Annotated in this window: 51 protein-coding genes and 2 pseudogenes (2 of these 53 only partly in view); 29 read left to right on the top strand and 24 right to left on the bottom strand. The window is 69.5% G+C overall.

Features of this window, described 5'->3' with window-relative positions; translation table 11 throughout:
• The 3 genes from WBK31_RS26815 to WBK31_RS26805 form a co-directional block, all read left to right on the top strand.
• Positions 1-93: the 3' portion of a GntR family transcriptional regulator gene (locus WBK31_RS26815; protein ID WP_364069783.1), read on the top strand. The gene continues 645 nt to the left of window position 1, outside the view; 93 of the gene's 738 nt are visible here — the last part of the coding sequence; the start codon falls outside the window, past its left edge; its stop codon occupies positions 91-93.
• Positions 94-296: 203 nt separating this feature from the next.
• Entirely contained in the window at positions 297-899 is a 603-nt protein-coding gene (locus tag WBK31_RS26810) for a GNAT family N-acetyltransferase (protein ID WP_406673367.1), read from the top strand.
• A gap of 163 nt (positions 900-1062) precedes the next feature.
• Positions 1063-1743, top strand: a complete 681-nt coding sequence (locus tag WBK31_RS26805) for a copper homeostasis protein CutC (RefSeq protein WP_364069779.1) — start codon at positions 1063-1065, stop codon at positions 1741-1743.
• Between the two features lie 19 nt (positions 1744-1762).
• On the opposite strand, the gene WBK31_RS26800 is transcribed toward WBK31_RS26805, so the two are convergent.
• From WBK31_RS26800 to WBK31_RS26790, 3 genes are all read right to left on the bottom strand, one after another.
• Positions 1763-2905, bottom strand: a complete 1143-nt coding sequence (locus tag WBK31_RS26800; RefSeq protein ID WP_364069777.1) for a DUF6986 family protein — start codon at positions 2903-2905, stop codon at positions 1763-1765.
• The gene (locus WBK31_RS26795; protein ID WP_364069775.1) at positions 2889-4190 is read right to left on the bottom strand and encodes an FAD-dependent oxidoreductase; all 1302 of its coding nucleotides are present in this window, start codon (positions 4188-4190) and stop codon (positions 2889-2891) included. The genes WBK31_RS26800 and WBK31_RS26795 overlap by 17 nt, the downstream gene beginning before the upstream one ends.
• 107 nt (positions 4191-4297) lie before the next feature.
• Complete coding sequence (locus WBK31_RS26790; RefSeq protein WP_378787005.1) at positions 4298-4558, bottom strand: hypothetical protein; 261 nt, start codon at positions 4556-4558, stop codon at positions 4298-4300.
• Positions 4559-4874: 316 nt separating this feature from the next.
• Between WBK31_RS26790 and WBK31_RS26785 the strand changes: the two genes are divergently transcribed.
• The 3 genes from WBK31_RS26785 (at position 4875) to WBK31_RS26775 (ending at position 8358) form a co-directional block, all read left to right on the top strand.
• Entirely contained in the window at positions 4875-5357 is a 483-nt protein-coding gene (locus tag WBK31_RS26785; protein WP_364069773.1) for a hypothetical protein, read from the top strand.
• A 417-nt stretch (positions 5358-5774) separates the two neighbouring features.
• Positions 5775-6440: a hypothetical protein gene (locus WBK31_RS26780; RefSeq protein ID WP_364069771.1), complete on the top strand. Its 666-nt coding sequence runs from the start codon at positions 5775-5777 to the stop codon at positions 6438-6440.
• A gap of 172 nt (positions 6441-6612) precedes the next feature.
• Positions 6613-8358 (top strand): proline--tRNA ligase, encoded by a 1746-nt coding sequence (locus WBK31_RS26775; RefSeq protein WP_406673366.1) that lies wholly within the window; start codon positions 6613-6615, stop codon positions 8356-8358.
• Between the two features lie 663 nt (positions 8359-9021).
• Here WBK31_RS26775 and WBK31_RS26770 read toward each other — a convergent pair.
• Positions 9022-9534 (bottom strand): ferritin-like domain-containing protein, encoded by a 513-nt coding sequence (locus WBK31_RS26770; RefSeq protein ID WP_364069767.1) that lies wholly within the window; start codon positions 9532-9534, stop codon positions 9022-9024.
• On the bottom strand, positions 9531-10034 hold the full coding sequence (locus WBK31_RS26765) for a hypothetical protein (RefSeq protein ID WP_364069765.1): 504 nt from the start codon (positions 10032-10034) through the stop codon (positions 9531-9533). Before WBK31_RS26765 ends, WBK31_RS26770 begins: the two co-directional genes overlap by 4 nt.
• 244 nt (positions 10035-10278) lie before the next feature.
• On the opposite strand from WBK31_RS26765, the gene rimP reads away from it, so the two are divergent.
• The 8 genes from rimP to truB all read left to right on the top strand — a co-directional run bounded on the left by rimP (position 10279) and on the right by truB (position 18073).
• Entirely contained in the window at positions 10279-10764 is a 486-nt protein-coding gene (gene rimP, locus WBK31_RS26760) for a ribosome maturation factor RimP (RefSeq protein WP_364069763.1), read from the top strand.
• A gap of 24 nt (positions 10765-10788) precedes the next feature.
• The gene (gene nusA, locus WBK31_RS26755) at positions 10789-11781 is read left to right on the top strand and encodes a transcription termination factor NusA (RefSeq protein WP_364069928.1); all 993 of its coding nucleotides are present in this window, start codon (positions 10789-10791) and stop codon (positions 11779-11781) included.
• Positions 11765-12064, top strand: a complete 300-nt coding sequence (locus WBK31_RS26750; RefSeq protein WP_364069761.1) for a YlxR family protein — start codon at positions 11765-11767, stop codon at positions 12062-12064. Before nusA ends, WBK31_RS26750 begins: the two co-directional genes overlap by 17 nt.
• Positions 12065-12189: 125 nt before the next feature.
• Positions 12190-15234 (top strand): translation initiation factor IF-2, encoded by a 3045-nt coding sequence (gene infB / locus WBK31_RS26745; RefSeq protein WP_364069759.1) that lies wholly within the window; start codon positions 12190-12192, stop codon positions 15232-15234.
• A 117-nt stretch (positions 15235-15351) separates the two neighbouring features.
• Entirely contained in the window at positions 15352-15648 is a 297-nt protein-coding gene (locus WBK31_RS26740) for a DUF503 domain-containing protein (protein ID WP_364069757.1), read from the top strand.
• A gap of 38 nt (positions 15649-15686) precedes the next feature.
• Entirely contained in the window at positions 15687-16163 is a 477-nt protein-coding gene (rbfA, locus tag WBK31_RS26735) for a 30S ribosome-binding factor RbfA (RefSeq protein ID WP_364069755.1), read from the top strand.
• Positions 16160-17200, top strand: coding sequence for a DHH family phosphoesterase (locus tag WBK31_RS26730; protein ID WP_364069753.1), 1041 nt, complete (start codon positions 16160-16162; stop codon positions 17198-17200). The genes rbfA and WBK31_RS26730 overlap by 4 nt, the downstream gene beginning before the upstream one ends.
• Positions 17201-18073 carry a tRNA pseudouridine(55) synthase TruB gene (gene truB / locus WBK31_RS26725; protein WP_364069751.1) on the top strand — a complete coding sequence of 291 codons (873 nt, stop codon included), beginning with the start codon at positions 17201-17203 and terminating at the stop codon, positions 18071-18073.
• 155 nt (positions 18074-18228) lie between these two features.
• Here the strand turns inward: truB and WBK31_RS26720 are convergent, their stop codons facing one another.
• Positions 18229-19248 carry an SAM-dependent methyltransferase gene (locus WBK31_RS26720; protein ID WP_364069749.1) on the bottom strand — a complete coding sequence of 340 codons (1020 nt, stop codon included), beginning with the start codon at positions 19246-19248 and terminating at the stop codon, positions 18229-18231.
• Positions 19249-19329: 81 nt separating this feature from the next.
• Between WBK31_RS26720 and WBK31_RS26715 the strand changes: the two genes are divergently transcribed.
• The 6 genes from WBK31_RS26715 (at position 19330) to WBK31_RS26690 (ending at position 26198) form a co-directional block, all read left to right on the top strand.
• Positions 19330-20256: a bifunctional riboflavin kinase/FAD synthetase gene (locus WBK31_RS26715; protein WP_364069747.1), complete on the top strand. Its 927-nt coding sequence runs from the start codon at positions 19330-19332 to the stop codon at positions 20254-20256.
• A gap of 200 nt (positions 20257-20456) precedes the next feature.
• Entirely contained in the window at positions 20457-20726 is a 270-nt protein-coding gene (rpsO, locus tag WBK31_RS26710; protein WP_364069745.1) for a 30S ribosomal protein S15, read from the top strand.
• 291 nt (positions 20727-21017) lie between these two features.
• Positions 21018-23351, top strand: a complete 2334-nt coding sequence (locus tag WBK31_RS26705; RefSeq protein ID WP_364069743.1) for a polyribonucleotide nucleotidyltransferase — start codon at positions 21018-21020, stop codon at positions 23349-23351.
• Positions 23348-24658 (top strand): pitrilysin family protein, encoded by a 1311-nt coding sequence (locus WBK31_RS26700; RefSeq protein ID WP_364069741.1) that lies wholly within the window; start codon positions 23348-23350, stop codon positions 24656-24658. The genes WBK31_RS26705 and WBK31_RS26700 overlap by 4 nt, the downstream gene beginning before the upstream one ends.
• Positions 24659-24832: 174 nt before the next feature.
• Complete coding sequence (gene dapB / locus WBK31_RS26695) at positions 24833-25570, top strand: 4-hydroxy-tetrahydrodipicolinate reductase (protein ID WP_364069739.1); 738 nt, start codon at positions 24833-24835, stop codon at positions 25568-25570.
• 148 nt (positions 25571-25718) lie between these two features.
• Positions 25719-26198, top strand: coding sequence for a GNAT family N-acetyltransferase (locus WBK31_RS26690; RefSeq protein ID WP_364069737.1), 480 nt, complete (start codon positions 25719-25721; stop codon positions 26196-26198).
• A 186-nt stretch (positions 26199-26384) separates the two neighbouring features.
• Here WBK31_RS26690 and WBK31_RS26685 read toward each other — a convergent pair whose 3' ends face one another.
• The 4 genes from WBK31_RS26685 to WBK31_RS26670 form a co-directional block, all read right to left on the bottom strand.
• Positions 26385-27098 (bottom strand): GAF and ANTAR domain-containing protein, encoded by a 714-nt coding sequence (locus WBK31_RS26685; protein WP_406673365.1) that lies wholly within the window; start codon positions 27096-27098, stop codon positions 26385-26387.
• Positions 27099-27409: 311 nt separating this feature from the next.
• Positions 27410-28285 carry a 1,4-dihydroxy-2-naphthoate polyprenyltransferase gene (locus WBK31_RS26680; RefSeq protein WP_364069733.1) on the bottom strand — a complete coding sequence of 292 codons (876 nt, stop codon included), beginning with the start codon at positions 28283-28285 and terminating at the stop codon, positions 27410-27412.
• A 16-nt stretch (positions 28286-28301) separates the two neighbouring features.
• Complete coding sequence (locus WBK31_RS26675) at positions 28302-28790, bottom strand: GNAT family N-acetyltransferase (RefSeq protein ID WP_364069731.1); 489 nt, start codon at positions 28788-28790, stop codon at positions 28302-28304.
• Positions 28791-28954: 164 nt separating this feature from the next.
• Positions 28955-29470: a CGNR zinc finger domain-containing protein gene (locus WBK31_RS26670; protein ID WP_406673364.1), complete on the bottom strand. Its 516-nt coding sequence runs from the start codon at positions 29468-29470 to the stop codon at positions 28955-28957.
• A gap of 332 nt (positions 29471-29802) precedes the next feature.
• Here WBK31_RS26670 and WBK31_RS26665 point away from each other — a divergent pair, with 332 nt between their 5' ends.
• The 3 genes from WBK31_RS26665 to WBK31_RS26655 all read left to right on the top strand — a co-directional run bounded on the left by WBK31_RS26665 (position 29803) and on the right by WBK31_RS26655 (position 32846).
• Complete coding sequence (locus tag WBK31_RS26665; protein WP_364069727.1) at positions 29803-30825, top strand: hypothetical protein; 1023 nt, start codon at positions 29803-29805, stop codon at positions 30823-30825.
• Between the two features lie 852 nt (positions 30826-31677).
• Positions 31678-31977, top strand: a complete 300-nt coding sequence (locus WBK31_RS26660) for a transposase (RefSeq protein WP_406673363.1) — start codon at positions 31678-31680, stop codon at positions 31975-31977.
• Positions 31974-32846 carry an IS3 family transposase gene (locus WBK31_RS26655; RefSeq protein WP_406673362.1) on the top strand — a complete coding sequence of 291 codons (873 nt, stop codon included), beginning with the start codon at positions 31974-31976 and terminating at the stop codon, positions 32844-32846. Before WBK31_RS26660 ends, WBK31_RS26655 begins: the two co-directional genes overlap by 4 nt.
• Positions 32847-33288: 442 nt before the next feature.
• Here the strand turns inward: WBK31_RS26655 and WBK31_RS26650 are convergent, their stop codons facing one another.
• The 3 genes from WBK31_RS26650 to WBK31_RS26640 form a co-directional block, all read right to left on the bottom strand.
• A complete protein-coding gene (locus WBK31_RS26650) occupies positions 33289-33861 on the bottom strand; it encodes a GntR family transcriptional regulator (protein ID WP_364069725.1) in 573 nt (190 codons plus the stop codon).
• Positions 33862-35263: 1402 nt separating this feature from the next.
• Positions 35264-35920, bottom strand: coding sequence for a RadC family protein (locus WBK31_RS26645; protein WP_406673361.1), 657 nt, complete (start codon positions 35918-35920; stop codon positions 35264-35266).
• A gap of 1490 nt (positions 35921-37410) precedes the next feature.
• A complete protein-coding gene (locus tag WBK31_RS26640) occupies positions 37411-37893 on the bottom strand; it encodes a GntR family transcriptional regulator (RefSeq protein WP_406673360.1) in 483 nt (160 codons plus the stop codon).
• Between the two features lie 1135 nt (positions 37894-39028).
• Here WBK31_RS26640 and dapA point away from each other — a divergent pair.
• Positions 39029-39946 carry a 4-hydroxy-tetrahydrodipicolinate synthase gene (gene dapA / locus WBK31_RS26635; protein ID WP_406673359.1) on the top strand — a complete coding sequence of 306 codons (918 nt, stop codon included), beginning with the start codon at positions 39029-39031 and terminating at the stop codon, positions 39944-39946.
• Positions 39947-40000: 54 nt separating this feature from the next.
• Positions 40001-41686 carry a ribonuclease J gene (locus WBK31_RS26630; protein WP_364070898.1) on the top strand — a complete coding sequence of 562 codons (1686 nt, stop codon included), beginning with the start codon at positions 40001-40003 and terminating at the stop codon, positions 41684-41686.
• Between the two features lie 94 nt (positions 41687-41780).
• Here WBK31_RS26630 and WBK31_RS26625 read toward each other — a convergent pair whose 3' ends face one another.
• Positions 41781-42557, bottom strand: a complete 777-nt coding sequence (locus tag WBK31_RS26625; protein WP_406673358.1) for an ABC transporter permease subunit — start codon at positions 42555-42557, stop codon at positions 41781-41783.
• A gap of 967 nt (positions 42558-43524) precedes the next feature.
• Positions 43525-44172, bottom strand: a pseudogene (locus tag WBK31_RS26620) (ABC transporter ATP-binding protein); the annotation flags it as partial.
• A 112-nt stretch (positions 44173-44284) separates the two neighbouring features.
• Between WBK31_RS26620 and WBK31_RS26615 the strand changes: the two are divergent.
• Entirely contained in the window at positions 44285-45493 is a 1209-nt protein-coding gene (locus WBK31_RS26615; RefSeq protein WP_364070903.1) for a sensor histidine kinase, read from the top strand.
• The gene (locus WBK31_RS26610; protein WP_364070904.1) at positions 45490-46131 is read left to right on the top strand and encodes a response regulator transcription factor; all 642 of its coding nucleotides are present in this window, start codon (positions 45490-45492) and stop codon (positions 46129-46131) included. Before WBK31_RS26615 ends, WBK31_RS26610 begins: the two co-directional genes overlap by 4 nt.
• A gap of 132 nt (positions 46132-46263) precedes the next feature.
• Here the strand turns inward: WBK31_RS26610 and WBK31_RS26605 are convergent, their stop codons facing one another.
• Positions 46264-46761, bottom strand: coding sequence for a DUF402 domain-containing protein (locus tag WBK31_RS26605; protein WP_364070907.1), 498 nt, complete (start codon positions 46759-46761; stop codon positions 46264-46266).
• 222 nt (positions 46762-46983) lie between these two features.
• Here WBK31_RS26605 and WBK31_RS26600 point away from each other — a divergent pair, with 222 nt between their 5' ends.
• Positions 46984-47718, top strand: a complete 735-nt coding sequence (locus tag WBK31_RS26600; RefSeq protein ID WP_406673357.1) for an aminoglycoside 3'-phosphotransferase — start codon at positions 46984-46986, stop codon at positions 47716-47718.
• Positions 47719-48969: 1251 nt separating this feature from the next.
• Here the strand turns inward: WBK31_RS26600 and WBK31_RS26595 are convergent.
• The 5 genes and pseudogenes from WBK31_RS26595 to WBK31_RS26575 all read right to left on the bottom strand — a co-directional run bounded on the left by WBK31_RS26595 (position 48970) and on the right by WBK31_RS26575 (position 53962).
• Positions 48970-50213, bottom strand: a pseudogene (locus tag WBK31_RS26595) (IS256 family transposase).
• 484 nt (positions 50214-50697) lie between these two features.
• A complete protein-coding gene (locus tag WBK31_RS26590) occupies positions 50698-51159 on the bottom strand; it encodes a hypothetical protein (protein ID WP_406673356.1) in 462 nt (153 codons plus the stop codon).
• Between the two features lie 275 nt (positions 51160-51434).
• Positions 51435-52076, bottom strand: a complete 642-nt coding sequence (locus WBK31_RS26585; protein WP_406673355.1) for a hypothetical protein — start codon at positions 52074-52076, stop codon at positions 51435-51437.
• Between the two features lie 516 nt (positions 52077-52592).
• Positions 52593-53471, bottom strand: a complete 879-nt coding sequence (locus WBK31_RS26580; RefSeq protein ID WP_378787024.1) for an enolase C-terminal domain-like protein — start codon at positions 53469-53471, stop codon at positions 52593-52595.
• Positions 53468-53962, bottom strand: a complete 495-nt coding sequence (locus tag WBK31_RS26575) for a hypothetical protein (RefSeq protein WP_406673354.1) — start codon at positions 53960-53962, stop codon at positions 53468-53470. Before WBK31_RS26575 ends, WBK31_RS26580 begins: the two co-directional genes overlap by 4 nt.
• Before the next feature lie 89 nt (positions 53963-54051).
• On the opposite strand from WBK31_RS26575, the gene WBK31_RS26570 reads away from it, so the two are divergent.
• On the top strand, positions 54052-55524 hold the full coding sequence (locus WBK31_RS26570; protein WP_364057340.1) for an aldehyde dehydrogenase (NADP(+)): 1473 nt from the start codon (positions 54052-54054) through the stop codon (positions 55522-55524).
• Positions 55525-55881: 357 nt separating this feature from the next.
• On the opposite strand, the gene WBK31_RS26565 is transcribed toward WBK31_RS26570, so the two are convergent.
• From WBK31_RS26565 to WBK31_RS26555, 3 genes are all read right to left on the bottom strand, one after another.
• Positions 55882-56226, bottom strand: coding sequence for a hypothetical protein (locus tag WBK31_RS26565; RefSeq protein ID WP_406673353.1), 345 nt, complete (start codon positions 56224-56226; stop codon positions 55882-55884).
• Positions 56227-56244: 18 nt separating this feature from the next.
• The gene (locus tag WBK31_RS26560) at positions 56245-57015 is read right to left on the bottom strand and encodes an IclR family transcriptional regulator (RefSeq protein WP_364057334.1); all 771 of its coding nucleotides are present in this window, start codon (positions 57013-57015) and stop codon (positions 56245-56247) included.
• Between the two features lie 67 nt (positions 57016-57082).
• Positions 57083-57671, bottom strand: partial view of a carbohydrate ABC transporter permease gene (locus WBK31_RS26555; protein ID WP_364057331.1) — the 3' portion only. It continues 272 nt past the right edge of the window; only the last 589 of its 861 coding nucleotides appear in the window; its start codon lies beyond the right edge, outside the window; its stop codon occupies positions 57083-57085.

The raw sequence follows: 57671 nt of genomic DNA, 5'->3' as shown, positions 1-57671 counted from the left end.
GGGTACGACGCCGATGACACGCCTGTGCGTGTCGCCGTGTCGGTTTTGCCAGCCGACAAACATCTGATCAGATACGAGCTCGATCGCCGCTAGAGCTCGTGGGTGAAGGGGTGATCCCGCCGGCCGGGCGCAGCGAGAATTAGCCGCCTCGCTGGCCATGGGGAGTCGTGCATACTCCCCTAAATCGCCATTTATCCATATATATCGGATGCATGGCCACATTTCGCCCCAGCGCGACATCGCGTCATCACGCTATGTACCGCTGCGGACACCCACGGCATCGAAGGATTCGTACTATGCACATCAACACCCTTCTGCATCCGCTCTGCCTGCGCAGGGCCGAACCCGCGGACCTTCCCGGCGTACTCACGCTGCTCGCCGACACCGCCGAGTGGCTCTATATGCGGGGAGTGCGGCAGTGGCCGCGGGGAGGATTCGGACCCGAGCGGATCGAGCCGCTCATAGCCGAACGCACGCTCTTCCTGCTCGATGACGAACTGAGGTATCTCGATCCCGACGAATCGGCCCCTCCGGTGGCCACGATAGCCCTTGACGACAACGCCGACCCCGAATTCTGGACATCTGCCGACGATCCGGGTGCCGCGCTCTACGTCCACAAGCTGGCCGTGGCGCGCTCCTGGTCCGGCTCGGGCCTCGGTGACGCCCTGCTGGACTGGGCGTCCTCGGTGGCGTACGCCTCGGGCCTGCCCTGGCTGCGGCTCGACTGCGCCAAGACCAACCTCCGGCTGCAGGACTACTACCGCGGCCGCGGTTTCCACCACGTCCGTACGGTGGACCTGCCGCACAGGTCGTCGGGCGCGCTCTTCCAGCGCCGTACGGAGGACCTGCCGATCACGGTCTTCCGCGACCTGACGATGGCCGAGCTCATCAGCGCCTGACCTCGCCCCCGACCCCGGCCGGCCCCGCCGGGGTCGGCGCCCGGGCCTCGCGCCGGCCCGGCCCCAGCGCCTGAGATCAGTGCCCGAACTCACAGGAGCATGCCGGGGCTGTGGAGGAGAGATAACGGCACAAAAGGACAGATAGCCCTATAACCTCTCCTGCATGACCGGATCCCTGCTCGAGGTGATCGCGCTCAACGTGCGCGATGCCGTGGCCGCTGAACAGGGCGGCGCCGACCGCCTGGAGGTCGTGGCCGACATGGCGGCCGACGGGCTGACCCCCTCCCCGGAGACGGTCGCCGCGATCGCCGCCGAATGCCCCCTGCCGCAGATGGTGATGCTGCGCACCGAGGCGAACTTCGCCGCGGACTCCGACACCCTCGACCGGCTCGCCCGTGAGGCCAAGGCGCTCGCCGAGGCCGGCGCGGCCGGGTTCGTGTTCGGCTTCCTCGACGACACCGGCGCGGTCGACCTGGCGGCGACGGAGGCCCTCATCCACGCCGTCTCCCCCCTGCCCTGGACCTTTCACCGGGCCGTCGATCACGCGGCCGACGTGCACGCCGCGTGGCGGGCGGTGCGCCTGCTGCCGAACCTCGCCACCGTGCTGACCTCGGGCGCGCCGACCGGGGTGCGCGACGGGCTGCATGTGCTCAAGGCGCGCGCCGACGCCGGCGACGCCTCGATCGTGCTGGCGGGCGGCGGCCTGCGACCGGCCCACGTGGGAGAGCTGCTCGACTACGGCGTGCGCGCCTTCCACGTCGGCTCCGCCGTACGGGCGAGCTGGTCGGACCCCGTGGAATGGCGCCTGGTACGTCAGTGGCGGTCGCTGATCGAGCGCGACTGACGGCCCGTGCGACCGGCGCTCAGGGGAGCGCCTGGTCGGCCCGGCGCAGTGCGGCGGCCAGCGTGCGGATGGTGGCCGGCTCGTCCATCACCCCGCCGCCGGCGGCCCGCCGCTCCTCCCAGGCCCGCACCCGCTCCCGGTAGGAGTCGTAGCGCTCCAGGTGGAAGGCGTAGACGGTGGCGAAGCGGCTCACCAGGTGGGACGGATGCATGTCCCATCCCTGGTAGAACCCGTGCCGCAGCGAGTGGCGGACCAGCTCGGCGTGCCGCCGCCACAGCGCGTGCACATCGTCCGCCCGGTCCGAGGCCGGCGCGGCGGCCAGCGACCCGTCCGACAGCTCCACCCCAGTGCCCGCGAAGGCCGTCTGCATCACGTGGCGGGCGTGATCGCAGGCCGGATGGTCGAGCCGCTGCTCGTGCGGCGGCAGCCCGATCGCGGCGGTGTAGTCGAAGACCCCGAAGTGGGCCGCCGACAGCCGGCCGCCCAGCGACGCGTTGAGGTCGCCGCGCAGGAACGGCAGCGTCTGCGGCGCCTCCACCTGCATCTCGAACCGCAACGGCGCCCCGAACTCGCCCTCCAGCTCGGCCAGCACCCCGGCGAACTGCCCGAGGTACGCCTCCATCAGCACCTTGGGGAACGTCACGACGAACCCGGCGGGCAGCTCCCCGGCCCCGGCGACCACCCCCGACAGGAACCGCCGCAGCGTCCCCACCGACCGCGCGGGATCGCCGTCCGCGAACGACTTGACCCGCAGCCCCCACCGCCGCGGCAGCGACCCGGAGGCGTGCAGCGCGGCGACCGACTCGGCCGCCCGCGCGGCGTGCTCGTCCTCGACCTCGTCGCCGCGCACGCCGTAGCCGTCCTCGAAGTCGATCCGCAGGTCCTCGACGGGCTCGGCGGCGAGCTTGCGCAGCACCTTCTCGTGCACGGCGGCCGCCAGCGCGTCCGGCAGGCCGAACACCTCGGCCACCTCGCGCGGCCCGGACAAGTGCGCCTTGGCCAGGGACGACGCCTCGTCACCCCAGGCCGCGACGGTCCCCGCGGAGAACCGGTCGGCGGGCACGTAGACGGTGTGCACGGGTTGCCAGCCGGGCTCGGCGGAGGGGTAGCGGGCCTGCTGCGCCCGGTACGCCTCCTCGAACCCCTCAGGGACGGCACGCACGGAGCATGGCCTCCAAGCCCACGAGCTTCACTCTCTCTCCCCGGCCGAGCGAGCGCGCCAGCTCCATCTCGGCCGCCTCGATCGCCAGCCACTCCTCGTACGTGACCGGCTGAACGCCCCGAGAGGCCAGCAGCGCCTCGATGCCGTCCGACCCGACCCGCTGCCTGCCGTCGAGGTCGGCGAGGAGCGTACGGACCGTCTCAGCGGCGTCCGACTTGTTCGTGCCGATCACCCCGGTGGGCCCGCGTTTGAGCCACCCGGCCACGTACTCGCGGTCGCGCACGCGCCCCGCCGCGTTCGGCACCGTCATGGTCTTCTCGGAGAACGGCACGCCCGGCAGCGGCACGCTCTGGTAGCCGACCGAGCGCAGCACCATCCCGACCGGCAGCGTCTCGTACTCGCCGGTGCCGGCCACGCGCCCGTCGTCCGACAGCCGGGTGCGCTCCAGCCGCAGCCCCTCGACCCGCGAGGTGCCGAGGATCTCCACGGGACGCAGCCAGAACCGCACGTCGAGGCGGCGCGGACGGCCCACGGGCTCGCGCGTGGCCCACTGCTGCAGCACCTTGATGTTGCCCTGCACCTGGCGCGGGAAGTCGGTGCCGAGCACGGCGGCCTCCTCCGGCCGCACGCACACGTCGGCGTTGGCCAGCTCGCCCAGCTCCCGCAGCTCCTTCAGCGTGAACTTGGCGTGCTCGGGCCCGCGCCGCCCGATCATGTGGATGGCCTTGACCTGGCTCTGGCCGAGCCGTTCGAGCACTTCATGGGGCACGTCGGTAGCACGCAGCTCCTCGGCGGTCTTGGCCAGCACGCGTACGACGTCCACCGCCACGTTGCCGACCCCGATGACCGCCACCTCGGAGGTGTCGAGCGTGAAGCGGGAGGGATCGACGTCGGGGTGGCCGCAGTACCAGTTGACGAAGTCGGTGGCGGCGACGCTGCCCGGCAGGTTCTCCCCGGGGATGCCGAGCTTCCTGTCGACCATCGCGCCCGTGCAGTAGACGACCGCGTCGTAGACGCCGAGCAGGTCCTCGACCGACACGTGCGTGCCGAGCGTGACGCCGCCGAAGAAGCGCACCTGGGGCAGCTCCAGCACCCTGCGCAGGTAGCCGGCGATCGACTTGATCGAGGTGTGATCGGGGGCGACGCCGTACCTGACCAGCCCGTACGGGGTGGGCAGCCGCTCCAGCACATCGACCGCGACAGGTTCGGCCGACTGCTTGACCAGCGCCTCGGCGGTGTAGATCCCGGCGGGGCCCGACCCGATGACCGCCACGTGCAACGTCACGCTGCCTCCCTATGCCGGTGTGCGTGCGCCCGGGACACCTTGTGACGATGTATCCCCGTTTGCCGGCACGGCTGAACCCTGGATCAGGCGCAGGGTCCGCCCCCAGGCTACTCTCCGCACTGCTGATCGCGGCGTAAGGCGAGCCCCTGCACCGGGTCGGGCACGCCGATCACCGCCGCCTGCGCCGGCGAGCCCTCACGCGGCAGCGGCGACTCCACCTCGGCCGGTGAGACGTTGAAGCCGTTGACGATGTAGAGCTCCTTCTTGCGGTCCACGATGGCGAGGTCGCCCGCCTCGTCCAGCACGCCGACGTCGGCGGCGGTGGCGATGGCCTGGTCGCGGGTGGGGGCGACGTACCAGGGGATCATCAGGGCGACGCGCCGCGAAACGGGATCGAAGCCGTGCTCGGCCAGGCAGGCGCGGTAGGCCGCTGGACCGGGCGCGGATAGACGGAGACGCCGGGGATCTCGAAGAACTCGCTGGAATGGCGGCCCGCTCGGCCGTGCGGATGGGGGACTGGAACGGCAGCAGCACCCCGAGCCCGAGCCTGATGCGCTCGGTGCGCTGCGAGATGGCCGCCAGGACCGGATCGGGGCCGAGGAGTGGGTATAAACCAAGCGCTCGCTTGGGAGCGCGTTTCAGTGGCAGGGACTTGCGGGAAGGGCGCGGCGACGATCAGAGTGGATGCTCGTGAAGCGAAAGCACGCGCCGCGGCGGCCCAAGGCGGTCAGGACCCCCACCCCAGGCGACGAACTCTCGCTCACCAGTGCCCGCAGATACGAAGCGTTCGGCCGGGTGATGGCCGCCCTCGCGACCGAGGCCGACTTCATCGAATCCTGCCGCGACCTCACCTGGTGGCGCGGGGCCGACCACAGCTGGCACATCGAGTGGCGCGACGGCCCGTACGCCTCCGAGGTGGCCGCGCTCCTCGCCGAGCAGGTCCGCGACCCGGGACACGACGGCCCCCTCGTCACCCAGGCGGGTCCCGGCCACGCGAGTTCGGCGGTGCTCGACGTGATGGGCGTGCGGTTCGAGCTGCGTGCCATCGACCCCATGGGCCGCGCCAGGGTGCGCGCCCGTCCCGACTTCTGGCGGCTGGCCGAAGCCCTCGACACCACCCGCCGCACCAACACCCGGCACCCCTGGGAGGAGCTGCTGGGCGGTTAGCCCTCGAAGACGTGCGCGGACACGCGTCCACTGTGCGCCGTCGCCGGCCGGTGCGTACGGAACCGTCCCGGTCGGCAGGCCGCCGTCCAGCCGCAGCTCTCCGTCGCCGGGCAGCACCACGGTCGCCGTGGTCTCGCCCCCGGCCGGCGCCGCCGGCGCCGCCGTACTCCTCGGGGACAAGCAGTTCCGCGTCCCCAGATCGCGCGCGCATTCCCGCCAGGAAGCGCCGGGGCGGCGAGATAAGTGATCACGTACGGCGGCGCGAAGGTCATCGGCGAGTGTCAGTCGATTATAGTAACCAAGCGCTTGCTGGTTTTGGTACCAGTATGACCGAAATTTGCCTTTTCTGGAGGTCCGCATAATCTGAAGGTGGTCATCCCCACAGTCATTGGGGGAGGGGTTGACCTGGGAATGGACATGGACAACAGCACGATCGAGTACGCCGACTTCGCCGAGTACGACCGGCGCCAGCGCGCCATCGAACATCATTTGCTGGCGGCCGTCTTCGGGGGCCTCGCCGTGGGCGTGATCGGCATGCTCCTTTCCGGCCCCGGCTGGGCCGGCCAGATCTACGATCCCTACGCCTATCTCGCCCTCTCGCTCGCCGTCGGCGCGACCGCATCGGGCTTCGGCTGGGCGCTGCTGACCACCGTCCTCGCCTCGCTGTCCACATTGGTCGCCGGGATCGGCGCGAGCGCGCTGCGCGGCGGCGACGTCATGAGCCTCACCGGCGCTCCCGTCACCGGGCTCGACTGGACGCTCGCGCTGCTCGTCTGCCTCGGCCTGCTCGCCTACGCCACCCGCAGGGACGACGTCTGGGGCGACGTCGCGGCCGGCGCCGTCGGCGCCGCGCTGATCGCCGACGTGGTGGCCAGGGCCGTTCCAGGGGTCGTCGGCAGCGAGCAGTCGTTCTGGCCCGGCCCCGCCATGGTGATCGGGGTGCTCACCGTGGCCGCGGTGCTCGTGCTGCGCAGGAACGTACGGGGACGCGTGCGCGCGCTGGCGCTGTCGGCCACCCTCGCCGGCCTGGTCACGGCCGGCATGACCACCGCCATGACCGACTGGTTCCCGCTGGCCGGCTGAGGTCGTGGGGGCCGTACGGCGACCTGCGGACGGACCTGGCCACCGAAGCGGGACGCAGGAGCCTGGGCCGGCGAACTCGCGGAGGCTGGGCTGTGGAATAAGCGCGAGCACACCGCTCCTCCGACTCGATAGCCTGTACTCCTCCGGATCCAGCATCGAACAAGGAGTAGCCGTGTTGCTGCGCATGTCGTCGTTGTTTCTTCGCACCCTGCGGGACGACCCGGCAGACGCGGAAGTGCCGAGCCACAAGCTCTTGGTCCGCGCCGGATACGTCCGCCGCGTGGCCCCTGGCATCTACTCCTGGCTTCCGCTCGGAAAGATGGTGCTGGAAAACGTCACCAGGATCGTCCGCGAGGAGATGAACCGCATGGGCGGCCAGGAAGTGCTCTTCCCCGCCCTGCTGCCCCGCGAATACTACGAGGCGACCGGTCGCTGGACCGAATACGGCGACACGCTCTTCCGCCTGAAAGATCGTAAAGGCGCCGACTATCTCCTCGGTCCCACGCACGAGGAGCTCTTCACCGACATGGTGAAGAGCGAATACTCCTCTTATAAGGACTACCCGGTCACGCTTTACCAGATTCAGACCAAATATCGCGACGAGGCGCGGCCCAGGGCGGGCATCCTGCGCGGCCGCGAGTTCCTCATGAAGGACTCCTACTCCTTCGACCTCGACGACGACGGTCTCAAGCGCTCCTACGAGCAGCATCGCGAGACCTACATCAGGACCTTCGACCGCCTCGGCATCAACTACAAGATCGTCTTCGCGCAGTCCGGCGCCATGGGCGGCTCGGCCTCTGAGGAGTTCCTGGCGCCCACGCCCACCGGCGAGGACACGTTCGTCTCCTGCCGCTCCTGCGGTTACGCCGCCAACGCCGAAGCCGTCGTCACTCCCGCGCCCCCCGCGCGCTCCCTCGACGACGCGCCGCCGCTCACGGTCATGGACACCCCCGGCACGCCGACCATCGAGTCGCTGGTGTCCTACGTCAACGAGCACCACGGCCTGAACATCACCGCCGCCGACACGCTCAAGAACGTCGTCGTCAAGGTCACCACGCCCGGCTCCGACAAGGTCGAGACGCTGGTCATCGGCGTGCCCGGCGACCGCGAGGTCGACTTCAAGCGCCTGGAGGCCGCGCTCGCGCCCGGCGAGCCCGCCATCTTCGAGGCCGAAGACTTCGCCAAGCACCCCGGGCTCGTCCGCGGCTACATCGGCCCGCAGATCCTGCGCGAGCTCGGCATCCGCTACCTCGTCGACCCCCGCGTCGTCACCGGCACCTCCTGGGTCACCGGCGCCAACGAGCCCGGCAAGCACGCCTCGGGCGTCGTCGCCGGGCGCGACTTCGTACCCGACGGCACCATCGAGGCCGCCGAGGTCCGCGCCGGCGACGCCTGCCCGCGCTGCGGCGCCGAGCTGTCCATCGACCGCGGCATCGAGATCGGCCACATCTTCCAGCTCGGCCGCAAGTACGCCGACGCCGCCGGCCTCGACGCTCTCGGCCCCGACGGCAAGCCCATCCGCATCACCATGGGCTCCTACGGCATCGGCGTCTCCCGCGCCGTCGCCGTCATCGCCGAGCAGAAGCACGACGAGCTCGGCCTGGTCTGGCCGCGCGAGGTCGCGCCCGCCGACGTCCACATCGTCGGCACCGGCAAGGAGAACCAGGTGGAGGCCGCGCTGGAGCTGGGCGCCGAGCTGGAGTCCCGCGGGCTGCGCGTGCTCGTCGACGACCGGCCGCAGGTCTCGCCCGGCGTCAAGTTCAAGGACGCCGAGCTGCTCGGCATCCCGACCATCGTCGTCGTCGGCCGCGGCCTCTCCCAGGGCGTCGTGGAGCTCCGCGACCGCGCCTCCGGCGAGAAGTCCGAGATCCCCCTCGCCGAAGCCGCCGACCGCATCACGGCCGCCGTCAACGCCTGACCCACCCGGCCCTTGCCCCGCCAGGCTCGGTATCCTGGCAGGGCCGCTGGTCCGTTGCGCCGCAGGGCCGGGCGACCCTGCGGCCGGGTGAGGCGGCCTTCCCGTTGCCCGGCCGAAGCGACCGGCTCGTGGCCGGGCGAGGCGGCGGTTCCTACCGCAACCCGCCTCAGCCGCCGATCCAGGCGATCGGCCGCTCCGCACCGGCCCGGGGCGGTCGGGCCGGTGTCCGCTGAGGTGGCCGGCCGTGCGGCCGGGTGAAAGGTCGGCTCGTTGTTCGGCTGAGGCGGCCGGCCTCGCCGCCGGCTGGGGCGACCGGCCCTGCCACCGCTGGTGCCCCATGGCCGCTTCCTGCGCTGCCGCGCCCGCTGCTCGCCCGACCACGCTCCCGTGCCCGCTCTGCGTGTGCCCGCGCGAAGCCCCTCTCCCGCCCAGGCGCGCTCCCCGCGACCCGGACCATGTCGAGTCGAGAAGGAGCGGCGCCGTCGGTCGGTGCGCGCGGTTGCGCTCACCCCCGGCAGCGCGAACCGATCGGCGAGCTGTGCCTTGGCACCCCACGAAGGGCCGTGTGGCGGCGGCAGATGTCCTCAGCCCGGGCCGTGACCGCCGTCGATGCGCACGATCGAGGTCGGGCCGTTCGCCGGAAGCGGTGTCTCGTCGGCGGGGTCAGCCGCCTGCCGGGTTGCCGGACGGAGTGGCGGGCGGAGTGGCGGGTGGGGTGGCGGGTGCCGGCATGCCGGGGAAGGCCGCGGGCTGGTCGGGGCGGAAGGCGTAGGAGCGGGCGACCGACTCCTGCATGGCCAGGGCGGCGTAGCGGCGCAGCTTGACGTCTCGCGCGGCGGCGAGCTCCAGGTACGCGGCCGTCACCCCCGCCTCCAGCTGCACCGCCAGCTTGGCGGCCAGCGTGGCGTTCGAGGGGAAGAACGGCAGCATGTAGGACGCCTCGGGCTCGACGGGACGCCCGCCCCGCGAGGTGATGTAGGAGCGGAGCTGGTCGCGCCGTGCCCGGTGGGCGTCGTACGCGGCGCTCATCTTGGCCCGCAGCGACCCTGAGGTGCGCGCCCCGAGCAGCCCGTACGCGAACAGTGCCGCGTGCTCGGCCGCCAGCGCCTTCCCCAGCTTCTCGATGTCGTCCCCCGCCCGCGAACCCGCTCCTGAGGCGGTCGTGCCGGCGTTCACAGGGACCTCGGCAAGGCGAGGGCGTGGGCGGCCTCGCAGGCACCGATGCTGGCGATGAGCTGGGCGATGCCGGGCGAGACGGCGTCGAGCTGGCGGGCGCGGGCGGCGGCGGCCTTGCGTTCGAGCGCGCGCAGCCGCGACAGCGACGGCTTGCGCACGGCGGAAGACGGAGAAGCGGCCGGCGACGGTGAGGCGGCAGGCGATGAACCAGCGGCGGGCGGCGAAGAAGGGGAGGAAGCCGGTACGTGCTTGCGCAGCTCGTTCAGATGCGCCTGGTGCCGGTCACGAAACGGCGTCAGCTTCTGCGCCCCGTCGGCGATGAGCGCCGAATAGAGCGCGATCGTGCGTTCCTTCTCCGCGATGAGAGCTTTGAGCACCACGATCTCGGGCGAATCGGGCTTGGGCGAGGCGGACGGCGGCGGGCCCGACGCGCTGCAGGCGGTCAGAGCGGCCGCCCCGCCCGCCAGCACGGTTCGCCGGGAGAGCTGACGCGGGCGCACGGACTCCAACCTCCACTTGTCACCTACCTGGCAGGGCCTGCCTAGCGGCCTCGGTAGCATCGTACGGCCAGAGCCCGCGATCGCCGTCCGGCGACGCTCCGCCATTCGACCGCGACGAGTGGCGCTCTTTCCGTGCCCTCATACGGATAGGGTGTCAACTGTCGTCGCTGGCTGAGCGGTCAGACGGCGGGAGAGCCAGTGGCGAGGTCCGCCCGGCTGAGACTTGACAATAGGGGAGGTCGATATGGGCAGCGCATCACCCCGCGACCACCTGATGAAGCTCCTGGAGCCCGTGGTCAGCGCGGAGGGCCTCGACCTGGAGGACATCACGGTCACCCAGGCGGGCAGGCGGCGGCTGCTGCGCGTGATCGTCGATCGCGACGGCGGCGTGAGCCTTGACGACGTGGCCGAGGTGAGCCAGGCCGTGTCCACGGCGCTCGACGAGACCGACGTGATGGGCGAGGCGGCTTACACGCTCGAGGTGTCCTCGCCCGGCGTCGACCGCCCGCTGACCGAGCCGCGCCACTGGCGGCGCGCGGCCAAGCGGCTGGTGAAGGCGGAGCTGAAGGACGGCACCATCGTGGAGGGCCGGATAAAGGCCGCCGACGAGAGCGGCGTCGACCTCGACGTCGCGGGCGTGCCGCAGAGGTTTGGTTACGAAGTCCTGGCCCGCGGACGGGTGCAGGTGGAGTTCCGCCGGTTCGACGACGTCGACGGCGACGAAGGCTAAGGGGGAGCCGTCGTGGACATCGACATGAGCGTCCTGCGCAGCCTTGAGCGGGAGAAGGACATCTCTCTCGACCTGGTCGTCAAGGCGATCGAGGACGCACTGCTCATCGCGTACTTCCGCACCGAGGGCGCGGCGCAGAAGGCGCGGGCGGAGCTCGATCGGACCAGCGGCCACGTCACCATCTGGGCGGCGGAGCTGGACGAGAACGGCGAGGTCGTCAGGGAGTACGACGACACTCCCAGCGGCTTCAGCCGCATCGCCGCCACCACCGCCAAGCAGGTCATCCTGCAGCAGCTGCGCGATGCCGAAGACGAGATCAACTTCGGCGAGTTCGCCAGCCGCGAGGGCGAGCTGGTCTCCGGTGTGATCCAGCAGGGCAAGGACCCGCGCGTGGTGCTGGTCGACCTCGGCAAGATCGAGGCCGTGCTGCCGCACGCGGAGCAGGTGCCCGGCGAGGAGTACGGGCACGGCGACCGCATCCGCGCCTACGTGGTGCAGGTGAAGAAGGGACATAAGGGCCCCTCGGTCACGCTGTCGCGCACCCACCCGGGTCTGGTGAAGAAGCTGTTCGCGCTTGAGGTGCCGGAGATCGCCGACGGCACCGTCGAGATCGCTGCGGTGGCGCGCGAGGCGGGCCACCGTACGAAGATCGCTGTCAGGTCGCGCAAGCCGGGCGTCAACGCCAAGGGCGCGTGCATCGGCCCCATGGGCTCGCGCGTCCGCAACGTGATGAACGAGCTGCACGGCGAGAAGATCGACATCATCGACTGGTCGGAGGATCCGGGCGAGTTCGTCGGGAATGCCCTGTCGCCCGCCCGTGTTTCGCATGTTGAGGTTCTCGATCTCGAAGGGCGGGTGGCGCGTGTCACGGTGCCCGACTACCAGCTGTCGCTGGCCATCGGGAAAGAGGGGCAGAATGCCCGGCTCGCCGCCCGTCTCACGGGCTGGCGAATCGACATCCGACCGGACACCCCAGCCGAGGACGCCGCCGGTTCCGTAGATGCGTCAACACGGTAAGCTGGAATATGGTGGCCAAGCGGTTCCACAGCGCACCTGTGTGGGCTGCAGGGTTCGCACGGCTAAGTCCGAGCTGCTCCGCCTGGTGCGGGTCGAGGACCAAGTGGTCCCTGACCTGCGAGGACGGCTCCCTGGTCGAGGTGCATCGCTGCATCCGTCCTTGAGTTGTCTGGAGCTCGCCGAGCGGCGCCGAGCGTTCCCGCGCGCGTTTCGCGTGCCGGGGCCGCTTGACGTGTCGCCCGTGCGGGCGCACCTGGAAGGAGAACCACGAAATGTCATGTAGGACGCCGAGTTGATGGGCGGAGTCAGATTGCTATGAGCGCCTGATGAGCACGCGGCGATGAAGACGTCAAGGTAGCGACGGTCCGGACGGCATAGCCAGCCTCCCGGGCCGAGTAAGGGAGTGCAGTGGCGAAGGTCCGGGTATACGAGCTCGCTAAGGAGTTCGGCGTAGAGAGCAAGGTCGTCATGGCCAAGCTCCAAGAGATGGGAGAGTTCGTCCGATCGGCGTCCTCGACCATCGAGGCGCCGGTGGTCCGCAGGCTCACCGAAGCGCTGGGGCAATCCAAGGGTGGCCCCTCTCGTGGCGGCGGTCAGCCGTCCAACAAGCCGCAGCCGCCGAAGGCTGCGCCCCGGCCGGCGGAAGGCCAGGCCGGTAACGGCGCCGGGCAGGCGCCTGTTCCTGCTCCGCCGCGTCCTGGGCCCAAGCCCGGTCCGCGGCCGGGCCCCGTGGGCGCTCAGCCGCGCCCGCCGGTCCCCATGCCCCATCAGCAGCCGCAGCAGCAGCCGGAGGCGGCGCGCGGCGAGACCTCTGGGGCTCCTCAGGCACGTTTCGAGAGCGGCGCGCCCGCTCGTCCGACGCCGGGCCCGCGTCCCGGTCCTGCCGCGCGTCCCGGGCCCAAGCCCGGCCCTGGGCCCCGTCCGGGTCCCGCCGGCGGCGGTTCCACGCAGGCGCCGCGTCCTGGCGCGCCCGCCGGTGGCGCTCCGCGTCCCGGCCCGGTGCCGAAGCCGGGTCCGCGCGGCCCGCGTCCCGGTAACAACCCGTTCTCGTCCAACGCCAGCGGCATGGGCCAGCCCCGGCCGCCGCGTCCCGGCGACAACCGCGGTGGCGGCGGCGGTCAGCGCGACCGTCGTGACGGTCCGGCGCAGGGCGGCGCGATTCCGCGTCCGCCGCAGAGCCGCAGCGGCGAGGCCAGGCCGACGCCCGGTCCGCGTCCCGGTCCGCCGCCCGGCGGTCCGCGTCCGGGTCCCGGCGCCGGTGCGGGCGGTCCCCGTCCCGGTGGTCCGCGTCCCAACCCGATGATGATGCCGCAGGGCCGGCCCACCCCTCCGGGTGGCGGTCGTCCCGGCGGCGGCGGCGGTCGTCCAGGTGGCGGCGGTGGCCGTCCCGGCGGTGGCGGCGGTCGTCCCGGTGGCGGCGGCGGTTTCGCCGGTCGCCCGGGTGGCGCCGGTCAGCGCACGGGTGCGGGCGGCCCCGGTGGCTTCGGCGGTCGTCCCGGTGGCGGCGGTCGTGGCCGTGGCGGCGGCACCGCGGGAGCCTTCGGGCGTCCCGGCGGCCGTCCCGCGCGTGGCCGTAAGTCCAAGCGTCAGAGGCGCCAGGAGTTCGACAACATGTCGGCGCCGGCGATCGGCGGTGTGCAGGTCGCTCGCGGCAACGGCGCGACGATCCGCCTGCCGCGCGGTGCGTCGCTGTCCGACTTCGCCGACCGCATCGGGGCGAACCCGGCCTCGCTCGTGCAGATCATGCTGCACCTGGGCGAGATGGTGACCGCGACGCAGTCGGTCAACGAGGAGACGCTCCAGCTTCTCGGTGCCGAGCTGGACTACAACGTCCAGGTCGTCAGCCCCGAGGAGGAGGACCGCGAGCTGCTCGAGTCCTTCGACATCGAGTTCGGTGAGGACGAAGGCGACGAGGCCGACCTGGCTCCGCGTCCGCCGGTGGTGACCGTCATGGGTCACGTCGACCACGGTAAGACCAAGCTGCTCGACGCCATCCGCAAGACCAACGTGGTGGCGCGCGAGGCGGGTGGCATCACCCAGCACATCGGCGCTTACCAGGTGTCGACGCACCACGAGGGCGAAGACCGCAAGATCACCTTCATCGACACCCCGGGTCACGAGGCGTTCACCGCCATGCGTGCCCGAGGCGCGAAGTCGACCGACATCGCGGTGCTGGTGGTCGCGGCCGACGACGGTGTGAAGCCGCAGACGATCGAGGCGCTCAACCACGCCCAGGCCGCCGAGGTCCCGGTCGTGGTGGCGGTCAACAAGATCGACAAGGAGGGCGCCGACCCCAACAAGGTCAGGGCCCAGCTCACCGAGTACGGCCTGGTGGCCGAGGAGTACGGTGGCTCGACGCTCTTCGTCGACATCTCGGCGAAGAACGGCACGGGCATCGACGACCTCCTCGAGGCCATCCTGCTGACCGCCGACGCCGAGCTCGACCTGCGCGCCAACCCGAAGATGGACGCTCAGGGCATCGCGATCGAGGCCCACCTCGACAAGGGCCGCGGTCCCGTCGCGACCGTCCTGGTCCAGCGCGGCACGCTGCGCGTGGGCGACTCGATCGTGTGCGGTGAGGCCTTCGGCCGCGTCCGCGCGATGCTCGACGACAACGGCGAGCCGGTCGAGGAGGCCGCGCCGTCGCGTCCGGTCCTGGTGATGGGTCTGACGGCGGTGCCGAGCGCCGGCGACAACTTCATCGTGGTCGGCGACGACCGCATGGCCCGGCAGATCGCCCAGCAGCGCGCGGCGCGCAAGCGCAGCGCCGACATGGCGAAGTCGAGCCGCCGCCGCACCCTCGAAGAGCTGTTCAGCGACCTCGAGAAGGGTCGTGTCGACGAGCTCAAGCTCATCATCAAGGGTGACGTGTCCGGTTCGGTCGAGGCCCTGGAAGACGCCCTGCTCAAGATCGACGTCGGCGACGAGGTCAGGCTGCGAGTCCTGCACCGCGCGGTCGGCGCCATCACCGAGTACGACGTCAACCTGGCGGTGGCCGACGACAACGCGGTCATCATCGGCTTCAACGTCCGCCCCGAGCCCCGGGCGCGCGACCTGGCCGAGCGCGAGGGCGTCGACATCCGCTACTACTCGGTCATCTACCAGGCGATCGAAGAGATCGAGGCGGCCCTCAAGGGCATGCTCAAGCCCGAGTACGAAGAGGTCCAGCTCGGCACGGCGGAGGTCCGCGAGATCTTCAAGGTGCCGCGGATCGGCAACGTCGCGGGTGCGATCGTCCGCTCCGGCGCGATCATCCGCAACAGCAAGGCCAGGGTCATCCGCGACGGCGTCGTCGTGGCGGACAACCTGACCGTCTCGTCGCTGCGCCGCTTCAAGGATGACGCGACCGAGGTCCGCGAGGGCTTCGAGTGCGGTATCGGTGTCGGTTACAACGACATCAGGGTCGACGACGTGATCGAGACGTACGAGATGCGGGAGAAGCCGCGCGTGTGACGCGTGGCCGGGCGCCCGGCGGGACATCCGCCGGGCGCCTCTCGCACGCCCTGGCCTGGTCCCCACCGCAGCAGGCCGGTCGTGCGCTGACCACAGGCCAAGCGGTGGTTGCCGACCATGTATGTGGGTTCCTTGACCCTGGACATCCTGCTCGGCGACGTCAGGTCGCTGAAGCAGAAGCGCTCCGTCGTGCGTCCGCTCATAGCCGAGCTGCAGCGCCGTTACCCCAGCATCGCGGTTGCTGAGACCGGTCATCTCGACCTGCACCGCAGAGCGGAGGTCGGCGTCGCGGTGGTTTCCGCCTCCGCGGGTAACTGCAAGGAGCTGCTGGACGCCTGCGAACGCATGGTGGCCTTCCGCCCCGAGATCGAGCTGCTGTCGGCCCGGCAGCGGCTCTTCACCGACGAAGATTGAACGACTGCACGCCAGGTCGTGCGTGAGGGGGAGCGAACATGGTGGATGCCGCACGAGCGCGCAAGCTCGCCGACCGCATCCAGCAGATCGTCGCCGAGATGCTGGAGCGTCGGATCAAGGATCCGCGTCTGGGCTTCGTGACCGTGACCGACACGCGCGTCACCGCCGACCTGCGCGACGCGACGGTGTTCTACACGGTGTTCGGCTCCGAGGCCGAGCGCGCCGACAGCGCCGCCGCTCTCGAAAGCGCCAAGGGCATCATCCGCTCCGAGGTGGGCCGCCAGACCGGGGTGCGGTTCGCACCGACGCTGACGTTCAAGCACGACCCCCTGCCCGACAGCGCCCGCCACCTCGACGACCTCATCACCGCCGCCCGCGCGCGCGACGCCGAGGTGGCGCGGCAGGCCCGGAACGCCTCCTACGCCGGCGACGCCGACCCCTACCGCAAGCCCGACGACGAGGAGGATCTCGAAGCGGACGCGCAGAGCGTGAGCGGCAGGGACGACCAGGCGTGACGCCCGACGTTCGCGACAGGACCGAGCGCCCGCCTCGCCTCGAGCGGCGTCCGTCCGACGGCTGTCCCATACCCGAGGAGTCGTGGGATCGCGCGCTGCGGCTCATCGGGGAGGCCGACGAGGTCGCGCTGGCCTGCCACGTGACGCCCGACGGCGACGCCCTGGGCTCGATGCTGGCGGTCGCGTTCGTGCTGCGCTCGATGGGCAAGCGGGTGGTGGCCTCGTTCGGCGACCGGCACTTCGCGGTGCCGCGGCTGCTGCGCTTCCTGCCCGGCCAGGAGATGCTGGTCGCGCCGGACGACTACCCCGCCGCGCCCGACCTGATGATCGTCTTCGACTGCTCGACGTTCGAGCGGATCGGGCTGCTCGGCGCCAACGCAGCCTCGGCGCGCGAGGTGATCGTGGTCGATCACCACCCCTCCAACTCCGGGTTCGGCTCGCTCGACCTCATCGACGCCGACGCCGCGGCCACCGCCATGCTCGCCGAGCAGCTCGTCTACCGGCTCGGCGGGCGGCTCGACCGCGACATCGCCACCTGCCTGTACGCCGGCCTCGTCACCGACACCGGATCGTTCCGGTACTCCTCGACCACACCGGCCGTGCACCAGATGGCGGCCAGGCTCGTGGCCACCGGGCTGCGCACCGACGAGATCGCCCGCGAGCTGTGGGACCGCTCCCCGTTCGGCTATCTCAAGGTGCTGGCCAACGCGCTGGAGCGGGTGTCGCTGGAGGGTGACATGGTGTGGACGTACGTGACCCGGGTGGACCGGGCCGCGTACGGGCTGCCGTACTCCGAGCTCGAAGGCATCATCGACGTCGTCCGCCGTACCGACGAGGCACAGGTCGCCGTCGTGCTCAAGGAGGACGACTACGGCGACTGGCAGGTGTCCACCCGGTCGAAGGGCGCCGTGGACGTGGCCGCGGTCTGCGCGGCGCTCGGCGGCGGCGGCCACCACAACGCGGCCGGGTTCACCTCCTATGACACCGTCGAGGAGACCATGACGAAGTTCCGTCGCGAGCTGCGGAAGGTTACCTGAATGGCCGAGAGCGGTCTGATCATCGTCGACAAGCCGGCAGATTGGACCTCCCACGACGTGGTGGCCAAGATGCGGCGCATCGCCGGCACCCGCAGGGTGGGGCACGCGGGCACGCTCGACCCGATGGCGACCGGCGTGCTGGTGCTCGGTGTGGAGAAGGCGACCAGGCTGCTCGGTCACCTCATGCTGACCGAGAAGGAATACCGCGCCACGATCCGGCTCGGCGTGAGCACCAACACCGACGACGCCGAGGGCGAGGTCACCGCCACGGCGTCGGCCGCCGGGGTCGGCGAGGCCGAGATAGGCAAGGGCGTCGAAGCGCTCACCGGCGCCATCATGCAGGTCCCGCCGCAGGTCAGCGCCATCAAGGTGAACGGCCAGCGCGCCTACAAGAAGGCGCGGGCGGGCGAGGAGGTCGAGCTCGCGGCCCGGCCCATCACCGTGAGCTCGTTCGACGTGCTCGACATCCGGCCGGAGGGCGACGTCGTGGACGTCGACGCCGTCGTGGTCTGCTCCAGCGGCACCTACATCCGCTCGCTGGCCCGCGACCTCGGCGCCGCGCTCGGCGTCGGCGGGCACCTCACCGCGCTGCGCCGCACCCGCGTCGGCCCGTACGACCTGTCGATGGCCAAGACCATCGACCGGCTCGCCGAGCACTGCGAGGTCCTGCCCATCGGCGAGGCGGTCGCCGCGGCCTTCCCGCGCCGCGACGTCACAGCCGAGGAGGCGCGCCTGGTCGCCCATGGCGGGCGGCTGCCGGCCGCCGGGCTCGGCGATGGGCCGATCGGCGTGTTCGGGCCGGATGGCGAGCTGCTCGCGCTGGTGGAGGAGAAGGGCGGCGCCGCCAGGCCGCTCGCCGTCTTCGCCGGCTGACCCCCGGCCGAGCGCGCCCGAAACCGGTTGCGCCCGAAGCGGATCGTGCCAGAGCCGACTGTGCCCGAAGCCGGTTGCGCCTGAAGCCGGCGGGATCTCGCCCGAAGCCGGTTGCGCTCGCTCGAAAGGGCGGAGCCCCGCCCCTCCCGAGCAGGTCAGCGGGGCTTGCGGGCGACGATGATGTCGCGGACGATCGCCTGGTCCACCCAGTGCTCGAAGTCGGGGTAGTCCATCACCTCGAGCCCCGCGCCGGTCAGGATGCGGGCGAGCTCGTCGCTCTTGCCGCCGTAGGTGTTCCACGCGATGCCCATCGCGCCGCCCGGCCGCAGCAGCTCGGCCCAGATCGGCACCGCCCGCCCGAGCAGCTCAAGGGGACTGCGGGACAGCCCGCCGCCGCCCTTGCTGCCGTGCTGCACGCCGTACGGGGCGTCGGTCGCCACCACGTCGAACGAGCGCGGCTTGAAGAACTCGCGGCTCTTGAGCGTGTCGGCGTTCACCACGGTCAGGCGCTGCACGTCACCGCGCTTGTACGCCTCCTTCGACAGCCCGAACGCGATGTCGAGCCGCCGCCCGACCAGCGCCCGGTCACGCCGCACCGGCACCACCTCGGCAGTGTGCTTGAGCCGCTTGTTGCGCAGCCACGTCTTGATGAAGCCGGTGTAGGCCTCGAAGTCCTTGCCGTCGACGTCGAGGCCGGCCGCGTCGTAGCCGTACATGAGGGCCTGGTTGAGCGTGGTGCCGCGGCCGCACAGCGGGTCGAACACGGTGAGCCCGTCGCCCAGCCCCTTGTCGCCCGCCAGCGCGGTGACGTTGAGCAGCAGCTTGGTGAAGTGCTCGTTGGTCTTGCCGGCGTACTTCTGGATGGTGAGCAGGTCGCTGCTGAGCCGGTCGCGCGGCCGCACGGTGAGCGGCCTGAGCAGGTCGTCCTCGACGCCGAAGACGGCGTAGACGGAGGAGAGGTTGGACAGCAGCCCGATGTCGTCGTCGGTGAGCGGGCGCGCGGTCTCGAACGTGACGTAGGGGACGCCGCCGATGCGCGTCTCCTCGCTCGCCGTCACCTCGCCTCCGAGGGCGCGCGCGCTGAAGACGGCCAGCTCGTTGCGGGTGAGCCGGATGGAGCTCTCTCCGTAGACCCGGTTGAAAGCAGGCAGGATCAGGAGCGCGTAACGAGGCATGATGCCCGATGATAGCCCCCTCGATTGGAGGGAACGCCGGGGCGCGTGGCACGCTTGTACGGTTGATCCGGGGACGAGCGAATGGGGCCTGGCGTGCAGGGTTCGGAAAGGTCTGTGGTGACCGTCGGCGTGTACGACGGGGTCCACCTCGGGCACCAGAAGGTGGCCGGGCGGGCCGTCGCCATCGCGCGGGAGCGCGGCCTGCGCAGCGTGGTGGTGACGTTCGAGCCGCATCCCGCCGAGGTCGTGCGGCCGGGCACGCATCCACAGCGGCTGACCAGCGCGCGCCGTCGCGCCGAGCTGCTGGCCGGGCTGGGGGCCGACGCGGTCGAGACCGTCGAGTTCACCTACGACCTGTCGCGCTGGACTCCGGCCGAGTTCGCGCAGAAGATCCTGGCGGAGCGGCTGCGGGCCGCGGTCGTGGTGGTGGGGGCCGACTTCCGCTTCGGCCACGGGGCCGCGGGCGACGTGGAGACGCTGCGTACGCTGGGCGACAAATACGACTTCGAGGTGGAGAGCGTGCCCAGGATCGACGACATCTCGTCCACCTCGATCCGCGAGCGGATCGCGGCAGGAGACGTGGCCGGCGCCGCGGCCGGGCTGGGCCGCCCGCACCGGGTGGAAGGCGTGGTCGTACGCGGCTACCAGCGCGGCCGTCAGCTCGGCTTCCCCACGGCCAACGTCGAGACGCCGCCGCACACCGCGATCCCCGCCGACGGCGTCTACGCCGGCTGGCTGCAGTGCGTGCCGGTGAACAACCTGCCCGCGCTCTACGACGGCGAGCGCTGGCCCGCCGCCATCTCGATCGGGACGAATCCGACGTTCGAGGGGGTGCCGCGCACGGTCGAGGCGTACGCTTTGGACCGGGACGATCTGGAGCTGTACGGTGCCCACGTGGCGGTTGAGTTCGCCGACCGGCTGCGCGGCAACACCCGCTTCGACTCGATCGACGCGCTCATCGCGCAGATTCACGCCGATGTGGAGGCCACGCGACGCCTGACGAGCTGACGAGCCGCCCGCGCAGGGCGCATCTCGACTCGGACACGACCGCCTCGTGCACTCGACGCAAGGTGGTAACCTTGCATGTCGGCTCTGTACCGGCGGCGCTGTGCGCTGCCCATGACGGCCTTCACGCGGCGGCTGTAGGCACGCACGGTCGTTCGCGCTTCCCTTTCATTCGCGCGTGCCCGTAGATCCGAAGGAGAGCCGTGTCCCTCGACACCGCTACCAAGAAGAGCATCATCGAAGAGTACGCGACGAGCGAGGGCGACACCGGGTCGCCCGAGGTGCAGATCGCGCTGCTCAGCAAGCGCATCAGCGAGCTCACCGAGCACCTCAAGACGCACAAGCACGACCACCACAGCCGTCGTGGTCTGCTGCTTCTGGTGGGTCGCCGGCGTCGCCTGCTGAAGTACCTGCAGAAGGTCGACATCCAGCGCTACCGTTCGCTCATCGAGCGGCTGGGTCTGCGCCGATAACATGACGAGGGAGCGGCCTGCGCCGCTCCCTTCTCATATGGGGTAGGACCCAAGGAGGGCGCGTGGCGGCGTGAAAACCGCCCCGCGCCTGACGTACAACTGAAGATCAGAGACACACAGCCCCCGCGTCCGCTCAGCACCATGCGACCCGCGACGCCTGCGGGCCGGTCCTCGGTAGTGGCTTCCGGTGAGAACGCACTTATCCGGGCGCTTCGATCGAAGACCGGCGCTGCACCTAACGAGGGTGCCGGTGAGAAGGGCGCGGGTGACCGACCCACAAGGAGGTCCCCCGTGGAGGGTGTCCACACTGCTGAAGCCGTCATAGACAACGGCTCATTCGGCACGCGCACGATCCGGTTCGAGACCGGTCGGCTCGCGCGTCAAGCGGCGGGATCCGCCGTCGCCTATCTCGACAACGAGACCATGGTCCTGTCCGCGACCACCGCGTCCAAGACGCCGAAGGACCAGTTCGACTTCTTCCCGCTGACGGTCGACGTCGAAGAGCGCATGTACGCCGCGGGCCGCATCCCCGGCTCGTTCTTCCGCCGCGAGGGCCGTCCCTCCGAGGACGCGATCCTCACCTGCCGGCTGATCGACCGGCCGCTGCGCCCGTCGTTCGTCAAGGGCCTGCGCAACGAGGTGCAGGTCGTCGCCACCGTCATGGCGCTCAACCCCGACCACCTCTACGACGTGGTCGCCATCAACGCCGCGTCGCTGTCCACGCAGCTCGCCGGCCTGCCCTTCTCCGGCCCGATCGGCGGCGTGCGGGTCGCGCTGATCGACGGCCAGTGGGTGGCGTTCCCGACGCACCACGAGCTGGAGCGCGCCACCTTCGACATGGTCGTGGCGGGCCGGGTGCTCGACGACGGCGATGTGGCCATCATGATGGTCGAGGCCGAGTCCACCAAGGACACGCTCAAGCTCGTCGCCGAGGGCGCCGTCGCCCCGACCGAGGAGACGGTCGCGCAGGGCCTTGAGGCGGCCAAGCCGTTCATCAAGGTGCTGTGCGAGGCGCAGACCCGCATCGCGCAGGTCGCCGGCAAGGAGACCGCCGAATACCCGATCTTCCTCGACTACCAGGACGACGTCTACGCCGCCGTCGAGGCCGCGATCAAGACCGAGCTGGCCGCCGCGCTGACCATCGCCGCCAAGCAGGAGCGCGAGAACGAGCTCGAGCGGGTCAAGGCGCTCGCCGCCGAGAAGCTCCTGCCCGAGTTCGAGGGCCGCGAGAAGGAGATCTCCGCCGCGTTCCGCGCGGTGATGAAGAAGCTGATGCGCGAGCGCGTCATCAAGGAGGGCGTGCGCATCGACGGCCGCGGCACCAAGGACATCCGCGCGCTGTCCGCCGAGGTCCACGTGGTGCCCCGGGTGCACGGCTCGGCGCTGTTCGAGCGCGGCGAGACCCAGATCCTCGGCATCACCACGCTCAACATGCTGCGCATGGAGCAGGTCATCGACACGCTCAACCCCGAGCGGACCAAGCGCTACATGCACAACTACAACTTCCCGCCCTACTCCACCGGTGAGACCGGCCGGGTGGGCTCGCCCAAGCGCCGCGAGATCGGTCACGGCGCGCTGGCCGAGCGGGCGCTGATCCCGGTGCTGCCGTCGCGTGAGGAGTTCCCGTACGCGATCCGCCAGGTGTCGGAGGCGCTCGGCTCCAACGGCTCCACTTCGATGGGCTCGGTCTGCGCCTCGACGATGTCGCTGCTCGACGCCGGCGTGCCGCTCAAGGAGATGGTCGCGGGCATCGCGATGGGCCTGATCGGCGAGGGCGACACCTACGTCACGCTGACCGACATTCTGGGCGCGGAAGACGCCATGGGCGACATGGACTTCAAGGTCGCCGGCACCAAGGACCTCATCACCGCCCTGCAGCTCGACACCAAGCTCGACGGCATCCCGGCCCACGTGCTGGCCGCCGCGCTCAAGCAGGCCAAGGGCGCCCGCCTGGCGATCCTCGACGTGATGCAGGAGGCGATCGACTCCCCGGCGGAGATGAACCCGACCGCGCCGCGCATCATCACCATCAAGGTCCCGGTCGACAAGATCGGCGAGGTCATCGGCCCCAAGGGCAAGATGATCAACCAGATCCAGGACGACACCGGCGCCGAGATCACCATCGAGGACGACGGCACCATCTACATCGGTGCCACCGACGGTCCGTCCGCCGAGGCCGCCCGTTCGGCGATCAACGCCATCGCCAACCCGCACATGCCCGAGGTGGGCGAGCGCTACCTCGGCACGGTCGTCAAGATCGCCGCGTTCGGCGCGTTCATCTCGCTCATGCCGGGCAAGGACGGCCTGCTCCACGTCTCGCAGATCCGCAAGCTGCACGGCGGCAAGCGCATCGAGAACGTCGAGGACGTCATGACGGTCGGCGAGAAGATCCAGGTCGAGATCGCCGAGATCGACGGCCGCGGCAAGCTCTCGCTGGTGCCGGTCGAGGTCATCGAGAAGGAGGCCGCGGAGAGAGAGGCCAAGGCCGCCGAGAGCGCCGCCGAGCCGGACGAGGCGTCCGCCGCCCCGGCCGCCGAGGACAAGCCGGAGCGGCCGCGCCGCACCCGCACCCGCGTGCGCACCCGCAGCAGCTCCTCCTCCGAGGGAGACGACCGGAACTCGTGACCACGACCACGCTGCACCCCGGCAAGGACGGAGCCGGGGTGGTAAGGCGCACCGTCCTCCCGGGTGGGCTGCGTGTGGTGACCGAGACCATGCCGACCGTGCGGAGCGTCGCGGTCGGCATGTGGGTCGGCATCGGCTCGCGTGACGAGGCCCCCGAGCACATGGGGGCCACGCACTTCCTCGAACACCTGCTGTTCAAGGGCACCCCCACGCGCGACGCCATGGAGATCTCCGCCTCCATCGAGGGGATCGGCGGTGAGATCAACGCCTTCACCGCCAAGGAGTACACCTGCTACTACGCGCGGGTCCTCGACGAGGACCTGCCGATCGCGGTCGACGTGCTCGCCGACGTCGTGACCAGCTCGCTGGTGACCGAGGACGACGTCGAGTCCGAGCGTGGCGTGATCCTCGAGGAGATCGCCATGCACGACGACGACCCCTCCGACGTCGTGCACGAGCAGTTCGCCGCCACCCTCTACGGCGACTCGCCGATCGGCCGGCCCATCCTGGGCACGGTCGAGTCCATCAACGCGCTCGGCCGCGAGCGCATCGCCGAGTACTACCACCGCTTCTACCGGCCGCGCCGCACCGTCGTGTCGGTGGCGGGCAACGTCCGGCACGAAGAGGTCGTCGAGCTGGTCGCCAGGGCGTACGAGCGGGCGGGGGCGCTGTCCGGGCCCGCCGAGTTCGAGCCGCCGCGCACCAGCGGTCCCGGCGCCGAGACCCGCTCCGGCATCGCGGTGCTCGACCGGCCCACCGAGCAGGCCAACCTGGTGCTCGGCACCACCGGCCTGTCGCGCACCGACGACCGCAGGTTCGCGCTCGGCGTGCTCAACGCGGCGCTCGGCGGCGGCATGTCGTCGCGGCTCTTCCAGGAGATCAGGGAGAAGCGCGGCCTGGCCTACTCCGCCTACAGCTACACCTCGGCCTACGCCGATACCGGCCAGTTCGGCATCTACGTGGGCTGTCTGCCGTCCAAAATCGACGACGTGCTGAAGATCTGCCGCGACGAGGTCTCCAGAGTGGTGGCCGAGGGGCTCACCGCCGACGAGATCGCCCGCGGCAAGGGACAGATGCGCGGCGGGCTCGTGCTCGGCCTTGAGGACACCGGCTCGCGGATGTCCCGCATCGGCAAGAACGAGCTGGTCTACGACGAGCTGATGTCGGTCGACGAGGTGCTCGCGCGCATCGACGCCGTCACCCCGGACGAGATCGCCGAGATCGCCGCCGACGTGCTCAACCGGCCGCTCACGCTGGCCGTCATCGGCCCGTACGGCGACAAGGACTTCAGCTACGCCATCCGCTGAGCTCCGCTTGGGTTCGGCGGAGCTCTCGGCTCGGGCCGGCTGTGATCCGCTTGGGTTCGGCGGAGCTCCCGGCTCGGGCAGGCTGTGATCCGCTTGAGACGCGCGCCGCCGCGTCCGCCCCGCCTCCGCCCCGCCTGCGACGACGGCGGGGCGGCGGCACGATAGGCTCGCTCTGTGATCAGGGTAGGAGTGCTGGGCGCCCGGGGACGTGTGGGCGTCGAGGTGTGCAAGGCGGTCGAGGCGGCCGGCGACATGGAGCTGGTGGCCGCGCTCGACAAGGACGACTCCATCGAGCAGCTCGCGGGCGCCGAGGTGGTGGTCGACTTCACCCATCCCGACGTGGTGATGGGCAACCTCGAATGGGCCATCGGCCACGGCATCCACCCGGTGGTGGGCACCACCGGCTTCACCGAGGAACGGCTCGAGACCGTACGCGGGTGGCTGGCGGCCAACCCGGGCACCAACTGCCTGATCGCCCCCAACTTCGGCATCGCCGCCGTCCTCATGATGCACTTCGCGCAGCAGGCCGCCCGCTACTTCGAGTCGGCCGAGATCGTCGAGCTGCACCACCCCAACAAGGCCGACGCGCCGTCCGGCACGGCCCGGCGTACCGCCGAGCTGATCTCCGAGGCGCGCGCCAAGGCCGGGCTGGGGGCGATGCCCGACGCGACCACCACCGCGCTCGACGGCTCCCGCGGAGCCGAGGTCGGTGGCGTCCACGTCCACGCGGTGCGCCTGTCGGGGCTGATCGCCCACCAGGAGGTGCTGCTCGGCGGCGACGGCGAAATCCTGACGATCCGCCACGACACGATGAGCAGGGCCGCGTTCACGCCCGGCGTGCTGCTCGGCGTGCGCCGCGTACGCGAGCTGCCCGGCCTCACCGTGGGCCTGGAGCCGCTGCTCGACCTCTAGCGCTCGGTTGCACACGACGTGCCCACGCTCGCACACGCGGACGTGGGCACGTCGTGAGGAGAGGGTCCCGGCTCCGCACAGCCGGGCCTACGATCTTCAACCCTAATATGCGCGGCGAGGTTCGCCCGAAACATGAGAACGTGTCGTCATGGTGCGATGGGCTGAGAAGGACGAGCTGGCAGAACTGGTGCCGATCGAGCTGGCCGCCGACCGGCTGTTCGAGCAGGTCGGCATCGTGTTCCCGCCCGGCACCACCATGATCGAAGAGGTCACCGATCCCGGGTCGGTGCTGGTCGAGGGCACCCCGCCCGCCGGGTTCGCGCTCATCGGCCAGGTCGACGGCAACGTCCATCTCGACCAGCTCGCCGTACGTCCCGAGCGCATGCGGCAGGGCATCGGCGGGCGGCTCGTGGCGGCCGTGCTCGACCACGCGCGCGCCTGCGGAGCGCCCGGCGTGACGCTGACGACGTTCAGGGACGTGCCGTGGAACGCCCTCTGGTACGCCCGCAACGGCTTCTCCGTGCTGCCTGAAGGCGCGTGGGGGCCGGAGATGCGGGAGCTGGTGGCGCATGAGCGGGAGCTCGGGATCGAGGTCGCGCCGCGCGTCGTCATGCACCACGCCACCTGAAGGTGCGGCTTCTTCAGCCCGCTACGCCGTCTAGAGCGTCGCCTCCTCAGCCTGCCATGCCGTTTAGGGCGTCGCTTCCTCAGCGTGCGGTGGCGTCTGGGGCGTCGCTTCCTCAGCCTGCCATGCCGTCTTGGGCATCGCCTCCTCAGCCCGCCGCGTTGTCCGGGGCGTGGCGGGGTTGCCCGGCTAGCCTGGGGCGCGTTGGGGCGGCTCTTCGAAGCGGGAGCGCTTGGGCGGCTCGCCGCTCACCTTCTCCACGATCGAGGCCGCGATCTGGTGCACCTTGACGTTGCGGTCCTGCGAGATCTGCCGGAGCAGTTCGAACGCCTGCCGCGCCGTGCACCGGCGCTGCGCCATGACGATGCCGAGCGCCTGATCGATCACCGCCCGGGTGGTCAGCGCCTCCTTGAGCTGGCCGGCCACCTCGCGCATGCGGGCCACGTCCAGCGCCGCCCGGAACAGCACTCCCACGTGCGCCGCCGTCACGCGCATCGCCACCCACGTCTCGTCGGCGAACCCGCCGGGACGGCGCGAGTAGAGCGTCAGGACGCCGAGCAGCGCCCCCTGCGACTCCAGCGGCTCGCAGTGCACCCCGCGCACCTGCTCGGCCGCCGCCAGGAACCGCGGCCAGCGCGACTCGGCCCGCAGGTTGAGCGACGTCACCGGCCCTCCGCCCTCGATCACGTCGAGCAGCGGGCCCTGCCCCGTGGCGCGCTGCACGCCGTCCAGCAGCTCGGCGAGCCCGTCGGAGCTGGCCACCGTGGACAGCTCGCCGGGGCGGCGCAGCACGATGCTCAGCATGGGGGAGTCGGGCATCGCCCGCCTGGCGATGGCCACGCACTCGGCGAGTGCGCGCTCGAACTCCTCGATGTCGGTGGGCACGCTGGCCCGTTCGGCCATGATCCCTCGCGCTCGTCGGCGTGCTCGTGCCCTAAGGCTAACGGCTCACGCGCGCCCCTACGAGAGTCAAACGCCTGACCCCGGCAGTGGCCGCCCGTTGCCCATGGAGCCCGGCTCTTGCGGGCCGGTGCCTGCCCTGCCTCGTCTGGCCCAATCGTCAGGACGCGCGCCGGGCCGCCGTCTTCCGCCGAATGGTCGCTCGCCCGCCGAGGTCAGCGACCGGCGACTTGTGACCGGGCGACTTGATGGCCGGACGACTTGATACCGGGCGACTTGATGACCGGGCGAGCGCCCGCGGGCCGGTTCGCCGGTCAGAAGACGAGGGCCAGCCCCACCGCGAAGAGCGCGCCGTACGCCATCTGCAGCTTGCCCGTCTGCTGCAGCACCGTGATGAGCGCAGGACCCACGGCCTTCCTCAGCACCGCCTTGATCGGGGCCGCCGCCAGCGGCGCAGCCAGCAGCGCCAGCGCCGCCCACGGCGTGATCGGCACCATCGCCAGCGCCACCACGTACGGGATGACCTGGCAGGCCACGTAGAGCGTACGGGTGCGCTCGGCGCCCAGCCGCACCGCCAGCGTGCGCTTGCCCGACTCGCCGTCGGTGACGACGTCGCGCAGGTTGTTGACCACCAGCATCGAGCACGACAGCAGGCCCACCGGGATCGAGGCGATCAGCGCCGCCCAGCTCAGCTGCTCGGTCTGCACGTACGCGGTGCCCACCACCGGCACGATGCCGAAGAACACGAAGACGGCCAGCTCGCCGAGCCCGCGGTAGCCGTACGGATGCTTGCCGCCGGTGTAGAACCAGGCAGCCGCGATGGCCGCCGCACCCACGAGCAGCACCCACCACGCCTGCGTGACCAGCACCAGCACGAGCCCCAGCACCGCCGCGACCGCGAACGAGCCCAGCGCCGCCGCCAGCACCTGCTTCGGCGGCGCCACCCGCGAGCCGACCAGCCGCATCGGGCCGACCCGCTGGTCGTCGGTGCCGCGGATGCCGTCGCTGTAGTCGTTGGCGTAGTTGACGCCGATCTGCAGCGACAGCGCCACGAACAGCGCCAGGACCGCCCGCCACCACACGAAGCCGCCCTCGCCGATCGCCACGCCGGTGCCCACCATGACGGGCACGATCGCGTTAGGCAGCGTGCGCGGGCGTGCGCCGGCGATCCACTGGCCGGGGGTTGCCATGTTCGTTCCTCAACCTCTAGCTGATGTCGGTGGCGAGCCGGATCATCCTGATCGGGCGGCCCATGTCGAGCACGCGCTCGGCCATGTCCTCGCCCCAACCGGCCGACTCCAGGAAACCGAGCACAGCGTAATTATCGGCGAACACCCACGTGACGATCTGCCGGAAGCCGTCCTCCCTGAGGTAGTCGACGGTCGCGTTGAGCAGGCGGCTGCCATGACCCCGGCGTACGAAGTCGGGATCGACCAGCAGCGTCAGCATCTCGGCCGTCACGCTGGGGTCGAGGTCGGGGTCCTCGGCCGGCGCATGAGAGGCCAGCCCCACCACACGTTCACCACCACGAGGAGTGACCAGCGCGGCGCTGCCACCCGCGCCGAGGGCGGGGAAGCCCTCGGTGTCGAGGATGGTCTCCACCGCCACCAGCACCCGATGCATGGGGCTGGGCGGGGCGGCGATCGCCTCGTCCCACTGGCGCAGCCACATCTTCTCGGCCGCCGCGCCGGTCATCTGCTCGAGTGGACCTTCCGGGAGGAAATCCCGATAGCCATAGCGCCAGGCGCGGATCTGAGTGTTCGCAACCTGGAGCACATCCTCGCGCCGGGCCGCCCGGACGCCTACGTCTGCCATCTCGGCCCGCTCCTTCGCCTGCCGTTCATGCCACAAGGCACGAGTTACACCGTATCGGTGTTTGACCCTTGAGGACGACGCGAACCCCGCTTCCTCGCCCGGTAAGCGCGTGTCTTGGTCCGGTTGCCGCAAACCCTCATGGAACACCACGAGCGGGAACGGTTCTTCGACGAGTCGATGAACGCCCACTGGCACGTTCCCTCCGCGCACACCTTCAGCCGGTCCCACGACGCCGTCATGACCGCCGCGGCGATACGCGCCAGCCCGCCCCGCACGCCGTCCGCCACCGGAACCAGACCCGGACCCTCCTTCGGAGTCACCAGCACCCGCAGAGGGAGCTGCGGCAGGTCGGCCGCCTCGCGCCTGAGCGCCGCCCGCAGGCCCTCACGCAGCTCGTGAGCGATCCGCAGGTCGTCGTCGGTCGCGCGGTCGTGGGCGCCGGCCAGGCCGCGCTCGCGCAGCCACAGGGCCAGCTCCGAGGGGGAGGACAGCTCGTCCGCCTGGGTTTCGACGTCGAAGGTGTTCACGAAGTCGCGCACGAGCTCCGTGGAGAACGGCATGTCAGTCACTCTACTGCGCGTAGCGGGCATCATGATCAGCAGGTGGGCCGGCGTCGTGAACGTGGCGTCTTTTCGATGACCGTGGGGTGCCGCACACGTTCTCGGTGTGATCGTGAGGCCGGGCCGCGAGACCGCCCGCGATGGTCGTGGCGAAGCGACGCCGACGTGCGGCGCGGCGTCCTATGCCCGCGACGACTACCTGCGATGACATGCGTGCGATGACTGCCTGCGTCGGCTGTGTGCGATGCCTGCGTGAGATGCCTGCGTGAGATGCCTGCCTGCGATAACGCCGCTCAGGATGGGAAAGGCAGGAGGGGAGAGAAGGTGTCACCATGGCGGACCTCACGATCCCGGACGGCGGCTTCTGGCCGGCGCCGGACATCCCACAGCCCAACATCTACCCGATGGAATGGCGAGTCGAGACCGAGAAGCTCGCCGCCATCTACGAGAAGTCGAAGCGCGTCGTCTGGAACCCCGCCGACCTGCCCTGGGACGCCCTGGACCCCGGCGAGTTCACCCGCGAGCAGCGGCTCGGCATCATGTACTGGTTCTCCGTGCTCGCCAACTTCGACGCCTCCGGCCCCGCCGTCTTCGCCCGCGCCACCATCCAGGCGTTCGAGCGACACGAAGAGGACCCGGTCAGGAAGTGCTTCTTCTCGATCACCCGCGACGAGATGAACCACGAGGAGTGCTGCCAGCGCACCATCGCCCGCCTGTGGCCCGGCGGCCCCCTCGACTGGACCCCGTCCGACGACCTCGAAGCCGCCGCCCACAACAACATCGGCTGGCTCTATCACAACGGCGGCCGCTACTGGAACGGCTACAGCGCCGCCGTCGGCCGGTACTCCCTGCCGGTCCTGTTCACCAGCTTCATGATGGGCGAGATGGCCGCCTCCACGCTCTTCCGCGGCATGGCCTCGGGCACCCGCCATCCTGTCTTCAGCGAAATGTTCCAGCGCATCGGCCGCGACGAGTCCCGCCACCTCCAGATCTGCATGACCATCCTGGAGAACGAGTGGCCCGGCCTCACCGATGACACCCGCGTCCTCATCACCCGTCAGCTCAGAGCCGGGTTCGTCTTCCTCAGCATGATCCTCTGGGAGCCCCCTGAGGGCTTCTGGGAGCTCCCGCCGTACTTCCTGCCCAACCACCGCGTCCTCATGGGCCACGCCCGGCAGGCCGGGCTAGGGGTGCTGTCGTACGAGGAGCAGGCCGAGAACTGGCGGATCGCCATGGCCCACGTACGCGCCATCGTCGAGCGCTGGGGGATCGACTTCCCCGCCATCCCGGAGCTCGACCTAGAAGGCGTGCAGGTAGACGTCGTCGACCCGGAGGACATCATCCCGGTCTTCTAGCGCCTCGTAGCATGGCCGCGTATGGCTCGTAGCATGGCCGCGTATGGACCAGACCTGCGATCGTGCGGACTCTCGACGCGCCGGGTGAGCCGCGTACCTCCCGCTGACTGATCGGGCGCTCATCGACCTGAAGCCGACCGCCCTGAGCGCTGTCTGGACTGGCTGCCGTCTGGGCGGGGCTGTCCAGCCCGGATACTGCCCGGCCTGGATGCTGTCCGACCACGAGCCCGCGACAGCCGGGCGGTACCGGCTCGGCACCAGACTGCTGTGCGACGTCTCGCCGTACCAGGCGTCCCGGCACCGGCTATCACGACGGACACCACATCACCACACCATCGTGACCAGGGACATCACCGCCGCCGCGGACCCAGCAACCCGTGCGGCCAGCCACCCGACAAGCCCTCTTCTCGGTCCTGCTGCCGTGCGCCGCCTACCCACCATCGCGAGCCGTGTCCGTCTCGGGTGATCAAGGGCTCACGAGTCCGTCCTTCACCTCGCTGTCTGGGGCGGCCGCCCACCTCCGAGCGGACGCCTGATGGCAGTGTTCGTGCGCCGGTCACCTCGGAGTGGACGCCTGATGGCAGTGTTGGTGCGCCGGTCGCCTCGGAGCGGACGCTTGATCGCGGCGCTCGTGCGCCGGTCACCTGGGAGTGGACGCCTGATCGCGGCGCTCGTGCGCCGACCACCAGCGAACCGCGTCTTCGGCCTCGTCACCGTAGTCGCCGAACCGCCTGTGAGCCGGATTCCTCAACGTCGCCCGTCGTGGGCGCGCAGCGCCGCTGAGCTTGATCCGGTTTGGCGGACATCCGAGATCAGGGGTTCGTCCCCGAAGGGATGTCCATGATGGAGAGCATGGGGAAGAAGAAGCCGCGTCCTCGCCGCTCGTTCACACCGGAGTTCAAGGCCGAGATCGTCGAGTTGTGTCAGCGGGGTGACCGCTCGATCCGCGCGGTGGCCCAGGACTTCGACCTAAGCGAGACGGCGGTGCGCCAGTGGGTGCACCAAGCCGAGGTCGACACCGGCCGGCGGGACGGGCTGACCAGCAGCGAGCGGGAGGAACTGGCGGCGTTGAGGCGCGAGAACCGGCGCCTGCGCGAGGACGTCGACATCCTCAAGCGAGCGACGGCTTTCTTCGCCAAGGAGACCCGGTGAGCGTGCACCCGTTCATCGAGGCGGAGAAGCAAGGCGGCCACAGCGTCAAACGCGCCTGTGAGCTGCTGGGAGTCTCCCGTGCCGCCTTCTACGCCCGCCGCAATGTCACCCCCGGCCCGCGCGCAACCCGCGACGCCGAGCTGGCCGAGCAGATCGCCCGGGTGCACGCCCGCTCCCGGGGCAGCTACGGCGCGCCCCGCGTGCACGCGCAGCTGCGGCAGGACGGTCAGCGGTGCGGGCGCAGACGGGTGGCCCGGCTGATGCGCGCGCTCGGCCTGGCCGGCCGCTACAGGCCCCGCCGGCAGACCACCACCATCCCCGACTTACACGCCGGCGTACGGCCGGATTTGATCGAGCGCGACTTCACCCCCGACCCGGCCGGGCTCGATGAGCGCTGGTGCGGCGACATCACCTACATCCCCACCGGGGAAGGCTGGCTGTATCTGGCCACCGTCATCGACATCGCCTCCCGCCGCGTGGTCGGCTGGGCGACCGCCGATCACCCGCGCACCGGCCTGGTCGCCGAGGCCCTGCAGCAGGCCTGCGCCCGCCGCCACCCGGCCGGACCGGTGATCTTCCACTCCGACCGCGGCTGCCAATACACCAGCGCCGGCTACGCCCGCCTGGCCGCACAACTCGGCGTGCGGCTGTCGGTCGGGCGCACCGGCCAATGCTGGGACAACGCGCTGGCCGAATCGTTCTTCGCCACCCTCAAAGGCGAACTGCTCGACCTTTGCTCCTGGCCCACCCGCGCCGCTGCCCACCACGCGATCTTCGAGTACATCGAAGGCTGGTACAACCTCCACCGCCTCCACAGCAGCCTGGGCTACCGCAGCCCCGCCGACTACGAGACCATTGCCGCTACCTGACCACCACAACGACGGTGTCCGCCAAAACGGAGCAAGCTCACGCGCCCTGCGTGCACCCGCGTGCGCCCGCGCTGCGTGCACCCCCGCGCGCCCGCGCGCGCCCTGCGTGCCCCACCGCGCCCGCCGCGCGCGTCACCCGGTCGGCCACCCGCAAACCGCGCCTTCGCCCTCGTCGCCCTGGGCACCGCAGCGTCCGCGAGTCGTGCCCCTTGGCGTAGCTGCGGGCGGAGTGAGCGGTTGTCTACCAGCGGCAGGCGCAGGAGCAGTACACGGGTGACAGGCCACACGCGGCCACAGGAACGGCGAGCGGAGGGAGGCCACGCTGACAGTGCAGCGCTTTGCCCGGCCGCGCCTTGCGTGGCCTTAGCCCAATTCAACCCAAGTCGCCCTGTCGCGTCCGGCACCGCATCAGTACGGGGTGCCGGCCCTGCCCTGTGCCGCGTTAGCTCGGCTTGCCCCGCCGCGCCTTGCCGCGGTGTTTGCCGGATGGCTGCGATGCCGCCTTGTTCGCAGCCTTAACCGGCCCTCGGAGGTCGGGTGTCGTCGGCCACCGTTCCTCTTGGCAGACGAAGCTGCCGCGATACGGAACGCTGTACACCCACCCTTCGTCGCGCAGCAGCGAAATGGCCCGCCGTACGGTCTCGCGCGCGGCCCCATACGTTCGCACCAACGCGATCTCGCTAGGAATCTGTTGCCCGGCGACCAGTTCACCGCCCTTTATCCGCTCCCGGATTTCTCCGGCGATATACCGATAAAGCGGTATACTCCGGCTTACCGGTCGTATTTCTCCCGGTGTACTGACGAATGTGCCCTGCCCTTGCCGGGTGTGGACCAGCCCTTGATTGCGTAGCACGCGAATCGCCTTGCGTGCCGTCGTACGCGCGACGTTGAATTCCCGCTGGATTCCCGCCTCGCTGATAATCACGTCTCCAGGCGAGTGTTCGGCGATGATGCGCGACCGGATGACCTCGCTGATCTGGAGATAGAGATATCTGTCGCCCTCGCGATTCAGCACGCCCCAAGAGTATCCAACGGAACGGCAGCAGGAAGGCCAATTAGGAACCAGGGCTTATGCGTCATTTCCCCGGTGGGGTCAGCTTTGTTCCCGAGACAAGGCATGGTAGACGTGATGGTGAGGTCACCTTTGTTTCGAGCCCAAGGCCCTGGTGGACGTGACGGTGGGCTCACCGTCGTTCCTAGGCGAAGCCTGATGGACGCCGCGATACGGAGCGGAAAAAAATCCTAGCCCCGCGCCTGAAGATGCTCTGCAACCTGGCGTGGAGTCACCCTAGCCGCGCCATTTCGCGTCTTTAGCGCTGTTCTCCGCCGCGGACCGCACAGCGGTCCGGATGGGGCGCTCTGTGTGGTGCACGGCGGTTCCGGAGTCCTTCAGTGCCCGATGGCCGGGAAGGTCGGCAGTACGCCCGCAGCAAGGGACCTCGCAGTGCATCGTCGCCCGGAACTGTAGCGGCGCAGCCATGCCGCCCACTGAAGAGTGGACGCAGACAAGCCGCCCGCTGAAGAGTGGGTGCAGCCATGCCGTCCGCTACAGAGTCACGACCCGTCGGTATGGTCGGCTGGCTTCGTAATTGTCCGTTTGGCCTGTAGATGTGCGGCGAGGCAAAGCGTCGGTTAGTGTGCGGCAATTCGCAACCCATGAGTCCAACCTGCTATGCAGGGCCGCTCGCGTTCTGTCACTTCGCGAGGAGGTAGGCGCACACCGGCATGCCAGATATTCACCCGCAGATCGCGATAAAGCGCCGGTGCAAAGAAGCCGACACAGGAAGAAGCCGGTACGGAAGAAGCCCGGTACAGAAGAAGCCCGGATCCGAAAAAATGGTGACGGCCATCGCGGTCCCCCGAAGACGCAGTTCGAAGGACTACAAGCGCGATGGCCGCAACAACAGTCTGCCGTGTGAACAGCCTCCGGTGAAGTCTTTCCCCGACCGGTGACTCCGACTTTCCGTTGCGGCCCCTGTGAAGGGAGGACGATGAACGCAGTGTCACCGGACGGGGTCGCCACCCGCCCGGTGACAAGGGTGCGATGGGTGCCTGGTACGCGCCTTCGTCCAGTACTAGCGCACCGGAGACCGCTGACTATGGCACGCCCACGGCAGCCGTCGCCCACGCACCCTGCGTCGTCCCCGCATGATCCCGGGCGACGCGCCTGCCCGAACCCCACTGACGAGGCGCGGGCTTCACCCGGAATCATGCGTAGGACCATGGACATGGCCCCGTGCGACTTCAAGGGGGCAAGGAGCCACGTCCAAGGCGAGTAATGGCCGGCTGACGTCCATAACGGCCTACCCGCGGGATTAGGTTCTCATGGTCATCCCTTGAAAAACTGGCGTTCGACGCTATACGCGGGATCATGCCGTTTGCGGAATCCCGCCTCCCTCGTCCGGTGGAAAATGGCTTTATAGCGGAATGCGTCTCCAGGCCCCATCCGAGATGATCACATGATCCAGAAGCCGCAGCCCGACCGTCTCCGCCGCCTCCAGGAGCCGAGCCGTGGCCTCCAGATCCTCGGGACTCGGGTCGAGCGACCCGCCCGGATGGTTGTGGGCGAGCCCGAACGCCGCGCCGCCCGCCGTCAGCACCTCCCTGATCACCTCGCGTATGGGCAGCACCGTGTGATCGCTCGCGCCCTCGGTCAGCACGGCACGCTTCAGCACCCGTCCACCGGTGTCGCACGCCACCATGACCAGCCGCTCCCGGGTACGGCCGTGGAGCAGCGGGGCACAGGCGTGGGCGAGGTCGGACGTGCTGGTGATGCGTTCGCGCTCAGGCCAGGCCTCCGCTCGGCGTACGAGATGGAAGGCCGCCGTCACCCGTGCCGCCTTGGCCTGCCCGATCCCAGGCAGCGCGAGTAACCGGTGCGGGTCCGAACGGCCCAGGCCATCGAGATCTCCACAATGCGCGATCACCTGGCTGGCCAGGTCGAGCGCGCTTGCTCCCCGGAACCCGGAACCGAGCAGCACGGCCAGCAGCTCACGGTCGGCCAGCGCAGCGGCACCGCTGGCCATGAGCCGCTCGCGCGGCCGATCACCTTTGGACAGGTCTTTGACTCGCATCGGCAACCTCCGCCCCCGTTTGTATCAACGGCCACCGACAATCTCTGACCTGCGCATTCGCCTGCAGCTTTCGCTCCGAGCGATCGGCTCCCGCATCCCGAACTTTCCGTCTTCCACGGCCTCGCGTGGGCGTATGCCGCTGGTGCCGCGGCCCCTCTGCCCCCGCTCACCCACCTGTTCGACCGCCGCATGTCTTGCTCCACCGACGAGCGCTCAGGGGTGCAACGGCAAGCCGAATCCTTCGTCTGGCGGGCGGTGGGCGTCACTCGCGGGTCACATCAGGAAGGCGATCCAGAAGCACTGGCCGGAGGAGCTCCGTAAGCCGACGCCAAGTGCTCCGAGCAGGAGTGCCGCATGCGTGTCTGAAAGCGGCACAAGGGACCCGCAGCACTGCGCTGGTCCGACCGTGAGCTGCTGACTGTGCTGCTCGGGTCCTGAACCTCTGCGCGAGGTTCCCGCTGGCGAACAACACCGCCGCGCCGACGAAGTCCTGCGGCGGCCGGTGGCGCAGGCAGACGACGGGGAACGAGGCCGGCCTGGTGTCGGCGCCGCTGCCCTCACTGAGCCGGGGCGACCGTGCGCGCGAACTCGAGTGCCCTCACCGGCACTCGCCTCGCGTGGAGGGTCACGGAACTCGGTGAGCAGCTTGCCGGAGACCAGGACGACGCCTGGCTCGCCGGTGTGCAGTTCCAGCGTGACCTCCGCCGCGACCTCGTAGTCGATGCCGGATGGCTTCGGCCGCCCCTTCTCGTTGACCTCCGGGCGCGTGCCGGCGAGGACAAGCACCGAGGCCCGCCAGGAGGCCGCGAGCCGTCCATGCCGCGAGCGGGATCGCGCGCGGCGCCGCTTACCACGGGATCGCGCGGCGCCGCGTACCACGGGATCGCGTGGCGCACCACGGGATCGCGTGGCGCACCACGGGATCGCGTGGCGCACCACGGGGTCGCGTGGCGCACCACGGGGTCGCGCGGCGCCGTTTACCAGCAGAACCGTCAGCGGCTCCGCGAGCGGGATCGCGCGCGTCCCGCCCTCAGCAAAACCGCAGCTACGCGGGCGCAGAGTTTGGTGTGGCAGCCCACCTGCCGCAGGTCGAAGGGGCCGAGCAGATTCGGCAACGAGCAAGCTCTCAGCGACGCGCTGCTCTTGGCGATGCACATGGGCTTGGCGATGCACATGGGCTTGGCGATGCACATGGGCTTGGGCGGGCGAGCCACGGGGCCCATTCCAAGGAATGTATCAAGCCGATCTTGGAGATCGTCTATCGCGCACTTGGACACGCGGGGGCCAGGTAGTGGGACGGCGACGGTCAGCGCGCCGCTGTTGATTGATGAGCTAGTCGAAAGGGTCGCGATGGTGCGGAGTCGCGGGTGGGGTGGGGTCTCGGATGGGGCGGGGTGAAGGGTTATGCGGGGCGAAAAAGGGGAGCTCCGGGCGAGAGAGAAGGTGCTCGCCCGGAGCTCGCCGACCTGGACAGGCGGGGCAATCGTGATCTAGACCGGCATGCTGTACATGACTCGGAACCGGTCGCCCGGGATGATGATGTCGCTCGTCTCCACGGGCCGATCGCCCGCCCAGTGCGTACGCTCCACATGCAGCACGTGCACGCCGGCCGCCAGGTCGAGGGCGTCGCTCTCCGCCGGGCGGGGGATGCGGGTGTGCACGCTTTCCACGATCTCCGTGATCTTTATGCCGTGCGCGTACATCTTCGTGACGAAACCACGCCTGTCCTCGTCGCTGTGGGACGCGAACTCCCGCATCTCGTACGACGTGGCGAGCTGGAGCGGCCGGCCGTCACCGCGGAAGACGTAGCGGGTTCTGGTCAGCGTGGCGTTCTCGGGCACGTGGAGCCGTCGTGCGATGTCGGGGCCCGCCTCGGCCAGTTCGCTGTGCCAGTCCCATGTCACGCGCCTGCCTTGCGACTGCAGGTCTGCGGCGAAGGGGGCGGGGTGGTCGAGGAAACGCCATCGGTGCAAGGCGATCAAGTCGGGCCGTTCCCGGACGTAATGGCCCGAACCAACGCGGCCGATGATGAGGCCCTCGCCCGCGAGCACACGTAGCGCGTGACGAGCGGCGGTCTCGCCGACCTGATACTTGCGGGTCAGCTGCGCCCGCGAAGGAATGGGCGCGCCGGGGAAGGGTGCCGTCGGTGATCTGTCGCCGGATGTCTTCGACGACACGCAGGTAGACCGGATCTGAGGTGGCCACTAGTCCATCCCTGGGGGTTCGTGTGAGGCGTTGCCCTATGTTGCCGTATTCGGCAGGTAACCGACCGTCATCGAGGGATGCTGGAGCCCCAACTTTGCGATGGCGGGAAATTATTGGAGAAACCCTGTAACGCCGGTGTAAGGGCGACCGATTCTCCGATAGAGGTCGTCGATGTGTGTACCCCCGAGCACATATCGGCGACCTCTTCCATGTCGGCCCTGCCTGACAGCCGCCTACCTTAGTGACGTACGGCCAGGTGAGGCAGCCTTTCTTTGACTAGAAGTCGATGATCTTTTGACCCTCTGGTGTGGTCCGCCTGCTCTGGCGGCCCGTCATGTCGTGCTTGTGGCGGTGTGTCCTCGCCCTGTGGTCCCTTCGGTACGGCGGGGGGTGGGCAGGGCGTCTTGGCTGGTCGGCCGATGTCACTGCTTGAGCGGTAATGTCACCGCTTGGACGGTGGTGGCCACAGAAGGTTTGCTTCGCGGGGCGCTGTGGAGGCTTCGAGCGAAGGCGGCGTATGTCCCAAGTGATCCGAATGAGGCGTACGTGCGCTTCCTCGCCGCAACGCCTCTCTGGGGACCCGATCCGGAGCGGTATGTCCCTCAAGGTGAGGTGCGTACGTCGGCCCACATGCGAACCCGCTGCCGCGGACGGACGTCGCCTGCTGGCCTCAGGTGCTGCGGGTGCCTGGGTAGCCTGCGATGAGGTGGCCAGGTCGGATGGTGGGTGCGGTGTGTAGGGCGGCGATGCTGAGTGACATGCGTCGCACCGGCCGGTCGAGCCGTCCGGCGACGTGCACTGAGGCGTACAGAAGCCCGTGAAAGCGGGCAAAAGGCGGCTCCGGGTGGGCGAAGCGGGGTGGCGACGTCCAATGGATTTCTGAATCCGGGTAGCGTTCGCACTATGGCATCGCCAACTGGAACCACCGACGCGCCCTTCGGCCGCATGCTGACCGCGATGGTCACGCCGTTCACCCCCGACGGCGAGGTCGATTACGCGGCTGTGCGACGTCTTGCCACCTATCTGGTGGACGAGCAGCGAAACGACGGTTTGATCGTCAATGGGACGACCGGTGAGTCGCCCACCACCTCTGATGAGGAGAAACAGCGCATCGTCAGCGCTGTGCTGGACGCGGTCGGGGACCGTGCGACCGTGGTCGCCGGGGCGGGGACCAACGACACCCGCCACAGCGTCGAACTCGCCAAGCAGGCGGCCCGCGCCGGAGCCCATGGCCTGCTGGTGGTGACGCCCTACTACAACAAGCCGCCGCAAGAGGGGCTGTATCGGCATTTCACCACCGTGGCCGACGCTACGGACCTGCCGGTGATGCTCTACGACATTCCGGGACGCAGTGGCGTACCGATCAAGACTGAAACCCTGCTGCGGCTGGCCCAGCACGAACGCATCGTGGCCGTGAAGGACGCCAAGGGCGACCTGTTCGCCGCCAGTCAGGTGATGACCGCGACCGACCTCGCGTTCTACTCCGGTGACGACCTGCTCAACCTGGCCTGGCTCTCGCTCGGCGCGGCCGGCTTCGTCAGCGTCGTCGGGCACGTGGTCGGGGCCGAGCTGGCGCGCATGATCGAGCTGCACAAGAGCGGCGAAGTCGCGCAGGCCCTGGCCGTGCACACCCAGCTGGCTCCGGTCGTGGACGGGATCATGCTGCGCGCGGGCGGCGCGATCATGGCAAAGGCGGCGCTGAGCCTGGTGGGCATGCCGGTCGGTCCGGTACGCCTGCCGCTCGTGGACGCCACGGAACAGCAAATCGCCGAGCTGCGTGCTTGCCTGGTGGCCGGCGGGGTGAAGTTGACAGACACATAGGAACGGGGAGGAACCGGGAGTTTTGAGAACAAGATCTGACCATGGGGGCCGGGCATGAGCCATCCGCATCCTGAGCTTGGCCCCCCGCCGGCGCTGCCCGAAGGCGGCCTGCGCATCGTCGCGCTCGGCGGGTTGGGGGAGATCGGCAGGAACATGGCCGTCTTCGAGTTCGACGGCCGCCTGCTGATCGTCGACTGCGGGGTGTTGTTCCCCGAGCCCGACCAGCCGGGTGTCGACCTCATCCTGCCCGACTTCGAGTACATCAGGGACCGGCTCGACGACGTCGAGGCCGTGGTGCTGACGCACGCCCACGAGGACCACATCGGGGCGGTGCCGTACCTGCTGCGCGAGCGGCGCGACATTCCGCTCGTCGGGTCCAAGCTCACGCTCGCGCTCATCGAGGCCAAGCTGACCGAGCACCGCATCCAGCCGGTCAAACGCGAGGTCGTCGAGGGCGAGCGGCACGTTTTCGGGCCCTTCGACTGCGAGTTCCTCGCGGTCAACCACTCCATCCCCGACGCCTTGGCCGTCGCCATCAGGACTCCCGCCGGCATCGTGCTGCACACCGGTGACTTCCGCATGGACCAGTTGCCGAGCGACGGCCGCCTCACCGACCTCGGCGGCTTCGCCAGGCTCGGCTCCGAGGGCGTCGACCTGCTGATGTCCGACTCCACGAACGCCGAGGTGCCCGGGTTCGTCACCAGCGAGCGGGAGATCGCGCCGGTCATCGACGAGGTGATCCGCACCTCCGAGCAGCGGGTGATCGTGGCCAGCTTCGCCTCCCACGTGCACCGCATCCAGCAGGTCATGGACGCCGCCGCCAAGCACGGCCGCAAGGTGGCGCTCGTCGGACGCTCGATGGTGCGCAACATGGGCGTGGCCCGCGACCTCGGATACCTCAAGGTGCCGCCGGAGCTGATCGTCGACTCCCGCGACATCGAGGACTGGCCGCCCCAGGACGTGGTGCTGATCTGCACCGGCTCTCAGGGCGAGCCCATGGCGGCGCTGTCGAGGATGGCCAACCGTGATCACCCGATCCGCATCGCGGAGGGTGACACCGTGCTGCTGGCCTCGTCGCTGGTGCCCGGCAACGAGACCGCGGTCAACAAGGTCATCAACGGCCTGACCAGGTGGGGAGCCCGCGTCGTGCACAAGGGCAACGCCAAGGTGCACGTCTCCGGTCACGCGGCCGCGGGTGAGCTGCTGTACGTGCTCAACCTGACGCGCCCCTCCAACTTCATGCCCGTGCACGGCGAGTGGCGTCACCTGCGGGCGCACGCCAAACTCGCGGCGCTGACCGGCGTGCCCGAGGACCACATCGTGATAGCCGAAGACGGCGTGGTCGTGGACCTGGTCGACGGGCGCGCACGGATCGTGGGCGCCGTCCACGCCGGATATGTCTACGTCGACGGCTCCTCCGTGGGTGAGATCACCGACACGTCCCTGAAGGACCGCAAGATCCTCGGTGACGAGGGCTTCATCTCCGTGGTGGTCGTGGTCGACTCCAACACCGGCAAGCTCACCGCTGGGCCGGAGATCCACGCGCGCGGCTCGGGCATCGATCCGGCGCAGTTCGACGAGTTCATCCCGCAGATCCAGCGGGCCCTCGAGGAGAAGGCCGCGGACGGCGTGGTCGACATGCAGGAGATCCGCCGGGTTGTGCGCCGTACGGTGGGCCGCTGGGTGAGCGACACCTACCGCCGCCGGCCGATGATCATCCCGGTGGTGCTCGAGGTGTGAGCGGCATCCGGACGGTACGGCAGGTCTCCACACCTGCCGTACCCGCCCGGCGGCTCGCAGGAGCGCGCGCAGCAGGCGACTCGGATGTGGCATGTCAGACATCCCTTCGGCGTAGCAGTGCGGTGGCAGCGATCAAAGGGACGATCGCGTACGCGATCAGCACGGTGGCGGCCGCCGGCGGGGACAGCAGGGAGCCGTAGACCGAGGACGCATTGGTCTCGCCTACGAGCTGGCGGGGAAGCGCCCCGATCATGAACGACCCGAGGGTCTCGCTCCAGGGCTCAGGAACGTTCCCGACGATGATCGGGACCACGTAGACGAGCCCCACGATCACGGCGATCGCGGCCGCCGGTGAACGCAGCATCGCCCCCAACCCCAGACCGAGCAGCGCGAACACGGGCACCGTCAAAGTGAGGGCCAACAGGAGCGGCAGCCGGTCGCCGAAGGCCGTCGCGTAGGCGCCGGAGAACCGGTCACCGATCGCGCTCTTGGCAGCCGCGTACGTGCCGAAGACCACGACGGCGCCGACTCCCAGGGACAGGATGGTGACGGTCAGCGCCTTGGCGGCCAGTAAAGGCCAGCGGCGGGGCACGATCGCCAGACTCGTCCTGATCAAGCCCGTCGTGTACTCGGACGTTATGGCCAGGACGCCGAGCACCCCCATCGCCAGCTGGGGGACGATCACGAACGCCTCTTCCAGGTTCGCGATCCTGGCGACGGCCTGCCGCTCGGGTGGAGCCGTGTCGTACGTGCCCGCCGCCGTGGCGGCGAGCACGAATCCCGCGAGGATCGTGCTGAGGGCCAGGCCGACGATCAGGTAGGTCGAGCGGACCGAACGCAGCTTCACGTATTCAGAGGTCAGGACGCTCATCTTGGTATGCGCTTTCTGGTCAGGAAGGCGGGGCGGCTGCGTGCCGGCGGAGTGCCGATGAGGGACGCATGCGGGGCGATTGAGGGTCGTCGGGTTGTTGGTCGGTGGCGTGCTGGTCGGGATGCTGGGCTGGTCATGGGCTGGGGAGCGTGTCAGCGGGTGGCTGGTCGCGATGGGGTGACTGGTCACGGGCCGGGTAGTGCGCCGACGGGTGGCCGGTTGCGATGCGTGCGGGCCGGTCAGAGCCAGGGGCATGTGACGGTGGAGCGCTGATCGTGATGATGGGCTGGTCACGACCAGGGAGCGTCGGCGGTATCTCTCAGATGCGTGTGCGTCGGTAAGGGATCGGGTTTGTGTGACGGTGGAGCGCCTGTCGCGATGCGTGCGGGCCGATCAGAGGCTGGGTTGCGTGTCGGCGGAAGGCCGACCGTGATGTGTGTTGGCTGGTAACGGGTGGGGCGTGCATCAGTGGTGCGTCGGTCGCAATCGTGCGGGGGTTGGTCAGGGGATGACATGTGCGGCAGCAAAGGCTGGCCGCGACGTTGTACTCGCTCTCGGCAGGGACGCGATCGTGCGTCGCCCCGTCTGAGCGCGAGGGATCCGACCGCGAGGGCGACGATCGGCACGCGAGGGGCACAGCCGGTGCGACCTTGGGCGGCAATGAGCGGCAGGTCCAGCGTTGCCCGGGGCGGTGACGAGCGGCAGGGCCAGCGTTGCCCGGGGTGGTGACGAGCGGCAGGGCCAGCGTTGCCCGGGGTGGTGACGAGCGGCAGGGCCAGCGTTGCCCGGGGTGGTGACGAGCGGCAGGGCCAGTGCGGCCCGCGGTGCTGGCGAACGGCAGGTCCAGCGGTGCCCAGGGCGGTAAGGAGTCGCCGCCCACCTATGAGGACCGGTGTCATCGGGCGGCTCCGTAGCGAACGTCGCCGGCGGTCAGGGCGAGGTAGGCGTCTTCGAGCGAGGAGTAGCGGGCCGTCAGCTCGGCGACGGTGGTCTGCGTGATGAGTCGGCCACCGCCGAGGATGACGATGTGCTCGGCGGTGAGGGCCATCTCGCTCATGAGGTGGCTGGAGAGCAGGATCGTGCGGCCCTCGGCGGCCAGGCCGCGCATGAGGTCGCGGATCCAGCGCACGCCGTCGGGGTCGAGACCGTTGACCGGCTCGTCGAAGATCAGCACACCGGGGTCGCCCAGCAGCGCGGACGCGATGCCGAGCCGCTGTTTCATGCCCAACGAGAAGCCGCCCACGCGTTTGCGCGCCACGCTCGCCAGGCCGACCTGCTCGAGCACGTCGGAGACGCGCTTGGGGCCGATGCCGTTGGTGAGAGCCAGGCTCAGCAGGTGGTCGTAGGCGCTGCGGCCCCCATGGACCGCGCTCGCGTCAAGGAGCGCGCCGACCTCGTGCATCGGCCTGCGCAGCGACGTATAAGGGCGGCCGTTGACCAGGGCCCGGCCCGAGGTCGGCGCGTCGAGGCCGAGGATCAGGCGCATCGTGGTGGATTTGCCTGCGCCATTGGGCCCGAGGAAGCCGGTGACATGACCGGGGTCGACCGTGAAGGACAGGTCGTCGACGGCGAGGGTGGCGCCGTAGCGCTTCGTCAGGTGCTGGACTTCGATCACGCCGAAAAGAATGCTGGGCGGCGGCGTGCCGGCGCGTCGGACCACGGTCCGAACTTCAACGTCAGACCCTGGGTTGACGTGCCGCGCCGCCGCAGCGGCTACGGTTCAACGCGTGAACGACACGCATCCCTTCTTCGCCAGGCGGCTGAGCCTGCGCCAGCTGGTCGCGCTCGATCTAGTGGCGGGGCTGTGCCTGGCGTTCCTGTTGTTCACGGTCATGGCCAACGTCGTGACGATGCCGCCGTGGATGCGCGTGGCGCTCCCGCTGGCGCTGGGCCTGCCGCTCACCCTGCGCAGGGTGTGGCCCATGCCCGTCTTCTGCTTCACGCTGGTGCTCGCCCTCTACACCGCGCTGGCGGGTGCGGTGGGGCACGCCTATCTGGCGCCCGCGTACGCGTTGTACATCGTCGCCCTGTCCGACAGGCTCGGTGCCGCGGTGCCGACGTCGGCCATCGCGGCGGTGAGCCTGGTCACCGTCCTGGGGCTGACGGTGGCGGGCACGTCGCAGACGGGCGCCCCCGGCTGGGTGGCACACCTCGACCAGCCGCTATGGGGCATCGGAGCGCTGGGCGGGGCGTGGACGATCGGCAGAGCCGTGCAAGAGCGCAGATCTTACGCGGCGCGTGAGGCCGGGAGACTGGCCGCGCAGGCCGTCACCGAGGAGAGGTTACGACTGGCTCGCGAGCTGCACGACGTGGTCACGCACAACGTGGGGCTGATCGCCATCAAGGCGGGGGTCGCCAATCACGTCCTGGCGTCCAGGCCGCAAGAGGCTCACGAAGCCCTGCGCGTGATCGAGACGGCCAGCCGGAGCGCGCTTGTAGAGATGCGTCACCTGCTCGGCGTGCTGCGGTCGTCGGAGGCGCCCGAGCGCGCGCCGGCACCCGGACCGGAAGGCATCGAGGGGCTGGTGGAGCAAGCGCGGCTGGCGGGGGTGGAGGCGGAGCTCGACCTTCGCTTCATGCCGGATACTGCGCCCGGCGGCTCGGCGGCGAGCAGTGCCGGGGATTGGGCGCGGCTGCCGGAGGGCGTTGGGCTGTCGGTCTACCGCATCGTGCAGGAGGCACTTACGAACGTGGCCAAGCACGCCGCACCCGCTCGGTGCCGCGTGTCCGTGACGGTGGATGAGAAGGAGGTACGGATCGAGGTACTCGACGACGGCCCGGGGAGACGGGCTTCGCCTCCCGCAGAGGGTTCCGGGCATGGCCTGATCGGCATGCGGGAGCGGGTCATGATGTACGGCGGCACGTTCGAGGCCGGAAACCGTCCTGACCGGGGTTTTCGGGTTTTCGCAACATTGCCCTATGAGGAGGTTTCTTGATTCGCGTGGTCGTCGCCGATGATCAGGCTCTGATCAGGGGGAGTTTCACGGTACTGGTCGACGCAGAGCCAGATCTGGAGGTGGTGGGCGAGGCGTCGAACGGGGCGGAGGCCGTTGAGGTCGCTTTGGCGCAGCGACCGGATGTGGTGCTTATGGACGTACGAATGCCGGAAATGGATGGCATTGAGGCTACGCGTCGGATCAAAGACGTTTCTCGGGTGCTCGTCGTGACGATGTTCGACCTCGATGCATATGTGTATGACGCGCTCCGTGCCGGTGCCAGCGGATTTCTGCTTAAGGACACGCCGCCTGCGGACCTTCTCGAGGCCGTACGCGTGATCGCGCGCGGGGACGCACTGCTGGCGCCTGCGGTGACGCGCCGGCTGATCGAAGAGTTCACTCGTACGCCGGTTATGCCAAGGGTGAAAGGGCTGAATGGTGTGACCGAGCGGGAGAAGGAAGTGTTAGTGTTGATTGCGAGAGGCCTGTCAAATAACGAGATCGCGGCTCACCTGCACGTGAGTTTGGCGACGGTGAAGACGCATATCACCCGGCTGCTGGCCAAGTTGGAAGCGCGGGATAGAGCGCAGCTCGTCATCACAGCGTATGAGAGTGGGTTGGTTACGGCTGCCCGGTAATATGGTGCGGCGCAGCTCGCGGCGGCCGGACGCACCGGCCCTGGCTCACCGCTACGAGCGCGGAGGGTTCCTGGCGGTCGCTGTTATGGGGATCGTTGGTCTTCATCGCCCGAGTCTCTTAGTTTGATGCGTTCAGGATGTTTTCGTTTGCCAAGCCAAGTGTGCGCCGCCAAATGGGCCTTGGCCTTTGCTGACTGCGTTGAGCAACCAGCGGGCTGATTTCTCTGCTTGTGTGATCAAATCAGTCGGGTAATTGAGAAGCAGTTGATGCTCGGCGAACTCGTCTTCGTCGTCGAGAATGATGCGCCCGTCTCGCATCTTGATGACGTCCAGGTCGAGGTCGAGCATGGTGACCTCGTCGTCCCGCCACTCGGGGACTGTTGTGACGTCGACGTAGAGCTCGCTTCTTTGGGGCGGCACGTGGAAGGAAGCGGTCCACCAGGCGTTTCGGGGGAACAGCATGGTCACCGGAGTCTTCCAGCAGACAGGCGGGTCATCGCCCTTTCTGGCTAACGTCCCGTCTGGGACCTTCACCCAGACGCCGTGCTCGTCTTCACCGAGCAGGCGGCCGGGGTGGTTCCAGTGCAGTGCGCCGCCGTACTTTCGGTAGACGATTCGCACATCGTTCATGAAGTGATACGTATCCGGAGCCGGCGTGGCTCACACGGAACTCAGGGCGGAGGCCGTCGCATTCGTACGCGAGTGATAGTCGTACTCGTGCGCTGAGCGGAATCGACGCGGTGGCGGCGCTCATGTCGGCTCATCGACCTTGATCGGGGTTGAGATGTCCACCTCGTTGGCTTGCGGGCCACCCCTTGCCTGCGATGCAGCAGATTGAATGAGGATGTGATTATGCAGCTCCCAGACCGACTTCGCCGGTTGATCGGTCAGGACGCCTCCTGGTCGACCGACCACGAAGGAGCCAGTGGTACGGCCCTGAGGGTCGTGTCAGGTTCGAAGGTGTTCTACGTCAAGCACGGCCCCCTCGCCAGCGCCGAGCACTTGCGACTGCGCTGGCTTCATGGACGCGTTCCCGTCCCTGAGGTGGTCGCCTTTGAAGACGACGTCCTCGTCATCGCCGACGTGGGCGCTCCGTCTTCAGAAGCCGCCGCTCCCGCCGACATAGGCGCCGTGCTGGGCCGGACGCTACGCATGCTGCACGAGTTACCTGTCACCGAGTGTCCCTTCGATGGCGGACTGCCAGCGGTTCTCGAACGTGCCCGCGCCAATATCCGTGACGGCCTCGTGGACCCGGACGACTTCGACGCCGACCATATCGGGCTGACTCCTGAGATGGTCTACGAACGACTGCTGGCCACGCGCCCGCACGTCGCGGATCTCGTCGTCGCACACGGGGACTACACCCCGTCCAACGTGCTGGTGCCCGCCTCAGGAGAGCCCGTGGTCATCGATGTCCCGGCACTGGGCGTGGCCGACCGGTACCGCGACCTCGCCATCGTCCACAGGGACTTGTCCGAGGACCACGGCCCGACAGCCTGGGAGGAGTTTCTTTCTGCCTACGCCCTTGTCGATCACATCGACGAAGAACGGATGTACTACTACCGGCTCCTGGACGAGCTTCTCTGACTCAAGGCGGTGATCGAACCTCGGATCGGTGATGCAACGACCGAATGTCTCGCGAATCGATGAGATTGCCACAGCTTTTGCGAGATGGGGCATGAGGCACCACCGGGGATGTTCGCGCGGGGGTGGGGTGAGGCTGCCGGTTGAGGGGGCGTGCGGTTCTGGTGATCTCTTCTGGTGCTCAGGTGGAAGATGTGCCAACTGAAGAGACGCGAGCATGGTCACGCTACGACCGGCCTGCTGGGCTGGAGGGCCTGGCTGTCGTCGGCGCTGCATAGGAGAGCCGGGCTGCGTCCACGGGAGTGGTGTACCAGTTTGACTTGATCAACTGGAGTGGCGTCGGGTTGGACGTTTGCTGGCAGTTTGCGGGCTGCGAGCGCGTGCCGCGTGGGACGGGCGCAGGGGCTGTGGGATGGAGAGAGAGGCGGGGTGCGCCAGTTCGCGGAGGCGGCGTGCGGTCTCGGGGGCCTTGATGTGGGGTTTGGCGTGGGTGGGATGGTTGCTGGGCGCATCAGGGCAGGCGCGGTTGCTTGAGGTTGCGTGATTGCGGTTCGGGTGTGGTGTGTGGGTTTGACGGTGGCGTCTTGCGGCTCGGGTGTGGTGTGTGGGTTCGACAGTTGTGTCTTACGCCTTGGGTGTGGTGTACGGGTTTGGCCTGGTCGCTGGTATGGCGCCGCAAATGGTGACGGCCATCTCGTGATCCTTCGAAGGCGCAAGTCAAGACCGAAGGAGACCACGTGATGGCCGCGAACAACAGTGTGGTGTCAGAAGGGGGAGTCGGCGTAGCAAATCCCGACCGGGGACCCCGACTTGTTGCGTTCCATGGTGAAGATCATGGCCGAAGCGTTGCTGTTGGCCGAAGCCGGTGACCAGAGCCGGGAGACGGAGGGGTGCGTTATGTCGGGAGGCGCGCTTGCCGCGACCGCAGGCCCGCCGGGTGGGGAGGGCACGTCGGGGTGGGGCGCGTGAGGGCCTTTGGCGGTGGGCAGAGCGGGGCGCGCCAACTCGCGGGGTGCAGTCGTGCGCGGTCGGTCCGTGAAGCGTGAATCAGGGGTCCAACGTCTGGGAGCGCACGGTTTCCGAACCGCGGTTCGCGGTTTCCGGGCTGCCCGTACGCTTTCGGGCTGCCCGTACGCGTCTGCCGGGCTGCCCGTATGCTGCCGGGGCGCCCGCACGCTTACCGGGCTGCCCGCACGGGTCACGTCCACGGACGTGGTGTAAGAACCGATCTTCGCGTGATCCTGTTTCTGCAGGTTAAGCGGTAAGTGTCTGTGGGAGTGGGTTCTGGGCGGGTGTGTCGTCGGCAACGACGCGGATGCGGGCTTTGGCGAGGATGTCCAGGCCCATGTAGCGGCGGGCTTCGACCCATTCGTCGGTCTGCTCGGCCAGTACGGCGCCGATGAGGCGGATGATCGCCGTGCGGTCGGGGAAGATGCCGACCACGTCGGTGCGGCGGCGGATCTCTTTGTTCAGCCGTTCCTGCGGGTTGTTCGACCAGATCTGCGGCCAGATCTCGCGGGGGAAGGCGGCGAAGGCCAGCAGATCGTCCCGGGCGGCGTCCAGGTGCTCGGCGGCGGTCGGATGCTTGGCTTCCAGCGTTTGCACGACCCAGGCGTGCTGGGCGCGCACCGAGGCGGCGTCCGGCTGGTCGAAGATGGTGCGCACCAGCGTGGCCACGAACGGCTGCGCGGATTTGTTCACGCAGGTGAGCAGGTTGCGCAGGTAGTGGGTGCGGCAGCGCTGCCAGGACGCCCCGGCCAACGTGGCGCCGATCGCGGCCACCAGCCCGGCGTGGCAGTCGGAGGTCACCAGCTGCACTCCGGACAGGCCGCGGGCGACCAGGCCGCGCAGGAAGGCCGGCCAGCCCGCGCCGTCTTCAGCTGAAGTGACGTCCAGGCTGAGGATCTCGCGCCGTCCGTCGGCGTTCACCCCGGTGGCGACCAGGACGTGGACGTTGACGATCCGCCCGCCCTCGCGCACCTTCTGCGTCAATGCGTCCAGCCAGACGAACGTGTACGGCCCGGCATCCAGTGCGCGGGTGCGGAAGGCGTCGACCTGCTCATCGAGCGTCTTGGCCATTTGCGAGACCTGGCTTTTGGAGATGTGCGTGATGCCGAGCTGCTCGATCAGCTTGTCGACCCGCCTTGTTGAGACGCCGAGCAGGTAGCTGGTGGCCACGACGCTGATCAGTGCTTGCTCGGCACGCCGCCTGCGTTCCAGCAGCCAGTCCGGAAAGTACGAGCCCGACCGCAGTTTGGGGATGGCCAGCTCGATCGTGCCGGCCCGGGTGTCCCACTCACGCGCCCGGTAGCCGTTGCGCCGGTTGGTCCGCTCGGTACTGCGCCGGCCGTCAGCCGGCTCCGCACAGGGTGTCGGCCTCGGCCGACATCAACGCCTCGGCCATGGTCTCCCGCCATGGATCGCAACATGTCGGGGTCGCCGGACTGGATCTGCTGCGCCAGCCACTGCTCGGGCGTCACACTGTTGTCCGCGGCCATCACGTGTCCTCCTTCGATCTTGGACTAGCTACTCGAAGGATCACGCGATGGCCGTCACCATTTCACGGCACCACGCCAGCTGACCAGGTCAAACTCGTACACCACTCCCGTGGACGCAACCCCCGCACGCTCGGGGGTCCTCGCACGATCTCGGCGCATCCGCTCTCGGGGCTGCCCGCACGGTCTCGAGGGTTTCTAAGGAGTGGGGTTGCGAGTGTGCGGGCGGTCGAGGGGTTGGTGGGCTCACTCCAAAGGTGATTGTGAAGGCTGTGCTGGGGCTTGTCGGAGACCAGGTCCTCCGGCCAGGGGCAGGCAGGTGCTCTGGCCAGGGGCGGGCAGGTGCTCTGGCCAGGGGCGGGCAGGTGCTCTGGCCAGGGGCGGGCAGGTGTTCCGGTCAAGAGTGGGCAGGCGGGGGTAGGCGGGTCTTCCGGTCAGGAGTGGGCGGGGGCAGGTTTTTCAGGCAGGGGTGTGCAAATTCTTCCGGTTAGCGGCAGAGGTTCAGGGCTTTTGCGAGGGCCTGGAGGCGTTGAGGGCTGGCCAGGCCGGCGTGGTACAGGTGGAACTCTGTGGCTCCGGCCTTGCTGTACGTCCTGAGCTGGTCGGCCAGCACTTCCGCGTCGGCGGGGCGGGGTGGGAGGGCGAGGACGTAGGCGCCCACTCGCTGGGACGCGGTGGCGAGCTCGCCGAGGCGGGTCAGGCGGGCGGCGTCCGTGGCAGGGTCGCCCCAGCAATTGCCCACCAGGACGTCGACGTCCGGCTCACCCGCGGGGAGGGGAGCGAAGGCGCCGGTGGCCCACGGGTCGGGGTTGGCGTGCAGGGTGATGGGAACGTTCGGGGCGGTTCGCTTGGCCACGCTGATCAGGCGTTGGCGGAGGGTTGTGGTGAGAGCTGTGCGGATCTCCCGTACCTCGTCTGCCAGGTCGCCCAAAGCCTGGTCGACGGTCATCGGGCCGGTTGAGGGCTGCACGGCGGGCGTGGAGCCTGCCGAGTTTGCGGTGGTGTGGTCCTTCGCGGAGCTGGTGGTGATGCCGCTCGTGACAGGCGTTGCGGTGGTGCCCCTCGTGACGGATGTTGCGGTGGTGCGGTCTGGTGCGGAGCCCGTGGTGCTGTTGTCCGTTGCGGAGCCTGGCATGGTGCCGTCCGTTGCCGGGCCTGGCGTGGTGCCGTCTGCCGCGGGGCCTGGCGTGGTGTTGTCCGTTGCGGGGGCTGGGGTGGTGCGGTCTATGGCGTTGCGGATGACGGACCTTGCCGGCTGGGGTAGCGGGGGGCGCAGTTCGTGCAGAAGCAGAGGGAAAGGAGGTCCGTGTCGGTGGGGGTCCAGTCGGCGCCGGAGGTCTTCTCGTGCACGCTCGTGTGGCCGAAGCCCATCGGGCCGCAGGCCTCCAGGATGAGGCCGTCCGGCTCGCCCAGGTTCAGGATCTCGCTGACCAGGTTTTCGCAGTACTCGATGACGTCCTCGTGCGACGGGCACAGCGCGTACGGGTACGCGTCGCCGAAGGCGTTGCGCACGACCAGGTCGGGGTGGGCGGCGCCGAGGTGGGAGTTATGGGTGAGGACGGTCCAGGCGTGCACCTGGAGGCCCACGGCCTTGAGTGCGTCCCTGGCCTGCAGGTAGGCGTCGGCAGGAGTCCAGGTGGGGGCGGCGGGCACCAGCCGGGACCAGGACGACGGGCGGATCGGGAGGTAGAAGGCCGGATACGGCACGTCCAGCACGCGATGTGCCGGGTGGTACGGCGTGGCCGCCCGCGTCGAGTGGTAGCTGGCCGCCAGCGCGACCGCCTCGACGCCCAGGTCGGCCAGGCGGCGCGGGGCCGACGGGTCACCGACCACGTCCCAGGGGTACAGGTAGGCGACGTTCACCACAGGGCTCTCCTTGCCGGAAGTGTCATAGCTGCTGGTCTTTTGGGTGTTGGTCTTCGTGGTCGTGGGTGGGTTCCCTCGACTCCGATGGTGGTTTCTGGCGGTCGGGGTTGCTGTGCGATTCGGCTTGTGGCTCGTTGGGGTGGGCGGTGGTGTTTCGGATCGGTCAGGGGTGGCCGGTGGTTTTTCCGGTCCGTCCGGTGATGGGCGGTGGTGCTTCGGTTCGGTCGGTGTTGGGCGGTGGTGTTTTGGCTCGGCTGGTGGTGGCCGGTGGTGTTTTGGTTCGGTCGGTGGTGGCCGGTGGTGTTTTGGCTCGGCTGGTGGTGGCCGGTGGTGTTTTGGCTCGGTCGGTGGTGGGTGGGGGAGTTTCGGCTCGGCTGTGGTTCGGTCGGTGGTGGGTGGTGGTGTTTCTGCCCTGTGGGCGGGGGCCTCTCCTTACTGAGCAGTCCCCTGTGGGGGTGGGTGCGTGGTGTCCGTGTTCTGAGGGGGTCCTACCTTCCCAGCCTGAGGTGGGTGGGGTTACCAGCGGGGGCGCTTGGCGGTGAAGGACGGGTCGAAGCGTCGCATATACGACGTGTCGTCCCGCTTCCTGATCCCGCACTTCTCGTACTGCTCGTTCATCACCGCCAGCGCGTCCCTGTCGAGTTCCACGCCGAGACCCGGGGCGGTGGGAACGGGGACGGCGCCGTTCTCGAAGCGCAGGGCGCCGGGCGCGACCACGTCCTGGCCGTCCTGCCAGGGGGTGTGCGTGTCGCAGGCGAACGTGAGGTTCGGCGTGGCGGCGGCCAGGTGCGTCATGGCGGCCAGGCTGATGCCGAGGTGGGAGTTGGAGTGCATCGACATGGACAGGCCGAAGGCGTCGCACATGGCGGCCACGTGCGAGGAGCGTACGAGACCACCCCAGTAGTGGTGGTCCAGGAGGAGGACGCCGATGGAGCGGGCGGCCATGGCGGGCGGGAAGTGTTCGGGGGCGACCACGCACATGTTGGTGGCGAGCGGCATGGGGACGGCGGCGGCGACCTCGCCCATGCCCTCGATGCCCGGCGTCGGGTCCTCCAGGTACTGGAGCGCGCCGTCGAGTTCGCGGCCCACGCGGATCGAGGTCTGCACCGTCCAGGCGGCGTTCGGGTCGAGGCGGAGCGGTACGCCGGGGAACGCCTCGTGCAGCGCCCTGATCGCGGAGATCTCCTGGTCGGGCGGGTAGACGCCGCCCTTGAGCTTGATGGACTGGAAGCCGTACTCGTCGATGAGCAGCTTCGCCTGCCGTACGATGCCCGCTTCGTCCAGGGCGGCGCCGAAGCGGTCCGGCTCCTCGCCCGGGTGGCCGGCCCACTTGTAGAAGAGGTACGCGCTGTACGGGACGGCGTCCCTGACCCGGCCGCCCAGCAGATCGCTCACCGGAACGCCGGCCGCCTTGCCGCGGATGTCGAGGCAGGCCACCTCGAAGGGGGAGAAGACGCGGTCGACCGTCTTCTCCTTCGTGGTCGCGCCGGCCGGCTTTCGTTCGTGGCGCCCTCGGCTGACGTCGTCTCCTTCGTGGCGTCGCCGGTCGGTTTTCTCCTCGCCGCCGCATCGGTCTGCTCGTCGGACGGGCCGCCTCCATGGGCGGCCGGCGGTGCGCCGATGGTGGCGGCGACTCTGGCGTACATCTCGTTGAGCGCGTGGACGTCGAGCCCGACCAGAGCGTTCGCGCAGTCGCGTACCTTGGCGAGATGCCGCAGGTCACCGTACGTTTCGCCCAACCCGCTCAGGCCTTCGTCGGTGACGACCTCGACAATGGTACGGAGAGCCCACGGCTCGTGGACTCCGGCGGCGTTGAGGAGGGGCGGATCCCTGAAGGCGACGGGAGTTACATGGATCTGCCGAATGATCATTCGCTCGCCGTCCATATATGTGAACGATGGCCAGATTTGTGGACAAGTTGCCGCAACTGTAAGAATCAGGCTGAAGAAGTGTCAAGACTCCGAAGGGCCTTTCGATGATCTACGGACACGACCCCAGGACCGGCGAAACCGTGGGTGCCGCCCTGCCCGAGACCGACAGCGCCGGTGTCGACAGGATCGTTTCCGCTGCGGCCGCTGCCGGAGCGGCGTGGCGGGCGACTCCGGCCGCCGAGCGTGCCGTCGCGCTTGAAGCCGTCGCCGACGCGCTCTCCGCTCACGTTGACGAGCTGTGGCGGCTCGCCGACCAGGAGACCGCGCTCGGCGAGGGACGCCTGCGCGGCGAGGTCGCGCGTGCGGCAGGCCAGTTCAGGCTCTTCGCGGAGGTCATCAGGGACGGCGGCTACCTTGAGGCGATCATCGATCACGCCGACCCCTCGCTGACGCCGCCCCGGCCCGACGTGCGCCGGGTGAAGCAGGCGTTGCCGGGTGTGGTCGCGGTGTTCGCGGCGAGCAACTTCCCGTTCGCGTTCTCGGTGGCCGGTGGCGACACCGCCTCGGCGCTCGCGGCCGGTTGCGCCGTGGTCGTGAAGGCGCACCCCGGGCACCCCAACACCTCCGAGCGGGTCGCGAAGATCGTGCGCGAGGCACTGCCCAACCCCGACCTGCTCGGTCTGGTGCAGGGCATGCAGGCGGGCGTCGACCTGGTCAAGCACCCCAGCGTGGTAGCGGCCGGGTTCACCGGGTCGGTGGCCGGAGGCAAGGCCATCCAGAAGCTGATCGACGAGCGGGAGACGCCCATCCCGTTCTACGGCGAGCTGGGCAGCGTCAACCCCGTGGTCGTGCTGCCGTCGGCGCCGGCCAAGGAAGTGGCGACCGGGTTCGCCGCGTCCCTGACGCTCGGAGTCGGACAGTTCTGCACGAACCCCGGCCTGCTGTTCGTGCCCGAGGGCGACGAGCTGCGCAAGGCGATCGTCGAGGCCGTCGAGGGTACGACCGGCGGGCCCATGCTGGCCGAGCGCATCCGCGACAACTACCTGGGCGGCGTCGAGCGGCTGAGCCAGCTGCAGCTCCTGGCCGAGGGCAAGCCGGGGGAGGGGAGCTGGGCGGTCACGCCCAAGGTGTTCACCACCGACCTCGACACGTTCGCGGCCAAGCTGCCCGCCATCGGCGAGGAGTGCTTCGGCCCGGCGTCCATCGTGGTCACCTACCGCGACGTCGCCGACCTGCGGCCGGTGCTGGAGCGGCTCGACGGGTCGCTGACGGCGAGCGTGCACAGCACGGAGCCGCAGGAGGCCGCCGAGGTGGTCGAGGTCCTGGGCAGGAAGGCCGGGCGGCTCATCTGGAACGGCTGGCCGACCGGCGTCGCCGTCTGCTGGGCCATGCACCACGGCGGGCCCTGGCCGGCCGCCACCACGACCACCACGTCCGTCGGTGCGACCGCGATCGAGCGGTGGGTCGCGCCGACCGCGTACCAGGACTGGCCGGAGGAGCTGCTGCCCGACGAGCTCAAGGACGCCAACCCGCTGTCCATCCCGCGCCGGGTGGACGGCCGGCTCCAGGTGAGCTGACGTAGACAGGAGGGCTCGCCGAACGGGGATGAGGGTGCGTGGTCGCACCTCGACCCGGCTCGGCGGGCCTTTCGTCGTTTCCAGGCGTCGCCGGAGGGTGCTTTGTAGGCGTCGCCGGACGGCCGGACGGTGGGCAACGCGCGCCGCGAAGCGAGCGGCTACCGGTCAGCGGTCGGCCGGTGTGCGGGGGCGGGGGCCAACGAAGGGCGTGCGGGGTCAGGTGCCGGCTGAAGGGCGTGCGGGGTCAGGTGCCGGCGAAGGGCGTGTGGGGTCAGGCGGGCGGTGAAGGGTGTGCGGGGTCAGGCGTGCGGTGAAGGGTGTGCGGGGTCAGGCGGGCGGTGAAGGGGGTGTCGGGGGTCAGGTGGTGGTGAGCTTCGGGCCGGTAACAAGGCCGGTGACGAGGTAGGGCGGCATGAGCAGCAGGCCGTCGGCGCCCGCGGGGGGCGGCGGCGCGGGCCAGGGAACGCGCGGTGCGCAGCAGGCCGTCGGCTCCGGCGAAGACGGGGACGCGTCCCGCGGTGGCGGTGGCGACGACCCGCTGGTGCTCGCCGGAGTGAGGGCGCCGGTGCCGCAGGCGGCGAACACTCCTCCGGCTCCGGCGGCGACGCCGTCGGCCACGTGGCGGGCGAGTACGGATTCGGCGAGCCCGCCGTCGGGGCCGAACGGGGTCACGGGGAGGACGAGTACGCCGTCTGACCGCATCGACGGTCCTTCCCTGGGCTAGCGGATGCCCTCCCTGCGCAGGGTGGCAGCCAGCTTGCGGGTGTGTTTGATGATCGCTTCGGTGATCTGCTCGACCTCGGAGCGGGGCAGCCCTGCGGGCATGGAGCAGCTGATGGCGTCGGTGGCCGGGATGCGGTAGTCGACCGCGACGGCCACGCAGGCGACGCCGGGGGTGCCCTGCTCGCGCTCGTAGGCCCAGCCGCGGGTGCGGACCTGGTCGAGCTCGTCGGTGAGCTTGGTCAGGTCGGTGATGGTGTGCTCGGTGAGCGCGACCAGCGGCGAGGGGAGCAGGGCGACGACCTCGTCGTCGGTGAGCTGGGCCAGCAGCACCTGGCCGAGTGCGGTGACGTGGGCGGGCAGCCGGCGCCCGACGCGGGGGATGACGTGGTCGGCCTCGCGGGACTCGCGGGTGGCGAGGTAGAGGACGTGGGCGCCGTCACGCCGCGCGAAGTGCACGGTCTGCCCGATCTCGTCACGCAGGTCCTCCAGGCAGTCCTGGGCGAACGGCAGCGCGGGGTCCTTATCGAGGTAGGCGGTGCCGGTCAGCAGCGCGTGGGGCCCGATTCCGAAGGCGGATCTGGCGGAGTCGGTCTCCACCCAGTTGAGCTCGACGAGCGTGCGCATGAGAGCGTGCAGGCTGCTGCGCGGGAACCCGGTGCGCTGCTGCAGCTCCGAAAGCGTCAGGTGGTCGTGCGACTCGGCGAGCGTCTCCAGGATGCGTACGGTCCGCTCCGCGGACTTGACCAGCGGGGGCTGCTCCATGCTCATCCCATCTCGTATCCTTCGGCGGCTTCGAACATCCAGGATATTGGATGACGTCCAGATACATGGATGCCTAACCCTTGACCGCGCCGCTGGTGAGACCGCGCATGAACTGCCGCTGGAAGGCGAGGAACGCGATGATCGACGGCAGCAGCGCCAGCAACGACGCCGCGAGCAGCACGCCGATGCCGACCTCCTCGTCCGAGCGGAGTGAGCGTAGCGCGATGGGCAGGGTCCACATGTCCGACTCCGGCGCCACGATGAGCGGGAGCAGGTATTGGTCCCAGATCATGGTGAACCCGAACACGCCGATCACCCCGAGCGCCGGGCGGCACAGCGGCACGATGATCGTCGCGAAGATGCGCAGCTCGCCGGCCCCGTCGATGCGCGCGGCCTCCTCCAGCTCCACCGGCACCTCCTTCATGAACTCGGTCATGACGAGGATGGAGAAGCCCCAGGCGCCGACGGGCAGGATCATCCCGGCGTAGGTGCCGATGAGGTTGACGTTCAGCAGCGGCATGTCGGCCAGGACGAGCGAGAGCGGGATCGCGATGATCTCCTCGGGGAGCATCATCGTGGTCAGCATGAGCAGCATCACGAACGTCATGCCGCGGAACTTCTTGCGCGCCAGCGAGTACGCCGCGAAGACGCTCACCAGCATC

Origin of the sequence: Nonomuraea sp. N2-4H (assembly GCF_045291505.1) — a bacterium.
GTDB classification, from domain to species: Bacteria; Actinomycetota; Actinomycetes; order Streptosporangiales; family Streptosporangiaceae; genus Nonomuraea; species Nonomuraea fastidiosa.
Note: the sequence above shows the minus strand (reverse complement) of the source record. Positions and strands in the feature narration are given on the sequence as shown.

Coding starts and splice junctions, on each gene's coding strand:
- rbfA (WP_364069755.1), top strand. CDS start 15,687: ATGGTGGATGCCGCACGAGCGCGCAAGCTCGCCGACCGCATCCAGCAG.
- WBK31_RS26720 (WP_364069749.1), bottom strand. CDS start 19,248: ATGCCTCGTTACGCGCTCCTGATCCTGCCTGCTTTCAACCGGGTCTAC.
- WBK31_RS26675 (WP_364069731.1), bottom strand. CDS start 28,790: ATGACCGGCGCGGCGGCCGAGAAGATGTGGCTGCGCCAGTGGGACGAG.
- nusA (WP_364069928.1), top strand. CDS start 10,789: ATGAGCGTCCTGCGCAGCCTTGAGCGGGAGAAGGACATCTCTCTCGAC.
- WBK31_RS26805 (WP_364069779.1), top strand. CDS start 1,063: ATGACCGGATCCCTGCTCGAGGTGATCGCGCTCAACGTGCGCGATGCC.
- WBK31_RS26670 (WP_406673364.1), bottom strand. CDS start 29,470: ATGCCGTTCTCCACGGAGCTCGTGCGCGACTTCGTGAACACCTTCGAC.
- dapA (WP_406673359.1), top strand. CDS start 39,029: ATGGCATCGCCAACTGGAACCACCGACGCGCCCTTCGGCCGCATGCTG.
- WBK31_RS26575 (WP_406673354.1), bottom strand. CDS start 53,962: ATGGACGGCGAGCGAATGATCATTCGGCAGATCCATGTAACTCCCGTC.
- WBK31_RS26715 (WP_364069747.1), top strand. CDS start 19,330: ATGGGGCCTGGCGTGCAGGGTTCGGAAAGGTCTGTGGTGACCGTCGGC.
- WBK31_RS26785 (WP_364069773.1), top strand. CDS start 4,875: ATGCTCGTGAAGCGAAAGCACGCGCCGCGGCGGCCCAAGGCGGTCAGG.
- WBK31_RS26630 (WP_364070898.1), top strand. CDS start 40,001: ATGAGCCATCCGCATCCTGAGCTTGGCCCCCCGCCGGCGCTGCCCGAA.
- WBK31_RS26560 (WP_364057334.1), bottom strand. CDS start 57,015: ATGAGCATGGAGCAGCCCCCGCTGGTCAAGTCCGCGGAGCGGACCGTA.
- WBK31_RS26625 (WP_406673358.1), bottom strand. CDS start 42,557: ATGAGCGTCCTGACCTCTGAATACGTGAAGCTGCGTTCGGTCCGCTCG.
- WBK31_RS26780 (WP_364069771.1), top strand. CDS start 5,775: ATGGACAACAGCACGATCGAGTACGCCGACTTCGCCGAGTACGACCGG.
- rimP (WP_364069763.1), top strand. CDS start 10,279: ATGGGCAGCGCATCACCCCGCGACCACCTGATGAAGCTCCTGGAGCCC.
- WBK31_RS26665 (WP_364069727.1), top strand. CDS start 29,803: ATGGCGGACCTCACGATCCCGGACGGCGGCTTCTGGCCGGCGCCGGAC.
- WBK31_RS26690 (WP_364069737.1), top strand. CDS start 25,719: ATGGTGCGATGGGCTGAGAAGGACGAGCTGGCAGAACTGGTGCCGATC.
- WBK31_RS26660 (WP_406673363.1), top strand. CDS start 31,678: ATGGGGAAGAAGAAGCCGCGTCCTCGCCGCTCGTTCACACCGGAGTTC.
- WBK31_RS26740 (WP_364069757.1), top strand. CDS start 15,352: ATGTATGTGGGTTCCTTGACCCTGGACATCCTGCTCGGCGACGTCAGG.
- WBK31_RS26810 (WP_406673367.1), top strand. CDS start 297: ATGCACATCAACACCCTTCTGCATCCGCTCTGCCTGCGCAGGGCCGAA.
- WBK31_RS26600 (WP_406673357.1), top strand. CDS start 46,984: ATGCAGCTCCCAGACCGACTTCGCCGGTTGATCGGTCAGGACGCCTCC.
- WBK31_RS26570 (WP_364057340.1), top strand. CDS start 54,052: ATGATCTACGGACACGACCCCAGGACCGGCGAAACCGTGGGTGCCGCC.
- WBK31_RS26590 (WP_406673356.1), bottom strand. CDS start 51,159: ATGACCGTCGACCAGGCTTTGGGCGACCTGGCAGACGAGGTACGGGAG.
- WBK31_RS26645 (WP_406673361.1), bottom strand. CDS start 35,920: ATGCGAGTCAAAGACCTGTCCAAAGGTGATCGGCCGCGCGAGCGGCTC.
- truB (WP_364069751.1), top strand. CDS start 17,201: ATGGCCGAGAGCGGTCTGATCATCGTCGACAAGCCGGCAGATTGGACC.
- WBK31_RS26565 (WP_406673353.1), bottom strand. CDS start 56,226: ATGCGGTCAGACGGCGTACTCGTCCTCCCCGTGACCCCGTTCGGCCCC.
- WBK31_RS26790 (WP_378787005.1), bottom strand. CDS start 4,558: ATGATCCCCTGGTACGTCGCCCCCACCCGCGACCAGGCCATCGCCACC.
- WBK31_RS26605 (WP_364070907.1), bottom strand. CDS start 46,761: ATGAACGATGTGCGAATCGTCTACCGAAAGTACGGCGGCGCACTGCAC.
- WBK31_RS26750 (WP_364069761.1), top strand. CDS start 11,765: ATGCGTCAACACGGTAAGCTGGAATATGGTGGCCAAGCGGTTCCACAG.
- WBK31_RS26685 (WP_406673365.1), bottom strand. CDS start 27,098: ATGGCCGAACGGGCCAGCGTGCCCACCGACATCGAGGAGTTCGAGCGC.
- WBK31_RS26680 (WP_364069733.1), bottom strand. CDS start 28,285: ATGGCAACCCCCGGCCAGTGGATCGCCGGCGCACGCCCGCGCACGCTG.